Origin of the sequence: Micrococcus sp. KT16 (genome assembly GCF_003315015.1) — a bacterium.
In the GTDB taxonomy this organism is placed as follows: Bacteria; Actinomycetota; Actinomycetes; order Actinomycetales; family Micrococcaceae; genus Micrococcus; species Micrococcus luteus.
In genome coordinates this window covers 1-55,635 of the sequence record NZ_QNRG01000003.1, presented here as the reverse complement: position 1 = coordinate 55,635, position 55,635 = coordinate 1, and the positions used below count along the sequence as shown (strand labels likewise).

At 73.9% G+C, this 55,635-nt stretch carries 50 protein-coding genes, 4 tRNA genes and 2 rRNA genes (1 of these 56 only partly in view); 24 read left to right on the top strand and 32 right to left on the bottom strand.

All coding sequences use genetic code 11. The features are described from left to right. Both gdhA and DE149_RS03725 read left to right on the top strand, forming a co-directional pair. Positions 1-672, top strand: partial view of an NADP-specific glutamate dehydrogenase gene (gene gdhA, locus DE149_RS03730; RefSeq protein ID WP_020621604.1) — the 3' portion only. It extends 669 nt beyond the left edge of the window; only the last 672 of its 1,341 coding nucleotides appear in the window; its start codon lies off the left edge, out of view; its stop codon occupies positions 670-672. A 193-nt stretch (positions 673-865) separates the two neighbouring features. After that, positions 866-1,924 carry a hypothetical protein gene (locus tag DE149_RS03725; protein WP_101965717.1) on the top strand — a complete coding sequence of 353 codons (1,059 nt, stop codon included), beginning with the start codon at positions 866-868 and terminating at the stop codon, positions 1,922-1,924. A 140-nt stretch (positions 1,925-2,064) separates the two neighbouring features. On the opposite strand, the gene DE149_RS03720 is transcribed toward DE149_RS03725, so the two are convergent. The 3 genes from DE149_RS03720 to DE149_RS03710 are packed head-to-tail and all read right to left on the bottom strand — an operon-like array spanning position 2,065 to position 4,202. Further along, positions 2,065-2,511, bottom strand: a complete 447-nt coding sequence (locus tag DE149_RS03720) for a thioesterase family protein (RefSeq protein WP_002853740.1) — start codon at positions 2,509-2,511, stop codon at positions 2,065-2,067. Next, complete coding sequence (locus DE149_RS03715) at positions 2,508-3,728, bottom strand: App1 family protein (RefSeq protein WP_100058769.1); 1,221 nt, start codon at positions 3,726-3,728, stop codon at positions 2,508-2,510. The genes DE149_RS03720 and DE149_RS03715 overlap by 4 nt, the downstream gene beginning before the upstream one ends. Positions 3,729-3,755: 27 nt before the next feature. After that, positions 3,756-4,202: a DUF6508 domain-containing protein gene (locus DE149_RS03710; RefSeq protein ID WP_020621601.1), complete on the bottom strand. Its 447-nt coding sequence runs from the start codon at positions 4,200-4,202 to the stop codon at positions 3,756-3,758. Positions 4,203-4,285: 83 nt separating this feature from the next. Between DE149_RS03710 and DE149_RS03705 the strand changes: the two genes are divergently transcribed. Continuing rightward, positions 4,286-5,191, top strand: coding sequence for an inositol monophosphatase (locus DE149_RS03705; RefSeq protein WP_020621600.1), 906 nt, complete (start codon positions 4,286-4,288; stop codon positions 5,189-5,191). 67 nt (positions 5,192-5,258) lie between these two features. Beyond that, positions 5,259-5,783 carry a pyridoxamine 5'-phosphate oxidase family protein gene (locus DE149_RS03700; RefSeq protein ID WP_020621599.1) on the top strand — a complete coding sequence of 175 codons (525 nt, stop codon included), beginning with the start codon at positions 5,259-5,261 and terminating at the stop codon, positions 5,781-5,783. A 55-nt stretch (positions 5,784-5,838) separates the two neighbouring features. Here the strand turns inward: DE149_RS03700 and DE149_RS03695 are convergent, their stop codons facing one another. The 4 genes from DE149_RS03695 to DE149_RS03680 all read right to left on the bottom strand — a co-directional run bounded on the left by DE149_RS03695 (position 5,839) and on the right by DE149_RS03680 (position 10,522). After that, entirely contained in the window at positions 5,839-6,891 is a 1,053-nt protein-coding gene (locus tag DE149_RS03695; RefSeq protein WP_041103041.1) for an intradiol ring-cleavage dioxygenase, read from the bottom strand. Between the two features lie 258 nt (positions 6,892-7,149). Then, on the bottom strand, positions 7,150-8,865 hold the full coding sequence (locus DE149_RS03690) for a thiamine pyrophosphate-binding protein (protein ID WP_041103045.1): 1,716 nt from the start codon (positions 8,863-8,865) through the stop codon (positions 7,150-7,152). Next, entirely contained in the window at positions 8,862-9,878 is a 1,017-nt protein-coding gene (speB, locus tag DE149_RS03685; protein ID WP_041103046.1) for an agmatinase, read from the bottom strand. Before speB ends, DE149_RS03690 begins: the two co-directional genes overlap by 4 nt. 74 nt (positions 9,879-9,952) lie before the next feature. Continuing rightward, the gene (locus DE149_RS03680; RefSeq protein WP_041103047.1) at positions 9,953-10,522 is read right to left on the bottom strand and encodes an XRE family transcriptional regulator; all 570 of its coding nucleotides are present in this window, start codon (positions 10,520-10,522) and stop codon (positions 9,953-9,955) included. Between the two features lie 184 nt (positions 10,523-10,706). Here DE149_RS03680 and DE149_RS03675 point away from each other — a divergent pair, with 184 nt between their 5' ends. Further along, on the top strand, positions 10,707-12,215 hold the full coding sequence (locus DE149_RS03675; protein WP_041103048.1) for a sodium:solute symporter: 1,509 nt from the start codon (positions 10,707-10,709) through the stop codon (positions 12,213-12,215). A 207-nt stretch (positions 12,216-12,422) separates the two neighbouring features. After that, positions 12,423-13,616 (top strand): alcohol dehydrogenase catalytic domain-containing protein, encoded by a 1,194-nt coding sequence (locus DE149_RS03670; protein ID WP_041103050.1) that lies wholly within the window; start codon positions 12,423-12,425, stop codon positions 13,614-13,616. Positions 13,617-13,692: 76 nt separating this feature from the next. Here the strand turns inward: DE149_RS03670 and DE149_RS03665 are convergent, their stop codons facing one another. Both DE149_RS03665 and DE149_RS03660 read right to left on the bottom strand, forming a co-directional pair. Continuing rightward, entirely contained in the window at positions 13,693-14,016 is a 324-nt protein-coding gene (locus DE149_RS03665; protein WP_041103052.1) for a DUF202 domain-containing protein, read from the bottom strand. Between the two features lie 4 nt (positions 14,017-14,020). Next, on the bottom strand, positions 14,021-14,440 hold the full coding sequence (locus DE149_RS03660) for a YidH family protein (RefSeq protein ID WP_041103054.1): 420 nt from the start codon (positions 14,438-14,440) through the stop codon (positions 14,021-14,023). A 93-nt stretch (positions 14,441-14,533) separates the two neighbouring features. Between DE149_RS03660 and DE149_RS03655 the strand changes: the two genes are divergently transcribed. Next, positions 14,534-15,664 carry a VIT1/CCC1 transporter family protein gene (locus DE149_RS03655; RefSeq protein ID WP_113913970.1) on the top strand — a complete coding sequence of 377 codons (1,131 nt, stop codon included), beginning with the start codon at positions 14,534-14,536 and terminating at the stop codon, positions 15,662-15,664. A 126-nt stretch (positions 15,665-15,790) separates the two neighbouring features. Here DE149_RS03655 and sucD read toward each other — a convergent pair whose 3' ends face one another. From sucD to pcrA, 3 genes are all read right to left on the bottom strand, one after another. Next, positions 15,791-16,711 carry a succinate--CoA ligase subunit alpha gene (gene sucD, locus DE149_RS03650; RefSeq protein WP_070709002.1) on the bottom strand — a complete coding sequence of 307 codons (921 nt, stop codon included), beginning with the start codon at positions 16,709-16,711 and terminating at the stop codon, positions 15,791-15,793. A 27-nt stretch (positions 16,712-16,738) separates the two neighbouring features. Next, complete coding sequence (gene sucC, locus DE149_RS03645; protein ID WP_044659021.1) at positions 16,739-17,908, bottom strand: ADP-forming succinate--CoA ligase subunit beta; 1,170 nt, start codon at positions 17,906-17,908, stop codon at positions 16,739-16,741. A gap of 184 nt (positions 17,909-18,092) precedes the next feature. Continuing rightward, complete coding sequence (gene pcrA, locus DE149_RS03640) at positions 18,093-20,654, bottom strand: DNA helicase PcrA (protein ID WP_044659022.1); 2,562 nt, start codon at positions 20,652-20,654, stop codon at positions 18,093-18,095. A gap of 261 nt (positions 20,655-20,915) precedes the next feature. On the opposite strand from pcrA, the gene DE149_RS03635 reads away from it, so the two are divergent. The 3 genes from DE149_RS03635 (at position 20,916) to DE149_RS03625 (ending at position 23,034) form a co-directional block, all read left to right on the top strand. Next, positions 20,916-22,097: an acyltransferase family protein gene (locus DE149_RS03635; protein WP_101967279.1), complete on the top strand. Its 1,182-nt coding sequence runs from the start codon at positions 20,916-20,918 to the stop codon at positions 22,095-22,097. A gap of 172 nt (positions 22,098-22,269) precedes the next feature. After that, on the top strand, positions 22,270-22,917 hold the full coding sequence (locus DE149_RS03630; protein WP_044659023.1) for a hypothetical protein: 648 nt from the start codon (positions 22,270-22,272) through the stop codon (positions 22,915-22,917). A gap of 43 nt (positions 22,918-22,960) precedes the next feature. Further along, positions 22,961-23,034, top strand: a tRNA-Arg gene (locus DE149_RS03625). Positions 23,035-23,060: 26 nt separating this feature from the next. Here DE149_RS03625 and DE149_RS03620 read toward each other — a convergent pair. From DE149_RS03620 to DE149_RS03610, 3 genes are all read right to left on the bottom strand, one after another. Then, the gene (locus DE149_RS03620) at positions 23,061-24,929 is read right to left on the bottom strand and encodes an ABC transporter ATP-binding protein (protein ID WP_199489688.1); all 1,869 of its coding nucleotides are present in this window, start codon (positions 24,927-24,929) and stop codon (positions 23,061-23,063) included. Positions 24,930-25,005: 76 nt separating this feature from the next. Then, positions 25,006-25,500, bottom strand: coding sequence for an HNH endonuclease (locus tag DE149_RS03615; protein WP_020628346.1), 495 nt, complete (start codon positions 25,498-25,500; stop codon positions 25,006-25,008). A gap of 159 nt (positions 25,501-25,659) precedes the next feature. Then, positions 25,660-26,382, bottom strand: a complete 723-nt coding sequence (locus tag DE149_RS03610) for a metal-dependent transcriptional regulator (protein ID WP_020628347.1) — start codon at positions 26,380-26,382, stop codon at positions 25,660-25,662. A gap of 128 nt (positions 26,383-26,510) precedes the next feature. Here DE149_RS03610 and serC point away from each other — a divergent pair, with 128 nt between their 5' ends. Beyond that, positions 26,511-27,638 (top strand): phosphoserine transaminase, encoded by a 1,128-nt coding sequence (gene serC / locus DE149_RS03605; RefSeq protein ID WP_044659024.1) that lies wholly within the window; start codon positions 26,511-26,513, stop codon positions 27,636-27,638. A 91-nt stretch (positions 27,639-27,729) separates the two neighbouring features. Here the strand turns inward: serC and DE149_RS03600 are convergent, their stop codons facing one another. Together DE149_RS03600 and DE149_RS03595 are read right to left on the bottom strand one after the other, a co-directional pair. After that, positions 27,730-28,215 carry a DUF3027 domain-containing protein gene (locus DE149_RS03600; RefSeq protein ID WP_041103071.1) on the bottom strand — a complete coding sequence of 162 codons (486 nt, stop codon included), beginning with the start codon at positions 28,213-28,215 and terminating at the stop codon, positions 27,730-27,732. 3 nt (positions 28,216-28,218) lie between these two features. Continuing rightward, entirely contained in the window at positions 28,219-28,602 is a 384-nt protein-coding gene (locus tag DE149_RS03595; RefSeq protein ID WP_020628350.1) for a cold-shock protein, read from the bottom strand. Positions 28,603-28,813: 211 nt separating this feature from the next. Here DE149_RS03595 and DE149_RS03585 point away from each other — a divergent pair, with 211 nt between their 5' ends. The 5 genes from DE149_RS03585 to DE149_RS03565 all read left to right on the top strand — a co-directional run bounded on the left by DE149_RS03585 (position 28,814) and on the right by DE149_RS03565 (position 33,015). Continuing rightward, positions 28,814-29,077, top strand: coding sequence for a hypothetical protein (locus tag DE149_RS03585; RefSeq protein WP_041103073.1), 264 nt, complete (start codon positions 28,814-28,816; stop codon positions 29,075-29,077). Positions 29,078-29,154: 77 nt separating this feature from the next. After that, positions 29,155-29,862 (top strand): response regulator transcription factor, encoded by a 708-nt coding sequence (locus tag DE149_RS03580; protein ID WP_113913968.1) that lies wholly within the window; start codon positions 29,155-29,157, stop codon positions 29,860-29,862. Between the two features lies 1 nt (position 29,863). Further along, positions 29,864-31,669, top strand: coding sequence for a HAMP domain-containing sensor histidine kinase (locus DE149_RS03575; RefSeq protein ID WP_078025816.1), 1,806 nt, complete (start codon positions 29,864-29,866; stop codon positions 31,667-31,669). A gap of 55 nt (positions 31,670-31,724) precedes the next feature. Beyond that, on the top strand, positions 31,725-32,015 hold the full coding sequence (locus DE149_RS03570) for a WXG100 family type VII secretion target (RefSeq protein ID WP_010079419.1): 291 nt from the start codon (positions 31,725-31,727) through the stop codon (positions 32,013-32,015). Positions 32,016-32,082: 67 nt separating this feature from the next. After that, positions 32,083-33,015 carry a DUF4031 domain-containing protein gene (locus tag DE149_RS03565; RefSeq protein WP_113913967.1) on the top strand — a complete coding sequence of 311 codons (933 nt, stop codon included), beginning with the start codon at positions 32,083-32,085 and terminating at the stop codon, positions 33,013-33,015. Positions 33,016-33,125: 110 nt separating this feature from the next. On the opposite strand, the gene groL is transcribed toward DE149_RS03565, so the two are convergent. The 3 genes from groL to DE149_RS03550 all read right to left on the bottom strand — a co-directional run bounded on the left by groL (position 33,126) and on the right by DE149_RS03550 (position 36,433). Then, positions 33,126-34,766 carry a chaperonin GroEL gene (gene groL / locus DE149_RS03560; RefSeq protein ID WP_113913966.1) on the bottom strand — a complete coding sequence of 547 codons (1,641 nt, stop codon included), beginning with the start codon at positions 34,764-34,766 and terminating at the stop codon, positions 33,126-33,128. 320 nt (positions 34,767-35,086) lie between these two features. Continuing rightward, positions 35,087-36,085, bottom strand: coding sequence for a LytR C-terminal domain-containing protein (locus DE149_RS03555; protein WP_113913965.1), 999 nt, complete (start codon positions 36,083-36,085; stop codon positions 35,087-35,089). A gap of 3 nt (positions 36,086-36,088) precedes the next feature. Continuing rightward, a complete protein-coding gene (locus DE149_RS03550) occupies positions 36,089-36,433 on the bottom strand; it encodes a DUF3263 domain-containing protein (RefSeq protein WP_152743975.1) in 345 nt (114 codons plus the stop codon). Positions 36,434-36,469: 36 nt separating this feature from the next. On the opposite strand from DE149_RS03550, the gene DE149_RS03545 reads away from it, so the two are divergent. Continuing rightward, positions 36,470-37,147, top strand: coding sequence for a uracil-DNA glycosylase (locus tag DE149_RS03545; RefSeq protein ID WP_101967273.1), 678 nt, complete (start codon positions 36,470-36,472; stop codon positions 37,145-37,147). A gap of 13 nt (positions 37,148-37,160) precedes the next feature. Here DE149_RS03545 and DE149_RS03540 read toward each other — a convergent pair whose 3' ends face one another. The 5 genes from DE149_RS03540 to DE149_RS03520 form a co-directional block, all read right to left on the bottom strand. Continuing rightward, on the bottom strand, positions 37,161-39,077 hold the full coding sequence (locus tag DE149_RS03540; RefSeq protein WP_113913964.1) for a threonine/serine exporter ThrE family protein: 1,917 nt from the start codon (positions 39,075-39,077) through the stop codon (positions 37,161-37,163). 166 nt (positions 39,078-39,243) lie between these two features. Beyond that, positions 39,244-39,317 (bottom strand) — tRNA-Val (locus DE149_RS03535). 200 nt (positions 39,318-39,517) lie between these two features. Next, the gene (locus DE149_RS03530) at positions 39,518-40,969 is read right to left on the bottom strand and encodes a S8 family peptidase (RefSeq protein ID WP_233490697.1); all 1,452 of its coding nucleotides are present in this window, start codon (positions 40,967-40,969) and stop codon (positions 39,518-39,520) included. Positions 40,970-41,245: 276 nt separating this feature from the next. Further along, positions 41,246-41,322 (bottom strand) — tRNA-Thr (locus DE149_RS03525). 119 nt (positions 41,323-41,441) lie between these two features. Next, on the bottom strand, positions 41,442-42,314 hold the full coding sequence (locus DE149_RS03520; RefSeq protein ID WP_113913963.1) for a thioredoxin domain-containing protein: 873 nt from the start codon (positions 42,312-42,314) through the stop codon (positions 41,442-41,444). A gap of 107 nt (positions 42,315-42,421) precedes the next feature. On the opposite strand from DE149_RS03520, the gene DE149_RS03515 reads away from it, so the two are divergent. Then, on the top strand, positions 42,422-43,723 hold the full coding sequence (locus DE149_RS03515) for a DUF4032 domain-containing protein (RefSeq protein ID WP_113913962.1): 1,302 nt from the start codon (positions 42,422-42,424) through the stop codon (positions 43,721-43,723). A 13-nt stretch (positions 43,724-43,736) separates the two neighbouring features. Here DE149_RS03515 and treZ read toward each other — a convergent pair whose 3' ends face one another. The 4 genes from treZ to DE149_RS03495 all read right to left on the bottom strand — a co-directional run bounded on the left by treZ (position 43,737) and on the right by DE149_RS03495 (position 49,833). Then, positions 43,737-45,728, bottom strand: a complete 1,992-nt coding sequence (gene treZ / locus DE149_RS03510) for a malto-oligosyltrehalose trehalohydrolase (protein ID WP_113913961.1) — start codon at positions 45,726-45,728, stop codon at positions 43,737-43,739. Beyond that, a complete protein-coding gene (treY, locus tag DE149_RS03505) occupies positions 45,725-48,205 on the bottom strand; it encodes a malto-oligosyltrehalose synthase (RefSeq protein ID WP_113913960.1) in 2,481 nt (826 codons plus the stop codon). The genes treZ and treY overlap by 4 nt, the downstream gene beginning before the upstream one ends. A gap of 62 nt (positions 48,206-48,267) precedes the next feature. Next, complete coding sequence (locus DE149_RS03500; RefSeq protein WP_069941864.1) at positions 48,268-48,753, bottom strand: hypothetical protein; 486 nt, start codon at positions 48,751-48,753, stop codon at positions 48,268-48,270. Between the two features lie 36 nt (positions 48,754-48,789). Continuing rightward, the gene (locus DE149_RS03495) at positions 48,790-49,833 is read right to left on the bottom strand and encodes an aldo/keto reductase (protein WP_113913959.1); all 1,044 of its coding nucleotides are present in this window, start codon (positions 49,831-49,833) and stop codon (positions 48,790-48,792) included. Between the two features lie 65 nt (positions 49,834-49,898). On the opposite strand from DE149_RS03495, the gene DE149_RS03490 reads away from it, so the two are divergent. The 5 genes from DE149_RS03490 (at position 49,899) to DE149_RS03470 (ending at position 54,164) form a co-directional block, all read left to right on the top strand. Continuing rightward, on the top strand, positions 49,899-50,801 hold the full coding sequence (locus DE149_RS03490) for a fumarylacetoacetate hydrolase family protein (protein WP_002855103.1): 903 nt from the start codon (positions 49,899-49,901) through the stop codon (positions 50,799-50,801). Next, positions 50,788-51,531 (top strand): NADPH-dependent F420 reductase, encoded by a 744-nt coding sequence (locus DE149_RS03485; RefSeq protein WP_113913958.1) that lies wholly within the window; start codon positions 50,788-50,790, stop codon positions 51,529-51,531. The genes DE149_RS03490 and DE149_RS03485 overlap by 14 nt, the downstream gene beginning before the upstream one ends. Positions 51,532-51,593: 62 nt before the next feature. Beyond that, on the top strand, positions 51,594-53,153 hold the full coding sequence (locus DE149_RS03480) for a DUF5129 domain-containing protein (protein WP_158530777.1): 1,560 nt from the start codon (positions 51,594-51,596) through the stop codon (positions 53,151-53,153). A 92-nt stretch (positions 53,154-53,245) separates the two neighbouring features. Further along, the gene (locus DE149_RS03475; protein WP_010079436.1) at positions 53,246-53,743 is read left to right on the top strand and encodes a carboxymuconolactone decarboxylase family protein; all 498 of its coding nucleotides are present in this window, start codon (positions 53,246-53,248) and stop codon (positions 53,741-53,743) included. A 58-nt stretch (positions 53,744-53,801) separates the two neighbouring features. Next, on the top strand, positions 53,802-54,164 hold the full coding sequence (locus DE149_RS03470; protein ID WP_101965696.1) for a GNAT family N-acetyltransferase: 363 nt from the start codon (positions 53,802-53,804) through the stop codon (positions 54,162-54,164). Positions 54,165-54,229: 65 nt separating this feature from the next. On the opposite strand, the gene DE149_RS03465 is transcribed toward DE149_RS03470, so the two are convergent. Beyond that, positions 54,230-54,306, bottom strand: a tRNA-Pro gene (locus tag DE149_RS03465). 131 nt (positions 54,307-54,437) lie between these two features. Here DE149_RS03465 and DE149_RS03460 point away from each other — a divergent pair. Then, positions 54,438-54,866: a hypothetical protein gene (locus DE149_RS03460; RefSeq protein ID WP_069941857.1), complete on the top strand. Its 429-nt coding sequence runs from the start codon at positions 54,438-54,440 to the stop codon at positions 54,864-54,866. 128 nt (positions 54,867-54,994) lie between these two features. Here the strand turns inward: DE149_RS03460 and rrf are convergent. Together rrf and DE149_RS03450 are read right to left on the bottom strand one after the other, a co-directional pair. Further along, positions 54,995-55,111: ribosomal RNA gene (gene rrf, locus DE149_RS03455) — 5S ribosomal RNA — on the bottom strand. Positions 55,112-55,303: 192 nt separating this feature from the next. Continuing rightward, positions 55,304-55,635, bottom strand: a 23S ribosomal RNA gene (locus DE149_RS03450); the annotation flags it as partial.

Genomic DNA, 55,635 nt, shown 5'->3' with positions numbered 1-55,635 from the left:
ACGCGCGGCGAATCCATGGACGGTCAGCAGGTGCTGATCTCCGGCTCCGGCAACGTGGCCATCTACGCCGCGGAGAAGGCCGCCGCGCTCGGGGCCACCGTGCTCACCGCGTCCGACTCCTCGGGCTACATCGTGGACCCGGACGGCCTCGACCTGGACCTGCTCAAGCAGATCAAGGAGGTCGAGCGTGCCCGCATCTCCGAGTACGCCGAGCGCCGCGGCGGGCGGTCCCGCTACGTGACCGGCGGCAGCGTCTGGGACGTCGAGGGCACCGTGGCCCTGCCGTGTGCCACCCAGAACGAGCTCGACGAGTCCGCCGCGCGGACCCTGCTGAAGAACGGGGTGAAGGCCGTGGCCGAGGGCGCGAACATGCCCTGCACCGAGGCGGCCGCCCACCTGTTCGTCGACTCCGGGACGCTGTTCGGCCCGGGCAAGGCCGCCAACGCGGGCGGCGTGGCGACGTCGGCGCTGGAGATGCAGCAGAACGCCTCGCGGGACTCGTGGAGCTTCGACTACACCCACGACCGGCTCGAGCAGATCATGCGCGACATCCACGACCGCTGCGTGGAGACCGCCGAGGAGTACGGCACGCCCGGCAACTACGTGGCGGGGGCGAACATCGCCGGGTTCATCAAGGTCGCCGACGCGATGATCGCCCAGGGCGTGGTCTGAGGCCCGGCCCTGTCCCTTCCGTGATCCTCCGCCGCCCTGCGACATCACCGCCGTTCTGACGCGCGGTGATGTCGCAGGGCGGCGGTCGCTCAAGGGCGCCCGGCTCCTGCACAGGCCCCCCGACGTCGGGTGCCCTCCACCGCCGGCGCGGCCGACCCGTCGCGCCCCCGACGGGCCCACGAGACTGGGCCGCATGACCCTGCTCTCCGACCACTCGCGTGCGCTGCTCCCGGGACGCGGGCCCCTGCTCAGCGCGGCGGACCCTCACGACGGGGCGGCGCGGCGCCGTCTCGAACGCGCCTGGACCCGCGGGGTCCTCGTGCGGCTCTGCCCGCGCGTCTACATCAGCGTCAGCGACTGGGCCGCGCTGCGTCCGTGGGACAGGGCGGTCGTGTCCGCCGTCGCCCTCTCGATCGCCCGCCCCGCGACGGTGTTCACGGGCCTGACCGCGGCCCGGTTGCACGGTCTGGGGCCGGCCGTCGAGCCGCCCGTGCTCGAGCTGCGCGCCCCCTCGCCCGGGCATCACGGCGCCGGTCCGCTGACCCGCCGTCCCTTCGCCCCCTCCGTGGTGGCCCACGATCGCCGGCTTCCCGTCCCGCCGCGCCGCCGACCCCGGTGGGGGCTGCCGGAGGCGGCCCCCGCCGCGCCTCAGCCGGTCGAGGCCGTCCTGTCGGACGGGCAGAGCCTCGGAACCGTCCTGGCGGATCCGCTGCCCACGGTGCTGCTGGTGCTCGGAGCGGCCACCCCGTTCCGCGACGCCGTGGCCCCGCTGGACGCGCTCGTCCGAGCCCGGCCCGAGGAGGCCGCACGCTGGGCGAGGCAGGCGGAGAGCCGACTCAAATCCGCGGCCGCCCTCCGCCGATTCGAGCGGGCCTGGCACTTCGCGGACGCGCGGGCGGAATCCGCCGGCGAGTCCTACAGCCGGGCCAGCATCCACGAGCTCGGCTTCGTCCCGCCCACGGCGCTGCAGCATCGCCACCGGGATGCGAACGGACGCGCGGTGGCCCGCACGGACTTCTGGTGGGAGCAGGTGCGGGTGTACGGGGAGTTCGACGGGCTGGGCAAGTACGACCTGTCGTTCTTCGACGGTGACGACACGGCCCGCCGCGCCAGCATCCGCCGGGAGAAGGAACGGGAGGTGGCCCTGCAGCTGGTCACCCGGGCGGGCGCGCATTGGACGTGGGGAGACCTCCTGCGGCCGGACCGGCTGGCGCGGATCCTCACCGCCGCGGGCGTCCCCCGCTCGGTCTGATCCGCGGCCGTCCCACGGGCCCTGTCTCGACTCGGCGAGCCCGAGCGGCGGACCTCCGCTCTGCGACATCGCAGCCACTCTGCACGGCGGTGATGTCGCTGGGCGGCTGTCGGGCGGTCAGCAGCCCACCTCGGCCCACCTCAGCCGGCCAGGGCCGCCCGCTGCTCGGGGCTGATGCGCACGGGGCGGCCCGTCTGCCCGTCGACGAACACCATGACGGACGTCGCGGTGGCGCAGAGGGTGTCGTCGACGCCGTCGTGCAGGGCGTAGCCCACGTGCACCGAGGCGGCCTTCACGGCGTCCACGCTCACCACCACGCGCAGCGGCACGGGGCGGTAGGGCATCTGGGCCCGGTACTTCACGGTGTGCTCGGAGATGAACGTCCGCACACCGGGGGCCACCCCCTCGAGCAGGTCGATCGGCGGGGCCTGCCCGCCACCGGCGCCGGTGTTCGCGGGCACGCCGAAGGCCGCCACGCGGGCCTCCTCCAGCAGCTGCACCACGGCGATGTTGTTCACGTGGCCATAGGCGTCCATGTCCGCCCAGCGCAGCGGGATGCGGACCTCGACGGAGCGCGAGGCGGTCATCGGGCGGCCTCCTCGTCCGTGGACCGGTCGTCGCGCTGCGCCGCGGCGTCGAGGGTCGCCGGCGCCTCGTCGTCGCCGAGGATGTCCTCGCGCCAGGCCTCGGGCTGCACGTCCACGAACTCGACGGGCAGGATGCCCAGGTCCTCGAGCTGATTGGACAGCGTGGCCCCGTCCGGGCCGTAGCACCACGGGATGCCCGGGGTGGAATGGCGGGTGTCCTCCGCCCGGCCGCCCGCGAGCAGCGCCTGCGAGGGGGTCAGCTGCCGGATGACGATCGCCTTGACCCGGTCGGGGTGGCGCTGCGCGAACTCGGCGTAGATCTCGGGGTCGTGCTGGCCGTCGTCGCCCACCAGGATCCACTGGATGTCCGGGAACTGCTCGGCGAGGCGCTCGAGCTGGACCCTCTTGTGCTCCTGACCGGAGCGGAACCAGCGGTCCCTCGTGGGCCCCCAGCTGGTCAGCAGCAGAGCGCCGAGCGGGTAGAGGTTGCGGCCCAGGAAGCGGGTGAGGGTCTGCGCCACGTTCCACGCCCCCGTGGACAGGTACAGCACGGGGGCCTTCGGCTCGAGCTCGGCGATCCGGCGCAGCAGCACGGCGATCCCCGGAGTGGGCGTGCGGGCGTGCTCGTCGATCACGAACGAGTTCCAGGCCGCCAGCAGGGGGCGGGGCAGCGAGGTGACCACCACGGTGTCGTCGATGTCCGAGACCAGGCCGATCCGCGCGCCCGGCTCGCAGATGTACAGGTCCATGACGGCGTGCTCCTCTTGGCCGCCGACGTGGAGGGTGGCGGTCTGCCAGCCGGGCTCCAGCTCGACGTCCAGCACGACGTCGACGACGCCCATCCGGTCCGTGCGCACCGTGGTGCGCAGGTCCCCCACCTGCACCTCCACCTCGGCGTAGGCCATGGGCGGGGCCACGAAGTTGCGCCAGCCGCGCACGCCGTCCGCCACCACCTTCGACAGCCGACGGCCGTTCATGAACTCCTCGTCGGAGGCGATCACCACACGGGAGAGGATCCGCACCCAGCTGGTGCTGCCGTAGCCCGTGAACGCCATGACCGTCGGCACGTTGCCGGCACGCAGCGCGCGGGCGCGGTGCCAACGGTTCCACCCCTCCTGCAGGTGCGTGGCGACGTTCTCCACGGGAGTGGGGTCACCGGAAGGGGCCAGGCGGCCGCGCCGGGGCGCGGGCGTGGGGGCGTCGGAGGCTGCGGGCATGCGCCCAGTATTCCGCACCGTGCGCTCTCAGCGGATCTCGGGGACCAGCGCGGTCAGGCGGTCCAGCATGCGGCCGACCTTGCCGTTCTCGATCGCGGCGGCCACGTGCCCGTCCGCGAACCGCTCGCCGCGCACCAGGTAGGTGAACAGCGTGCCGAGGTCGGCCAGGGACGCCTCGGCGATGCCGGCCTCGCTCACCCGGTCCACGTTCCGCAGGTAGTCGACGTCGATGCCCGCCAGCTCCTGCGCGGCCACGAGGCCGGGGAACACGCGGTCGTCGTAGTCCGGGTAGACGCCGCCGAGGGTGCCGGGCGCGGGGGCGCCGTAGGAGGCGATCGGCCGGGCCTCGGTGCCGTAGCCGGCGGCGAGCAGCTCGCGCAGCGCACGCACGGCGGCCACGCGCTGGGGCGTGGGGGTCTGCGGGCCGGTGAGGGTGGCGTCGTCGTCGGGGGTCGGGAGGGGGTGCTCGGTCATGGCGGCTCCTCTGCTCGGGGGGGGTCGGCCCCATTGTCTCGCGTGCGGTCCGACGTGTCCGGGCCCCCGCCTAGGCTCGGGGCATGAGCCCCGCCCTGCCCCGCCCCGCCGAGCTGCGCGCGATCGCCCTCGACGCCGCCCGCGCGGTCGTCGGCGACCTCGCCGCCGCCTTCCGCTCCCCCACCGCCATCGGGCCCGAGGCCAAGACCACGCACCACGACCTCGTCACCGTGCACGACCGACACACCGAGGCCCGGCTCGTCGCCGCGCTCACGACGGCGGTCCCCGGCTCCGGCGTGCTCGGCGAGGAGCTCGGGGCGCAGGCCGGCACCGGTGAGGCCGCCCGGCTGACCTGGATCGTCGACCCCATCGACGGCACCTCCAACTTCACACACGGCTTCGCGATGTTCTCGGTGTCCCTGGCCGCCGAGGTCGACGGCGAGGTGGTGGCCGGCGTCGTGCTGGACCCCGTGGGCCGGCTGGCGTTCTCCGCCGACGCGGACGGCGCCTACCTCACCCGCGGCGACGGGCCGGAGCGCCCGCTGGCCGAGGTCGGCCGGCCGGCGCCGGCCGGCGGCGAGCGCGCCCAGAACCTCGTGACCTCCTATCCGGCGGGCGAGGCGCTCGCGCGCGAGGGCGAGGACGCGCTGCGCCGCTTCGGGCGGCTCGTGACCGCCCACGCGACCGTGCGCCGCACCGTCTCCGGCGCCCTCGAGCTCGCCCACACGGCGGCGGGCTGGGCCGACGCCGCGCTGTACGTGGACACCAAGCCCTGGGACGTCGCGGCGGGGCAGCTGATCCTGCGCCGCGCCGGGGGCAGGTGGCTCACGCCGGACCCGGCCGCGCCGTCGTCGGGCCGGCTCGTCGACGACGGCCCGCGCGCCCACACGTGCCCGTTCGCGCTCGCCGTCGCCCCGGGCCGCGAGGCGCCGACGACGGCGGCGGTGCTGGGTGACATCGTCGCCTCGCGGGCGACCGACCATGTATAGAGTGGATGTGAGCCCGATCTCAGCGCCGCGCCCGACGGCGCCCGTCCCGGCATGCCAGGAGGCCCCGATGACCCAGCAGCACCATGACACCGACGACGCCCCGTCGATGCAGCGCCCCGATCCGGTCGCGGAGCCCGGGGACCACCTGATGTTCGAGCACCCGGACGGCGAGGCCGTCCTGGTGCTGGACGAGGACCAGGTCTGGCGACTGCTGGGCCGCGTGGGCCACGCGCGCCTCGGGCTGGCCGTGGACGGGCGGCCGGACATCGTGCCGGTGAACGTGCGGGCCCACGACGGCGCCATCTACTTCCGCACCGCGCCCGGCTCGAAGCTCGCCGAGCTCACGGTGAACCCGCGCGTCGTGGTGCAGGCCGACGGGATCCTGGCCGACCAGGCCTGGTCCGTGCTCGTGCACGGCACCGCGCGCCGCCTGGACACGGAGGCGGAGATCGCGGAGGCCGAGTCCCTCGGCATCGAACCGTGGGTGCCGACGCTGAAGGACTTCTACGTCCGCGTGGACGTCCAGCGCGTGTCCGGCCGCCACTTCGTGTTCGGCCCGCACCCCGAGCGCAACGAGTCCCAGACCGACTGAGCCGCCGGCAGGACGCGTGGGCTGAGCCGGACGGCTCAGCCCACGTCCGCCGGGCTCAGGGCTGCGCCGGGGGCTGGCCGCCCTCGCCGCCCGCCGGGGGCTGGCCACCGCCGGGCCCGCCCATCCCGCCCTGCTCCTGCTCAGTGGTGGTGTCGATCGGGACGTCGATGGTGATGGCGAAGCCCTTTTCCACGGAGCCCGTGATCTGCGGCAGCTGCGTCTCGTAGCCGTCCGAGAAGACGTTGTCCGTCTCGAGGCTGACCTTGGCGAAGTTCGCCGTCGACCCGTCGTAGGCTGAGGTGGCATAGACCTGCGAGGACTGCTCCTCGGGCATGGCGATCTGGGAGGTGAGGACGTTGTTCGTCGCGTCCGTGATGGACGCCTTGTCGGGGAACACCTCGAAGTGCAGATGGGGCCACCGGCCGTCGTAGCAGCCGGGCCACACCGTGGTGAAGGTGACCGTGCCGTCGTCGCCCACCACCTGGACGCCGCGCAGGTAGGTCTCCTCCGTGATGCCGTCCGAGTACATCGAGTAGCGGCCCTGCGCGTCGGCGTGCCAGAGGTACACGGCGGCGCCGGTCATCGCGGCGTCGCCGTTGGCCATGTCGATCACGTTCATCGTCACCGTCAGCGGGACGCCCTCGGCGACGGTGCCCGTGTCGATGCTCGTGGTCAGGTCGGAGCGTTCGATGCCGGACGCGTCGAGCACGTCCGGGCCGTTGGAGCCGTCGCCCGGGTACGGGCCTGCGGTCTCGGTGACCATCTCGGTCAGGGTGGCGGACGGCGAGGCGCTCGCCGCCGACGAGGAGGAGGCCGCGGGTGACGAGGAGCCGGCGCTCGCCGACGTCGAGCTGGAGGAGGACGAGGCGCCCTCCTGGACTCCGCACGCGGCGAGGACGAGGGCCCCCGCCCCCGCGCCGAAGATGCCCAGCGCGTTGCGGCGGGAGACGAGCGTGCCGACGTCGAAGGCGGCGCCCTGGTCCTCGACGTCCTCGGCCGGGGGGTGGGAGGCCCGGCCCTCGAAGGTGGGCGTGACGGCGGGGACCTCGCCTGCCTCGGTGACCTGGGGGAAGGGACGACGGGAGCGGGTCGGGAGCCAGGGGGCCATGGAGCTCCTCTCGTGGGGCGCCCGCCAGGTGGCGGGTCGCGTCGAGATGCCAGCATGGCAACGGATGCCGGACGTTTTCGTGAGATCGGCGGGATGGTTCCAGGACATCTCCTGGGCGGTTTCCGACACGGGCGGGACCGCCGGCGCCTCGGTCGACGCCTCAACTACCTGCCGGTCCAGCTCCGTTGCTGAAACATGCACCTGGAAAGGTGGCGCACACTCTCAGGGTCGAGTCAGCGATTCCGGCGCCGGGCCGTCTCAGACCTCCGGGGCCTCCCCCAGGTGGCTCGGCGCCCACATCGCCAGGCGGGTCTGCACCACCACGACGTTCGGCCCGTCCGCCTGGAACGCGCGCTCGAGCGCGCCGCGCACGTCCTCCACTCCCACCGTCTCGGCGGGCACGCCGAAGGAGGCGGCGAGGGCCTGGAAGTCCGGCCTGTCGAGCTCGGTGGCCGTGGCCTTGCCGAACGCGCCCTCCATGTACTCGCGCAGGATGCCGTATCCGCCGTCGTCGATGATCAGCCACGTCACCGCCGCGCCGTGCTGTCTGGCGGCCGCGAGCTCGGCGAGGGAGTACATCGCCGAGCCGTCGCCGGCGACGGCGAGCACGCGCCCGTCGATCCCGGTGCGTCCCTGGTGGGCCAGGCCCACCGCGCCGCCGAACGCGGCCGGGAACCCGTAGCCGAGCCCTCCGGCACCCTGCGCCGAGTGGAACTCGCCGTCCTGCGCGTCCCAGCAGTTCCACGCCCAGTAGGCGGCGATGGTCATGTCCCAGTACGTCTGCATGGTCGACGGAACGGCGGCGCGGATGTCCGCCAGGAGCCGGCGCTCCACGCCGAGGTCCTGGGCATCGAGGCGGGCGGTGATGCGCGCGTTGACGTCGGCGACCACCTCGGCCGGGGTGCGGCCGTGCCAGACGGCGGCGTCCTGCGCCACCGAGCCCGACTCGCGCAGCGCCGCGGCGAGCGCCTCGAGCGCCTGGCCGGCGTCGGCGCGCACACCCAGCGTGGGGTGGTTGGTCTCCAGCACGCGCGGCTCCGCGTCCACCTGGATGAGGCGGCCGCGCGGCTCGAGCGTGAAGTAGTTCGAGGTGACCTCGCCGAGCGAGGAGCCGACCACGAGCAGCACCTCCGCGTCCTCGAGCAGGTCTGTGACGAGGCGGTCCTCCACCCAGCCGCCGAGGCTGAGCGGGTGCTCCCACGGGAAGGCGGTGTTGCCGCCCGGCGAGCAGACCACGGGTGCCTGGAGCAGCTCCGCGACCTCCCGCAGGCTCTCCATCGCGGCCCGGCCGGAGCGGCGCACACCGCCGCCGGCCACGATCGCCACCCGCCCGGCCCCGCGCAGCCAGCGTGCGGACTCGGCCACGAGCTCGGCGCGCGGCGGGTGGTCGTAGGGCACGGCCAGGGCGTCCTCGACCGGGGGCACCATGACCTCGCCGAGCAGCACGTCCTGCGGGATCTCGACCCACACCGGCCCCTGCGGCACGGTGATGGCCTCGGCCCACGCGTCCTGGATGGCGGACGGGATGCCCGAGGCGTGGTGGACCGTGAACTGGGCCTTGGTGACGTTGCGGGCCGAGGCCTTCTGGTCGTCCAGCTGGTGCAGCATGCCCTTGCGCCGGGCGCCGAGCCCGGACAGCGGGATCTGCGAGGCGACCACGAGCATCGGCACGCCCGTGGCGTACGCCTCCTGCAGGCCGGCCAGTGAGGTGAGGGCGCCCGGGCCGGTGGAGAGGAACAGGACGCCGACCTCGCCGGTGGCCCGGGCGTATCCGTCCGCGGCGAAGGCGGCGTTGTTCTCCACGCGGTTCGAGACGAACTCCAGCGGGGAGCGGGACAGGGCGTCGAAGAGGCCGAGGGCGTGTTGGCCCGGGATGCCGAAGACCGTCCGTGCGCCCAGGGCGTGGAGCGTCTCGACGGCGAGGTCGCCGCCGTTGCGCCGCGGGGCCGCCGTCGTCGTCTGCTCGTCGCTCATCGGGCCGACTCCTCACCGGCGGCCGCGCGGGTGGCGCGGCGGTCGGCCATCAGGGAGATGAGGTCGTAGGCCACATGGGAGGCGGCGACGCCGGTCAGCTCGGCGTGGTCGTAGGCCGGGGCCACCTCCACCAGGTCTGCGCCCACGATGTCGAGCCCGCGCAGCCCACGCAGGATCTCGAGCAGCTCGCGGCTCGTGATGCCGCCGGCCTCGGGGGTGCCGGTGCCCGGCGCGTGCGCGGGGTCGAGGACGTCGATGTCCACCGAGATGTAGAGCGGCCGACCCCCGATGCGCTGGCGCAGCTGGTCCACGATCTCGTCCACGCCCTGACGGAACACGTCCGAGGAGGTGACGATGCCGAAGCCCATGCGGTGGTCGTCGTCGAGGTCCTTCTTGCCGTAGAGCGGACCGCGCGTGCCCACATGCGAGATGGCCTCGGTGTCCAGGATCCCCTCCTCCACGGCGCGGCGGAACGGCGTGCCGTGGGTGTACTCGGCCCCGAAGTAGGTGTCCCACGTGTCCAGGTGGGCGTCGAAGTGCAGCAGGGCAACGGGCTCGCCCGCCCGGGCGGAGGCGGCGCGCAGCAGCGGCAGCGCGATGGTGTGGTCGCCGCCGATGGTCATGAGCGAGGAGCCGTCCTCGGTGAGGTCCATCGCGTCCTGCTGGATCGCCTCGATGGCCTCGCCGATGTCGAACGGGTTCACCGCCATGTCCCCGGCGTCCACCACCTGGGCCTGCGCGAAGGGCGAGGTGTCCGTGGCGGGGTTGTACGGGCGCAGCAGCCGCGAGGACTGCCGCACGTGGCCGGACCCGAAGCGTGCACCGGGGCGGTAGGAGACGCCGGCGTCGAACGGCACGCCGACCACCTTGATCTCCGGGGCGACGCCGGCCGCGGCCGCCTCGTCCAGGCGCGGCAGCAGCGCGTAGGTGGGGGTGCCGCCGTAGCGGGGCACGAGGGCGGAGTTCACGGGGCCGAGGCGGCCGTTGTCCTCGACGCGGGGGATCTCGAGCATCTGGATGTCCTCTCTGGGCGGTTCGGTTCGGTCTGGTCGGTCTGGTCTGTCCGGTGTGGGCGCGCCGGACGGGGTCACGCGTGGCCCACGAGGGTCCACAGCACGACGGCGGGGCGGTCGTCCGGATTGGCCCACGAGTGGGGCTCGCGGCCGGGGAAGGTGACGGTGTCCCCCTCCTCCAACAGGTGCACGGCCTCGGTGGTCCGCAGCTCGAGGCGGCCGGTGACCACGTGCACCGCCTCCACGCGGCAGTCCACGGTGTACAGCTCCGCCTCCCCGCGGCCGCGCGGCGCGATGTCAGCGCGCAGGATCTGCAGGTCACGACTGCCGCGCGGGGTGATCAGGCGCTCGCGGATGCCCTCGCCGCCGAGGTTGACCGCGGGGGCGTCGGCGAGGCGCACGACCGTCACCTCGGGCGCGTCCAGGACGTCGCCCGGGCTCGCGCCGAGCACCTGGCACAGGGTCACGAGCGTGCTCACGGACGGGCTCGTCAGGTCCCGCTCGAGGCGGGAGAGGAAGCCCTTGCTGACGCCGGCCGCCTCGGCCAGCTGGGCCACGGTGAGCCGCCGCGCCTCGCGCAGCGCACGCAGCCGACGGCCGATCAGCGCCTGGCCCGGCGCGGTCTCGAGCGGGAGGGCCTTCATCGCGCTCCTCCCGACGTCGGCCAGGCGACATCGCCGATGTCACCCTGGACGACATGTTGTCTGATAAGCAACATGTGTTTACCGTAGGCCCGGATCGTGTGATCGGCAACACGACGATCTCTTGTGTCCCGCCGCGGCGCACCGCATCCCGGCGCCTCGGATCCCTTCGCTCCAAAGACCGCCCGTGACCCTCAACCTGACCATCGTCGCCGTCTACCTGGTCGGCATGCTCGCCTTCGGCTGGTGGGGCAAGACCCGCGCCGCCAGCTCGGAGGACTACCTCGTGGCGGGCCGCCGCCTCGGGCCGGTGCTGTTCACCGGCACCATGGCCGCCGTCGTGCTCGGCGGCGCCGCCACCGTGGGCGGCGTCGGCCTGGGGTACGAGTTCGGGCTCTCCGGCGCGTGGCTCGTGGCCGCCATCGGCGTCGGCGTCCTCATCCTGTCGGTGGCGTTCGCCCCGATCCTGGCCCGCCTGAAGATCTACACCGTCTCGCAGATGCTCCGCCTGCGGTACGGCCGTGGCGGGGCCTCCCACGCCTCCTCCTTCGTGATGCTCGCCTACACGCTCATGCTCGCCGCCACCTCCACGGGCGCCTACGCGTCGCTCTTCGTGGTGCTCTTCGGCTGGGACCGCTGGCTGTCCGTCCTGGTGGGCGGCGGCATCGTGCTGGCCTACTCCGTGCTCGGCGGCATGTGGTCCATCACCCTGGCCGACATGGCCCAGTTCCTCATCATGACCATCGGCCTGTTCGCCCTCATGCTCCCCCTCTCCCTGGCCAACGCCGGCGGCTGGAGCGCCATGCAGGAGCGCCTGGGCGCCGAGTTCTTCAGCTGGGACGGGATCGGCGTGCAGTCGATCGTCACCTACTTCGTGATCTACACCCTCGGCCTGCTGATCGGCCAGGACGTCTGGCAGCGCGTGTTCACGGCCCGCTCCCCGCGCGTGGCCCAGATCGGCGGCGCCACCGCGGGGCTGTACTGCATCGTGTACGGCGTCGCCGGCGCCGTGATCGGCATGGCGGCGCGCACGGTGACCGCGGACATCGCCGCCACGGACGACGTGTTCGCGTGGGTCGCCCAGAACCTGCTGCCCGTGGGCGTGGGCGGCGTGGCCCTGGCGGCCGCCGTCGCGGCCATGATGTCCACCGCCTCGGGCGCGATCATCGCGGCCTCGACCGTGATGCGCACCGACATCCTCCCGATCCTCCGCGGCGAGGCCACCGCCGCCGAGGACGGCGCCGTCGCCGAGGACGCGGCCACGGAGACCGCGGCGGAGCTCGCCTCGAACCGCGGCTGGGTGCTGCTGCTCGGCGCCGTCGTGCTGGGGCTGGCGATCGTCGTCCCGGACGTGGTGGCGGCCCTGACCATCGCGTACGACATCCTCGTGGGCGGCCTGTTCGTCGCGATCGTCGGCGGCCTCGTGTGGAAGCGCGGCACCGGCACGGCGGCCCTGTGGTCCATGGTGGTCGGGACGGTGGGCACCCTCGGCACCATGGGCTGGCTCGAGCTGAACGCGGCCGAGCCCTTCGAGGGCGTCTTCGCGAACGAGCCGATCTACGTCGGCCTGGCCGCCTCCGCCGTCGTGTACGTCCTCCTCAGCCTGATGACCCGGCCCACCGACCCCGCGGTCCTCGAGGCCTGGCGGGTGCGCTCCCGCCACGGCGTCGACCCCGCGGTCCGAGCGCAGGTCTGACCCACGCTCCCGGGGCCTGTGATCCTCCGACGCCCGCACGATGGCCGAGGCCACGTGGTGCGGCGGGCGGCGGCGGGCGACCCTTCCCGCGGGCTCCCCCCGGCCCCTAGTGTCTCCGTACAGCCTGAGACCGGGACTCCCCCTCGGGTTCGCCCCGTCTCTCGCCCCACCTGGGGCCTCGCTGGAGACAGAAAGGCAACAGTTCTCATGACCACCAAGAACCGCGCCGTGGCATTCCACGGCATCAAGGACGTGCGCGTCGACGAGCTGGACTTCCCCAAGCTGGAGATGCCCGACGGCTCCGCCGCGCCGCACGGTGTCATCCTCAAGATCGTCGCGACCAACATCTGCGGCAGCGACCTGCACATCTACCGCGGGTCCTTCCCCGCCCCCGAGGGCATGGTGCTGGGTCACGAGATGACCGGCCAGGTGCTGGAGGTCGGCAGCGACGTCCAGTTCCTGCAGGAGGGCGACCTCGTCTCCGTGCCGTTCAACGTGGCCTGCGGCCGTTGCCGCAACTGCCGCGCCGGCCGGACCGAGATCTGCGAGACCGCCAACCCGGACCAGGCCTGCGCCGCCTACGGCTTCAATCTGGGCGGCTTCCAGGGCGGGCAGGCCGAGTACCTGTTCGTGCCGTACGCCGACTTCCAGCTGCTGCGCTTCCCGGACCAGGAGCAGGCGATGGAGAAGATCCTGGATCTGACCGTGCTCTCGGACATCCTCCCGACGGCGTTCCACGGCCTCGTGGAGGCCGGCGCCAAGCCCGGCTCCACCGTCTACATCGCCGGTGCCGGCCCCGTGGGCCGGTGCGCCGCGGCCGCCGCTCGGCTGCTGGGCGCCTCGTGCATCATCGTGGGCGACCAGGACGCCTCGCGACTGGAGCTGGTGCGCAAGCACGGCTGCGAGACCATCGACCTCTCCACCACGGAGAACCTGCAGGACGCCGTGAGCGACATCCTCGGCGAGCCGATGGTGGACTGCGCGGTGGACTGCGTCGGCTCCGAGGCCCACGGCCTGGGCTCCGCGTCCGATGAGATGCAGCCGATCGCCGCCGTGAACCAGGTCCTGGACATCACCCGTCCGGGCGGCGCCACGGGCATCATCGGCATCTACGGGCCGGACCCGATCGCGGAGACGAAGGCCGAGCAGGAGGGCACCTTCCCGGTGGACTTCGGCAAGGCCTGGATCAAGTCGCCCCACATCATCGGCGGCCAGGCGCCCGTCATGCGCTACAACCGCCAGCTGATGATGTCGATCCTGTGGGATCGGATGCCGTACCTGACGGAGATGGTCAACCCGCGCGTGATCAGCCTGGACGAGGCACCGCAGGCCTATGCGGAGTTCGACCAGGGCTCCCTGGAGAAGTTCGTCATCGACCCCCACGGCATGATCGCCCGCTGAGCGGTCCGCCTCCGGATGCACGACGGCGCCCCTCACCCGCCCCGCGCAGGTGAGGGGCGCCGTCGTCGTCCGCGGATCATGCCGCGTGCAGCAGCGTGGCGGTGATCCCGAGGGCCGCCAAGCCCACCACCAGCGCGACCATGCAGGCCACCGACGCCAGGGCCGGCCGGGCCTGCTCCCGCGCGATTCCGTCCGCGTGCGCCACGTAGCGCCGGCGCTGCGTGGCCAGCACCGCCGCCCCGCCGACGGCCGCCACCACCGCAGGCCCGAACGCCCACGCGCCGACGGTCGGCCACCACCTCAGGAACGTGAGGCTGAGGACGCCCAGCGCCAGGACCGTGCGGCCCCAGCTCATCACGGTGCGCTCGGGCTGCAGCCCCGGGTCGTGATGCAGGCGCATCGTCTCAGCCCCGCGGAAGGACGACGGCGGCCAGCAGCACCACGACGGCCAGCACGACGCCCCCCGCGAGGACCGGGACGATCAGCGGCAGCGGCAGCGGACGGCCGCGGCGCATCGCCCGCTCCACCCGGAGCCAGCGCGCGCCCGCGCCCAGGGCGAGCAGCGCCGCCAGGACGAGCAGCACCGTGCTCAGCACCACCCGGACCGGCGGCGCGAAGAGGGCGCCGGTGAACGCCTCCACCGCGACCCCGCCGGCCAGCAGCGCCAGCGCCGTCCGGACCCAGGCCAGGAACGTGCGCTCGTTGGCGAGCGTGAACCGGGGGTCCGGCTCCTCCCCGCCCGCCAGGAGGCGGTGCTGCCAGGCCGGCCGGCCGCCGTCGTGGGCGGCGGTCTCGGGGCCGTCGGGGGTCTCTGCTGCGTCCATGCGGCCATGGTAGCGACGGCGTAGACTGGCCGGTCGGGCGCGCCCGGCCGCGACGGCGCCGCCCGTCCCCGCCCGCCCATCCGATGGAGCCCCATGAGCCCCGCCCACACCGCCACGCCCGCGGCACGTCCCGAGCCGACCCGCGAACAGGTCCGACGCTGGCGCCGCTACCTCGCCGACGAGATCGCCGAGGGCCAGATCTACCGCGACATCGCCGCTCGCAAGGACGGCGTGGAGCGCGACATCCTGCTCGGCCTCGCCGAGGCCGAGCGCCGCCACGAACAGCACTGGCGGGCCCTCCTGGGCGAGCACGCCGAGAACCCGCCGCGCCCCTCCCTGCACCGCATCCTGCTGCGCTGGCTCGCGCGGATCTTCGGCTCCGTGTTCGTGCTGGCCCTGGCCCAGCGCGCCGAGTCGGACACTCCCTACGCGGAGGACCAGGACGCCCCCGAGGGCATGGTGGCGGACGAGGCCATCCACGAGGAGGTCGTGCGCGGCCTCGCCGCCCGGGGTCGCGAGCAGCTGGCCGGCAACTTCCGCGACGCCGTCTTCGGCATGAACGACGGGCTGGTCTCCAACCTGGCGCTCGTGATGGGCATCGGCGCGACGGGCGTGGCGCCGTCCGTCGTGCTGTTCACCGGCGTGGCCGGCCTGCTGGCGGGCGCGCTGTCCATGGCGGCCGGCGAGTACGTCTCGGTGCGGTCCCAGCGGGAGCTGCTCGAGGCCTCCTCCCCCACCCAGATCACCCTCGAGGCGGCCCAGCACCTGGACCTGGACCACAACGAGCTCACGCTCGTCTACCTGGCCCGCGGCATGACGCCCGAGGACGCCGAGCACCGCGCGCTCGAGCGCCTCGGCTATCTCACGTGCGACTGCAACCCGCAGTTCTCCGCCCGTCCCGACGGCTCCCAGGGGCCGGTGGACCACTCGGACTCCTTCGCGGAGATCGGCTCGGCGTGGAGCGCCTCCCTGTCCAGCTTCGCGTTCTTCGCCTCCGGCGCACTCATCCCGATCCTGCCGTACATCTTCGGCATGTCCGGGCTGTGGGCCCTGGGCCTGGCGGCGGCGATGGTGGGCGTGGCCCTGCTCTTCACCGGCGGTGTGGTCGGGCTGCTGTCCGGCTCCTCACCGCTGGCTCGGGGCCTGCGCCAGCTCGCGATCGGCTTCGGCGCCGCTGCCGTGACGTACGTGCTCGGCCTGCTCTTCGGCGCGAACGTGGGCTGACGGGCGCCCACCGCCTGCTCCGCCCCGCACAGCACACGGCCCCTGCCCCTCAGGACGAGGGACAGGGGCCGTGGTGCATCCGCCTGCCGGTGCGGAGCGCCGGCATCGGCGCCCCCCACCGCGGGATCAGGCCTGGGCCTGCAGGATCTCCCGCATGAGCTGGGCGGTCTCGGACGGGGTCTTGCCGACCTTCACGCCCGCGGCCTCGAGGGCCTCCTTCTTGGCCTGCGCGGTGCCGGCGGAGCCGGAGACGATGGCGCCGGCGTGGCCCATGGTCTTGCCCTCCGGGGCGGTGAAGCCGGCCACGTAGCCGACGACCGGCTTGGTGACGTTGGCCTTGATGAACTCGGCCGCACGCTCCTCGGCGTCGCCGCCGATCTCGCCGATCATCACGATGGCCTGGGTGTCCGGGTCGGCCTCGAACGCCTCGAGGGCGTCGATGTGGGTGGTGCCGATGATCGGGTCGCCGCCGATGCCGATGGCGGTGGAGAAGCCGAAGTCACGCAGCTCGTACATCATCTGGTAGGTCAGCGTGCCGGACTTGGACACGAGGCCGATGGGGCCGGAGCCGGTGATGGTGGCCGGGGTGATGCCGGCCAGGGCCTCGCCCGGGGTGATGATGCCGGGGCAGTTCGGGCCGATGATGCGGGTCTTCGGCTTCCCGTCCTCGCCGGTCTTCGACTGCGACAGGGCGAAGAACTCGGCGGAGTCCTGCACCGGGATGCCCTCCGTGATGACCACGAGCAGCGGGATCTCGGCCTCGATGGCCTCGATCGCCGCGTCCTTGGCGAAGGCCGGCGGCACGAAGGCCACGGACACGTCCGCGCCGGTCTTCTCCATGGCCTCCTTGACGGTGCCGAAGACGGGCAGCTCGACGGCGTTGCCGTCCTTGTCCTCGTGGGACACGGTGGTGCCGGCCTTGCGGGCGTTCACGCCGCCCACGATGTTCGTGCCGGCCTTGAGCATGAGGCGGGTGTGCTTGGTGCCCTCGCCGCCGGTGATGCCCTGGACGATGACCTTGGAGTCCTTGTTCAGGTAGATCGACATAGCTGTTTCCTCAGTCTTTCCGAACGGTCAGTTCGCGGAGTGGGCGAGCTCGGCGGCCTTGTCGGCGCCCTCGTCCATGGTGGCGGCCAGGGTGACGAGCGGGTGGTTCGCCTCCTGCAGGATGCGGCGGCCCTCCTCCACGGCGTTGCCGTCCAGGCGCACGACCAGCGGCTTGGTGGCGGTGTCACCCAGGATCTCGAGGGCCTTGACGATGCCGTTCGCGACCTGGTCGCACGCGGTGATGCCGCCGAAGACGTTCACGAACACGGACTTGACCTGCTCGTCGCCCAGGATGACGTCGAGGCCGTTGGCCATGACCTCGGCGTTGGCGCCGCCGCCGATGTCCAGGAAGTTGGCCGGCTTCACGCCGCCGTGCTGCTCGCCGGCGTACGCGACGACGTCGAGGGTGGACATCACGAGGCCGGCGCCGTTGCCGATCACGCCGACCTGGCCGTCCAGTTTCACGTAGTTGAGGCCGTTGGCCTTGGCCTTGGCCTCCAGCGGGTCCTCGGTGCGCTCGTCGACGAGGGCGGCGTGGTCCTCGTGGCGGAACGCCGCGTTGTCGTCGAGGGAGACCTTGCCGTCCAGGGCGAGGATCGTGCCGTCGCCGGTCTTCACCAGCGGGTTCACCTCGACGAGGGTGGCGTCCTCCTTCTCGAAGACCTCCCAGAGCTTCTGGATGACCTCGGCGACGTCGGCGCGCAGCTCCTCGGGGAAGCCCGCCTCGGTGACGATCTTCTGGGCGGTCTCGGCGTCGATGCCGGTCAGCGGGGAGACGGGCACCTTGGCGAGGGCCTCGGGGCGCTCCTCGGCGAGCTGCTCGATCTCCATGCCGCCCTCGACCGAGCACATGGCCAGGTAGGTGCGGTTGGCGCGGTCCAGCAGCACGGAGAAGTAGTACTCCTCGGCGATGTCGGCGCCCTGGGCGATCATGACCTGGTGCACGGTGTGGCCCTTGATGTCCATCCCCAGGATGGCCTTGGCGTGCTCGTAGGCCTCGTCGGCCGTCTTGGCGACCTTCACGCCGCCGGCCTTGCCGCGGCCGCCGACCTTCACCTGCGCCTTGACGACGGTGACGCCGCCGATCTTCTCCGCGGCCGCCTTGGCCTCGTCCGGGGTCTGCGCAACGATGCCGGCCAGCACGGGGACGCCGTGCGCCTCGAACAGATCGCGCGCCTGGTACTCATACAGGTCCACGGTGGTGTGTCCTTCTTGGTCGAAGACAGGGTCTGCCGGCCTCGCCCGCGGGCGCGGCCGACGTCGACGCCCCCTCCGTGGCCGGGCCGGGCGCGGGGGCACGGCGGGGCGGCGGACGGCGGCGTTCCACGGCTCACTGTAGTCCACGCCCCGGGGCGACCGGGGGGTCGGCGGGCCGGTCCCGTCAGCCCTCGACCTTCGTCAGCGGGGCGTAGCGCAGCAGCAGCCGCTTCTGCGCCCCGGTGGCGTCGAAGGTGACGGTCGCGACGGTCTTGTCCCCCGCGCCCGCGACGGCGTCCACGCGCCCCTCGCCGAACGTGGCGTGGGAGACGCGGTCGCCCGGGCTGAGCGCCACGATCTCCTTCTGCGGCTGCACCCGGCTCGGCGCCTTCCCGCGCACCACGCCGGAGGGCACCGTGAGGTCCGCCGGCTCGTCCCCGCGGGTGAGGCGCTGGGGTCGCGCGCCGTCGTCGTCCCGGGACCGCCACGCCGGCCGGCCGCCCCCGAACCGCCCCGCGTACCGCGAGGTGCCGGCGCCGGTCAGGCTCAACGACCCGGCCGAGCGCGTGGTGCCCTCCCGCTCCCAGTCGATGAGCGTCTCCGGGATCTCCCCGAGGAACTGGCTGGGCGGGTTGAACTGGTGCTGGCCCCACAGCGAGCGTGCCTCGGCGCGCGTCAGGAACAGGCGACGGCGGGCGCGCGTCAGGCCCACGTACGCCAGGCGACGCTCCTCCGCGAGCTCCTTCTCGTCCGTCATCGAGCGGGCGTGCGGGAACACCCCGTGCTCCATGCCCGTCAGGAACACCACGGGGAACTCGAGGCCCTTGGCGGTGTGCAGCGTCATGAGCGTGACCTGGCCCTGCTGCTCCGCGAGCGCCTCGCCCTCCACGTCCGGGGCCGTGGGCAGCTGGTCCGCGTCCGCCACGAGCGCGACCTGCTCGAGGAAGTCGGACAGGGTGCCGTCCGGGTGCGTCGTCTCGAAGGAGCGGACGACGGCGACGAGCTCGCCGAGGTTGTCCGCGCGGGACTCGTCCTGCAGGTCCTCGGACTCGCGGAGGGCGGCCAGCATCCCGGACTGCTCGAGGACGGCCTCCAGGACGGTGGCCGGGCCGGCGGACTCGGCGACCTGGCCGAGGTCGTCCATCATCTGCACGAAGCCGCGGACGGCCTTGAGCGAGCGGGCGGCCATGCCGGGGGCGTTCTCGGCGTCGCGCAGGGCCGCGGAGAACGTGGAGCGGTTGCGCTCGGCCCACGCGGCGATGGCGCCCTCGGCCCGGTCCCCGATGCCCCGTTTGGGCTCGTTGAGGATGCGGCGCACGTTGACGTCGTCGTCGGGGTTGACGATCACCCGCAGGTAGGCGAGCGCGTCCTTGATCTCCTTGCGGTCGTAGAAGCGCGTGCCGCCGATGACCCGGTACGGGATGCCGCGCGTCACCAGCCGCTCCTCGAGCGCGCGGGACTGCGCGTTGGTCCGGTAGAACACGGCGACGTCGGCCGGGCGGATCCCGTCCTCGTCCTGCAGCCGGTCGATGGTGGTGGCGATCCACTCCGCTTCGGCGGACTCGTTCTCCGCGGCGTAGCCGACGATCGCCGGGCCCTCCCCCTCGGCCGTCCACAGGCGCTTGGGGCGGCGGTCCGGGTTGCGCTCGATCACCGCGTTGGCGGCGTCCAGGATGGTCTGCGTGGAGCGGTAGTTCTGCTCGAGCTTGATGGTGACGGCGTCCGTGAAGTCCTGCTCGAACTCGACGATGTTGCGGATGTCCGCGCCGCGGAACGCGTAGATGGACTGGTCCGAGTCGCCGACGACGGTCAGCTCGCCGCCGGGGGTCTCCACGCCCTCGGGGTCGCCCGCCGGGCCGGCGAGGAGCCGGATCAGGCGGTACTGTGCGTGGTTGGTGTCCTGGTACTCGTCCACGAGGACGTGGCGGAACCGGCGGCGGTAGTTGTCCAGCACGCGCGGGAACGCCTCGAACATGTGGACCGTCATGCCGATCAGGTCGTCGAAGTCCAGGGCGTTGGCCTGGCGCAGGCGGGCCGTGTAGTCCCGGTAGACGGCGGCGACGGCGCGGCCCCACGGGTCCCCCTCGGCCACGGTGGCGGCGTAGTCGTCCGCCTCCACGAGCTCGTTCTTCAGGGAGCTGATGCGGTTCAGCAGGGCCTTGGGCGCGAAGCGCTTCGGGTCCAGCTCGTGCTGCTTGGCGACGGTGGTGACCAGGCGCAGGCTGTCCGCCGAGTCGTAGATGGTGAACGTGGACTTCAGCCCGATGTTGGCGGCCTCGTTGCGCAGCAGCCGCACGGCGGAGGAATGGAACGTGGAGATCCACATCCGCTGGGCGGTGGGACCGATCAGCCCGGCCACGCGCTCGCGCATCTCCGCGGCGGCCTTGTTCGTGAAGGTGATGGCGAGGATCTCGTGCGGCCGCGCCCGGCCGGTGGCGAGCAGCCACGCGATGCGGTGGGTCAGCACCCGGGTCTTGCCCGAGCCGGCGCCCGCCACGATCAGCAGCGGCGCCCCCGTGTGGGTCACCGCGGCGGCCTGCTGCGGGTTGAGCCCCGCCACGAGCGACTCGGGAGTGTGCGCCGGAGCGGCCGGGCGGGCGTCCTCGCCCCAGGCCTCGGGGTCCGCGGCCGCGCGCGTGACGGCCGGGGGCACGAGCCCGGGCAGGGCGGTCTCCGGGTCCGCGGGGCGGCGGGTCCGGTCGAGGTTCAGGGGCGTGCGTCCGAGCGCGGAGAAGAGGTCAGCCATGGCGGACCCAGTCTAGGCGCGGCCCCGGACGCGACAGGGGGCGCCGTCGTCGCCATCCCCCACCGCGCCGCCCCGCCCCACCCCACCCGCACTTTCGAACGTGATGTGGGGCCTATCTCGCGTTCGAAAGTCCCCAAGACCCCGATTCCACGTTCGAAAACCGGCGGGAATCGAACGGCCCGCTATGGTCTTCTGGGCGTTCCGCGCGATGTGGCGGCGGAGCCTCCTTCCCCTGCCCCGCCACGTCACCCCGGAGCCGCCATGTCCACCACGCCGACCCCGCCCATGTCCCACGGGTCCACCCCCAGCCGGATGACCTGGATGGACGCGATGCGCGGATTCGCCGTGCTGCTGGTGATGTTCACCCACACCTACACGATGCCGCAGGGCCTCGACGCGACCTTCAGCTCCGTGGCGTTCGCGAACGTGGTGCAGGTGTTCCAGTCGTGGCGGATGCCGATGCTCGTGTTCCTGTCCGGCGTCCTGCTGCCCCGCTCCGTGTCCAAGCCGCTGGGCACGTACTACCGCGGCAAGGCGGAGCGGATCCTGTGGCCGTTCCTCGTCTGGATGGTCGTGCTGGCGCTGGCCACGGGCAGGCCCGGGTCCCTGCTGTCCGGCGAGTTCTGGCGCGGTGGCGCGTGGCACCTGTGGTTCCTGTGGGTGCTCATGCTCTGCTATCTCATCGGCCCGGTGATCCGCCGTGTCCCGGCGCTGGTGGTCGCGGCCGTCCTCTTCGTGCTGCTCCTGGAGTTCGTCAGCGGCCCCCGCGACTGGGTGCGTCCCCTGTACTGGGGTGTGTACTTCTTCCTCGGTGCCGCGTCCGCGCGACTGCTCCCCCGGATCCGCACGGCGCCGGCCGCCCTGGGTGTGATCGCGGTGATCCTGATGGTGCTCACCGTGACGGCCACGCGCACCGGCGCGCTCGTGGTGGCGGAGCGCCAGCCCTGGTCCGTGTTCGCTGCTCTGCCGGGGATCCTCGTGGTGCTGTGGCTCGGCCCGCGCCTGCCCCGTCTGCCGTTCCTCGAGTTCTGCGGCCGCCGCTCGATGGTCCTCTACGTCGCCCACATGCCGGTGCTGATCCTGGCGGTGGCGGCCTTCCGCGACCTCGCCGCGGTCCGCCCGGTCGACTTCTACGTGGCCATCGCGTCGTTCACGTTCCTCGTCCCGCTCGCCCTCGCGCTCGGCTACCGACGGGTGCGCTGGCTCTTCGAGTTCCCGACGGCGGGACGCGGCCGGGAGCGGCCACGCACCCGGGCAGCGGTCCCGGAGGCGGCCGACGCCGTGCCGGCGCAGACCGCCGAGCCCGCCCCGACGACGGCGCCCCTGCCGGTCGTCGAGCCGGCGTCCGAGCCGCAGTCCACCGCGGGGCCGGCCCCGGCCACCGAGCCGGCGTCCGACGCACCCGCCCAGGTCCCCCGCCCGCGGCCTCGCCACGCGGACTGAGCCGCCCCGGACTCGCCCCCACCCGCACTTTCGAACGTGATGTGGGGCCTATCTCGCGTTCGAAAGTTCCCATGACCCCGATTTCACGTTCGAAAGTGAGCTGGGCTGGGCGGGGCTGGGCGGGACCGGACCGGCTCGGCCGGTCTGGGAGGATGGACCGCGGAGGTGCCCCGTGTCCCAGAAGTCTCGCAAGTCCCGTCCGCGCCCGTCGCGGCCCGCCGCGCGCCCGGTCGCCGAGTCCCCGCGCTCCCGTCCCACGCTGCGGGACGTCAACGTCCGTGAGGACCTCGCCGCGGCCGCTGAGCGCGAGGGCAGCCCGGCGATCCCGGTGAGCGCGCTGATCGTGACCACCCTGCTCGTGGGCGCGTACCTCCATCTGCTGGTGCTGCAGCAGATGACCCAGCTCAGCGGCGGCCTGGCGATGCCGGACTCCCTGCTGTTCTACGGGCAGGACCACATCCGCGCGCTCTCCGCGGTCATGGACGAGGACGCCCGCGGCCAGCTGAACTGGGTGCACAAGACGGCCGGCGTGATCTTCCCGATCGCCGTGGCACTGACGGTCACCGCGGTCGGCGCATGGCGCCTGCGTCCCGTCGGCGCCAAGTGGGCCGTCTTCGGGCTGGGCGTGCTGTTCGCGGTCGTGGACATCTGCGAGAACATCGCGATCGAGCAGGCGATCGCCGCCGGCGGCCCGGGCACCGGCCTGGCCGCCGCCCTGACGCTGACCCGCTGGGTCCTGCTGGCGCTGCTCGCGCTGGCGGTGGCCGTGATGCTGTGGGCCGGGCGGCGCCGTCGTGGTCGCGCCACGCGGGCGGCCTGAAGGGCTCGGCTAGACTCGCTCACCGGACCGACGCACGGTCCGCGCCCCAGTAGCTCAGTTGGATAGAGCGACCCTCTCCTAAAGGGTAGGCCGTCGGTTCGATTCCGGCCTGGGGCACCTGGGCGGCCGGTCCGGTCGCCGCCTCATTCCGCGTCGGCGAACTGCGTGGTGTAGAGCTCCGCATACCGCCCGCCCGCCGCGAGCAGCGCGGCGTGCGTGCCGCGCTCCACGATCCGCCCGGCCTCGACCACGAGGATCTCGTCCGCGCTGCGCACGGTGGAGAGCCGGTGCGCGATCACGATCGCGGTCCGCCCGGCCAGCGCCTCCCCCAGCGCCTCCTGGATGGCGCGTTCGTTGGTGGAGTCCAGCGCCGCCGTCGCCTCGTCCAGCACCACGACGCGCGGAGCCGCCAGCAGCAGCCGCGCGATCGTCATGCGCTGCCGCTCGCCGCCGGAGAGGCGGTAGCCGCGCTCGCCGACCACGGTGTCCAGCCCGTCCGGCAGCGCCTCGACCACGGGGCGCAGGCGGGCCCGCTCGACGGCGTCCCACAGCTGCTCGTCCGTCGCGTCGGGGCGGGCCAGCGTCAGGTTGGCGCGCACGGTCTCGTGGAAGAGGTGGCCGTCCTGGGTCACCATGCCCACGGCCCGCTGCAGGTCCGCGAACGCGAGGTCCCGCACGTCCACGCCGCCGATCTCGACGGCGCCGGAGGTGACGTCGTGCAGGCGCGTGACGAGCGAGGCTATGGTGGACTTGCCCGCACCCGAAGAGCCCACGAGGGCCACGGTGGCCCCGGCGGGCACGGCCACGTCGATCCCGTGCAGCACCTCCTCGCCGCCGCGCGTGTCCAGCACGGCGACCTCCTCGAGGGAGGCCAGGGACACCTGCTCCGCGGTGGGGTAGGCGAAGCGCACGTCCCGCAGCCGCACGGACAGCGGGCCCTCCGGCAGGGTTGCGGGCCGCGCGGGCTCCGTGATGAGGGGCTCCAGGTCCAGGACCTCGAACACGCGCTCGAAGCTCACGAGCGCGCTCATGATCTCCACGCGGGCGTTCGCCAGTGCGGTCAGCGGCGCGTAGAGGCGGGTCAGCAGCAGGGCGAGAGTGACGACGTCACCGGCGTCGAGGGTGCCCGCGATCGCCTGGAGCCCGCCCACGCCGTACACGGCCGCGAGCGCGAGCGCGGAGACCAGGGTGAGCAGCGTGGTGAAGACGGCCTGGCGCACGGAGATGTCCACGCCGGTGGCGCGCACGCGGTCCGCGCGGCGGGCGAACTCGGCGGACTCGGCGGCGGGGCGGCCGAAGAGCTTGATGAGTGTGGCGCCGGGAGCGGAGAACCGCTCGGTCATCTGGTCGCCCATGGCCGCGTTGTGCCCGGCCCGTTCGCGGGACAGGTCCGCCAGCTTCGAGCCGACCGCCCGGGCCGGCACCAGGAACAGCGGCAGCATCACGAGGGACAGGACGGTGACCTGCCAGCTGGTGGCCACCATGACGCCCAGGGTCAGCGCCACGGACACCACGTTCGCGACGACGCCGGAGAGGGTCCGCGAGATCGCCGACTGCGCCCCGATCACGTCGTTGTTCAGGCGTGAGACGAGCGCGCCGGTGCGGGTGCGCTGGAAGAACGCCACCGGCATGCGCTGCACGTGGTCGAACACGGCGGTGCGCAGGTCGTAGATGACGCGTTCCCCCAGCCCGGCGGAGAGCCATTTGGTGAACACGGACAGCGCCGCGTCGAGCACGGCCACGAGGGCGATCAGCAGGGCCAGCCGCACCACGAGCCCGCGGTCCGCGCCGCCGGTGATCGCGTTGACGACGTCGCCGGCCAGCACGGGCGAGGCCACGCCGAGCACCGCGCCCACGATGGACGCCGCGACGAACACGATCAGGCGGGTGCGGTACCGGCCCGCGAACGCGATGGTCCGGCGCACCGTGCCGCGGGCGAGGCTCTGCTGGGCGTCGGACTGCCCGCGGGTCATCCGCATCATGGACATCCGTGCCGCCGACTCCATGCTCATGGGCCCCTCCGCTCTCTCGACCGTTGGAGAGTCTAGGAACCGCCGGGCACGGGCGGGCGCGATTCCGCTTCCGGCGTCAGGCCGCCAGGCGCAGGTAGTCCCGCCACGCTTCGGCGGGCCGCTCCAGCTCGCGGATCCGCCACTGGGCCCCGCGCGGGCGCACCGGCTCCACCCGCAGCCGCCAGCCCAGGGCCTCGAGCGAGCGGTCCGCCTTCGCCCCGTTGCAGCGCAGGCAGCAGGCCACGAGGTTCTCCCACGAGTTCTCGCCGCCCCGCGAGCGCGGCCGCACGTGGTCCACGGTGGTGGCGTGGGCGCCGCAGTAGGCGCAGCGGTGTCCGTCCCGGCGCAGCACGCCCTTGCGGGAGACCGGGGCCGCGTCCGTGTGGGGCACCCGGATGTACTGGTGCAGCAGGATCACGAGGGGCCGGCCCCACGCGCGGGTGGGGCTGCGCATCGGGTCACCGGCGTCCTCGAGCACGCTCGCCTTGCCGGTGGCCACGAGCAGCAGCGCCCGGCGGTCGGAGACGACCGAGAGGGGTTCGTAGCCGGCGTTGAGGACGAGTGTGCGCATCGGGGGCCTCGGAAGCGTGGGGACACAGGGGCGTCGTGTCCCCACGCTAGACGCGGGTGCATCGGCGCGCCGCGTGTCGCCTGCGGCGGCGGAAGAGGTTCACCGGCCCGTCACCGGGCCATCACGCCCCCGTCACGCACGACGACGGCGCGCCGCGCCTCAGCCGTCGAGACGCTCGACCCACACGTGCGCGGCCGTGGCCTCGGCCAGCTCGAGGGCCCCGCCGTCCGCGGCCGCGCCGTCCTCCGCCTCGCCCTCGACCCGGATGTACCCGGCGTCGCGGGCGGCCTCGGCACGCACCACACGGCCGGGGGTCACGCCGGCGCCGGCCAGCTGGGCCAGCAGCTCGGGGTCGGTCTGCACGCCCTCGGCCAGCCCGCGGACGCGGAACCGGCCGGCGGTGGCGGCCTCCTCGGAGAGCCGGGCGCCCGCCAGGCCCATGTCGCGGCTCCAGTCCTCGGCGGAGGCCTGCTCGGGCCGGGGCGGGATCGGGGTGCCGTAGGGGGTCTCGGTGGGGTTCTCCAGGAGCGTGAGCAGGCGGCGCTCCACCTGGTCGCTCATCACGTGCTCCCAGCGGCAGGCCTCCTCGTGGACGAGCTCCCACTCGAGGCCGATCACGTCCGCGAGCAGGCGCTCGGCCAGGCGGTGCTTGCGCAGCACGGACACGGCCCGCTCGCGGCCCGCCACGGTCAGCTCCAGCCGACGGTCCGCGCCCACGTGCACCAGCCCGTCCCGCTCCATGCGGGCCACGGTCTGGGAGACGGTGGGGCCGGAGTGCTCCAGACGCTCGACGATGCGGGCGCGCAGCGGGGGGATGCCCTCCTCCTCGAGCTCGAGGATCGTGCGCAGGTACATCTCGGTGGTGTCGATCAGATCCGTCATGGCACGTCCTCTTCCCTCGGGCTCTTCGTCCCGGACATCCTAGCGAGGCGTGAGTCACGTGGACGGCCGGTGGTCCCGGGCGCGGGAGAATGGGCGCGACCCGCGACCCCGAAGCGTCAGGAGCACGCATGACCTCCCCCGCCGAGATCACCATCCCCCAGGACCTGCTGCCGGCCGACGGCCGCTTCGGCGCCGGCCCCTCCAAGGTCCGCCCCGAGCAGCTGAGCGCGCTCCAGGACGCAGCCGGGCTGCTCGGCACGTCGCACCGTCAGAAGCCGGTCAAGGACCTGGTGGCGAGCGTCCGGTCGGGCGTCGCCGAGCTGTTCTCGGCGCCGGAGGGCTACGAGGTGATCCTCGGCGTCGGCGGCTCCACCGCGTTCTGGGACGCGGCCGCCTTCAGCCTGGTCCGCGAGCGCGCCCAGCATCTGAGCTTCGGCGAGTTCGGCTCGAAGTTCGCCAAGGCCACCGACCAGGCGCCGTTCCTGGCGCCGTCGGACATCCGCACCTCCGAGCCGGGCACCCGCCCCGAGCCGGAGGCCGTGGCCGGGGTCGACGTGTACGCGTGGCCGCACAACGAGACCTCCACCGGCGTGATGGCGCCCGTCGTCCGCCCCGCGGGCATCGACGAGGACGCGCTGGTCGTCGTCGACGCCACCTCGGCCGCGGGCGGCCTGCCGGTGGACGTGTCCGAGGCGGACGTGTACTACTTCGCGCCGCAGAAGAACTTCGCGTCCGACGGCGGTCTGTGGCTCGCGCTGTTCTCCCCGCGGGCCCTGGCGCGGGTCGCGGAGATCAAGGAGTCCGGCCGCTGGATCCCGGCGTTCCTGGACCTGGCCACGGCCGTGGAGAACTCCCTCAAGGACCAGACCTACAACACGCCCGCGCTGGCCACGCTCGTCATGCTGGACGCGCAGCTGCGCTGGATGAACGGTCAGGGCGGGCTGGACGCGATGACCGCCCGCACCGCCGACTCCTCCTCGCGCGTGTACGCGTGGGCCGAGGCGTCGTCCTTCGCCACGCCCTTTGTGGCCCGGTCCGAGGACCGCTCCGCCGTGGTCTGCACCGTCGACTTCTCCGACGACGTCGACGCGGCGGCGGTCGCCCAGGCCCTGCGCGCGAACGGCGTGGTGGACGTGGAGCCCTATCGCAAGCTCGGCCGGAACCAGCTGCGGATCGCGACCTTCGCCGCGATCGAGCCCGAGGACGTCGCGGCACTGCTGCGCTGCATCGACCACGTGGTCGAGCGCCTGGCCTGAGCCGTCCCCGGACGGGGACACGGGCCCGCGGGGGACTCCACCGCGGGCCCGTTGCGTGTCCGCCCCGGCGGGTCAGCCGGGGCGCGCCGTCTCAGCCGCGGTCGTCCGGCGCGGTCTCAGGCGCCGGGGCGCCGGGCACACGGCCCTCGGCCACGGCCTTGAGCCGCTCGCGCTCCTCCTCGTTCACGCGCTCGGCGTACGGCACCCACGGGGGCGCCACGAGCGCACCCTCCCCCGCCATGAGGCCGGTCTCGCACACGGTGACCTGCTTGGCGCGTGGGGCCCGGGCGATCGTCACGTACCAGAGCCAGCCCGCGTAGCCGGGCATGCGGCACGCGAAGCGGTGCGTCAGGAGCCGGTCGTCGTCCACGAGCACGTCCACGTGCTCCCCCACCTCGTCCGGGGCGGCCAGCCCGGCCAGCCCCGCGCGGGCGGCGTCCACGGCGGCGGCGAGCAGCTCGTCGCGGCGCGGGGCCCGGCGACGCGCGGGCGGCACGGCCGCCCTCTCCTCCGCGGGCGCGGGCTCGGCGTCGGGGCTCCGGTGGTCGACGCGCGGGGCGTCGTCGTGGGTGGTCATGGCTCAGGCCTCCAGATCGTCGGCGACACGGCGCAGCACCTGCGCCATCTTCTGCGCCTGGGCGCGCTGGGGGTAGCGGCCGCGGCGCAGGCCGTTGGAGGTCTGGTCCAGCCACGTGATGAGGTCCTCCATGAGGACGGCCATCTCGGTGGCGCCGGGTCGGTGGTTGCGGACCACCGAGGGTGCGGCGTCGAGCACGCGCAGCGAGAGCGCCTGCTTGCCGCGGCGGCCCTCGGCCACGCCGAACTCCACGCGGGTGCCTCCGCGCAGCTCGGTCACCCCGGCCGGCAGGGCCGAGGCGGGCACGTGGACCTCCTCGCCCTCGTCCGTCTGGGCGAACCCGAAGCCCTTGGTCGAGTCGTAGAACTTGATGCGCCCGGTGGGCATGTGCGTCACCTGCTCCTCGTCATGTGGGTCCACCGCGTCGGGCCGGCGCCGCAGGGGCGGCCGTGCTCTCGTCTCGGGTCGGCGGGGTCCGGCACCGGCGTGGCGGTGCGCCGCGGCATCGGTGGGACCAGCCTGGCCGTGCGCCCGGAGGGGACGGCGGAGGACGTGGTCGTCAATGACCTCCCAGGATAGCCCGACTAGAGTGGCGGGCATGCCTCGGACCTCCACCCTCCCCGCCTCCGCGCCCGCCGCCGACCCCGCCGATCACCGGGGCGGTCGTGGCGTCGTCCTGGTGCTGGGCGTGGCCGTGACGGCGGTGTCCGCTCTGGCCCTGGTGGCCCTGCTGGTCGCGTACTTCCTGGCGTGGCCGGCGTCCCCGGCGCTGTTCGCGCTCGCGCTGTTCGGCCTGCCCGTCGGCTTCGGCCTGATGCTGCTGCACGTGGTGCTGGGCGCCGTCCGGCGCTCGCGCCCCTGAGCCGTCGGGCCAACGACGCCCCGTGACATCCAGCGCGCCTTCAGGATGCTCCCAGGTCGGGGCGGTTGACTGGCCCCATGCAGCCTCAGAACCCCGAAGCACGCCTCCTGGTGGTGGACGACGAGCCCAACATCCGCGAGCTGCTCTCCACATCCCTGCGCTACGCCGGCTTCGAGGTCACGGCCGCGGCCAACGGCCGGGAGGCCCTGGACGCCGCCGAGGAGTTCCAGCCGGACCTGGCCGTGCTGGACGTGATGCTCCCGGACATGGACGGCTTCACCGTGACCCGCCGCCTGCGCTCCGCCGGCCGTCACTTCCCCGTCGTGTTCCTCACCGCGCGGGACGGCACCGAGGACAAGATCACCGGCCTGACGGTCGGCGGCGACGACTACGTGACCAAGCCGTTCTCCCTCGACGAGGTGGTCGCCCGCATCCGCGCCGTGCTGCGCCGCACCGCCTCCCTCGACGACGACGCGGCGGTGCTGCGCGTGGACGATCTCGAGCTCGACGACGACGCGCACGAGGTCCGCCGCGGCGGCGAGGTCGTGGAGCTCTCCCCCACCGAGTTCAAGCTGCTGCGCTACCTCATGATGAACCCGAACCGGGTGCTCTCGAAGGCCCAGATCCTGGACCACGTGTGGGAGTACGACTTCAACGGGGACGCCTCGATCGTCGAGTCCTACATCTCCTACCTGCGCCGCAAGATCGACGTCGGCGGCCGCGAGAAGATGATCCACACCAAGCGCGGCGTCGGCTACATGCTCCGCACCGCGGACAAGCGCTGACGTGCGTGCGCGGCTCGACGCCGCGGCGGCCCGCGTCCGCCATCCGCGCGCCTGGCTGAGGGGCGCGTGGCAGGGGCAGTCCCTGCGCACCAAGCTGGTCGTGATGATCGCGGCGCTCATGCTGGCCCTGGTCGCCGTGACCGCCGTGGCGACCGCGGTGCTGTTCCGCCAGGAGGCGGTGCGCCAGCTGGACGAGGACATGGCCGCCAACCGGGACACCGTCTCGATGTACCTGGCCAACGTCGCCCAGACCGGCGAGTACTACATGCCGCAGCTGCCCATCCTGCGCTTCTACGGCGTCGTGTGGGACAACGAGGGCGCGCGGGTCGTCCAGACCCCGGTGATGCCGGGTGCGGACGAGCCGGCCCTCCCGGACATCACCCCGGCCGAGGCCCTGGAGCGCGGCTCCGCCTCCTTCGAGGTGCCCGGCACACAGCCGGACTCGAGCGGCTGGCGCGTGCAGCTGTACGGGCTCAGCAGCGGCGACGGCACCATGGCCGTGGCCCTTCCCCTGCAGAGCGTGACCTCCTCCGTCGAGCGCGTCACCTCGATCGTCGTGACCATCGGCCTGCTCGCGACGGCGGGCACCGTGATCGTGGCCAACCTGGCGGTCCAGCGCGCGTTCCGCACCCTGAACCGCGTGGAGCGCACCGCCGCCAAGATCGCCGCCGGCGACCTGAGCCAGCGCGTGGAGAGCGCGGCGCCCGACACCGAGGTGGGCCGGCTCTCCCGCTCCCTCAATGCCATGCTCGCGCACATCGAGTCCGCGTTCCGGGACAAGGAGATCTCCGAGGACAAGATGCGCCGCTTCGTGCAGGACGCCTCCCACGAGCTGCGCACCCCCCTGGTCACCATCCGCGGATTCTCCGAGCTGTACCGGCACGGCGGGCTGCGCGAGGAGGAGGACGTCGCCGCCGCCATGCAGCGCATCGAGTCCGAGGCCACCCGCATGACCCGCCTCGTGGAGGACCTGCTCACCCTGGCCCGCCTCGACGAGCAGCGCCCCCTCGAGCACGCCCCGGTGGACCTGCTCATCCTCGCGATGGACTCCATGATGGACGCCTCCGTGAACGCCCCGGACCGCAAGGTCACCCTCGTGGGCCCCGACGGCGACCGGGCGGCCCCGGCGCCCATCCTCGGCGACGAGAACCGGATGCGCCAGGTGGTGGTGAACCTCATGGCCAACGCCCTGCGCTACACCCCCGCCGGCACCCCCATCGAGATCGCGGTCGGCACCGTCGACCACCTCGGCGGCCAGGCCGGGGCGGACGGCGCGGGCCGCAGCTCCGTGATCGAGATCCGTGACCACGGGCCGGGCGTGTCCGAGGAGGACCGCGCCCGCATCTTCGAGCGGTTCTACCGCGCGGACACCTCCCGGCACCGCGAGACGGGCGGCACGGGGCTCGGCCTGGCCATCGTCGCGGCGATCGTGGCCCAGCACGGCGGCTCCGTCCGGCTGCTGGAGACCGAGGGCGGCGGCGCCACCTTCTCCGTCCACCTGCCGTGGGCACCGTTCGAGGACGAGGCGGACGAGGACGTCGAGGACGAGCGCCTGCCCGCACGGGACACCGACGACGACGCGGCCGGTCCGCCCACCGGCCCCCTCGCCCTGGCCGCGCCGTCGGGCGCCGGCGCCAGCGCCGCGGACGCCGCCCGGAGCAGCCGCCTGCTGCGTGCGGCGGAGCGGTTCCGTCGCGCCTCGGCCGAGCGCCGCCGTCGGGCGTCTGCTCCTGCACAGGCGCCTCAGGCCGACCCCCCGTCCCCAGGCGAGGACGACCCGGCGGCGGAGCGGGACGCCCGTCCCTAGCGTGGTGCCCGGCGGCACCCGCCGCCCATCAGCACTCGTCAGAGGGGACAGTCACATGAGCATCGTGCAGATCGACGTCGAGGACCTGCGGGCCAAGAGCGGGGCGGTGGAGGGCTCCATCGGACGCCTCCAGGCGGAGGTGAGCACCATGGAGGCCAACCTGCGCCAGCTGCAGGACACCTGGCGCGGCCAGGCGGCCGCGAACTTCCAGGGCGTGCTCACCGAGTGGCGCGCCACCCAGCAGCGCGTGGAGGAGTCCCTGGCGGGCATCCGCCGCGCGATGGACGCCGCCGCCACCCAGTACCAGGACGCGGAGACCGCCAACGCCGCGATGTTCCGGTTCTGAGCGCCCGGAACGGACCGGGGCGCGGCCGGCCGGCCGCGCCCCGGTCCGTGCTTCCTAGAGTGGAGGCATGACCGTCCTGATCGACCCGCCCGCGTGGCCCGCCCACGGCACCGTGTTCTCCCACCTCGTCTCCGACGCCTCCCTCGAGGAGCTCCACGCGTTCGCGCGGGCAGCAGGGCTCTCGGAGCGGGTCTTCGACCGGGACCACTACGACGTGCCCGCGCACCGACGTGCCGAGCTCGTGGCCCGCGGGGCGGTGCCCGTCACCGGACGGGAGCTGGTGCGTCGGCTCGCCGCCTCGGGGCTGCGCGTGCCCGCCCGGAGCCGCGCCGAGAAGCGGGACGTCGTCCTCGCCCGGCGCTGGGCGCGGCTGTTCGAGGGCACGGCGGCGAGCCCGGATGCGGTGACGACGGCGGGACGCGACCTGCTGGCCCGCTGGGCGGAGCCGCATCGGCACTACCACGACCCGGCCCACCTGCTCGCGGTGCTCGAGTCCGTGGACCTGCTCGAGCGGGCGGGGGCGGAGACCGGGCCGGATCCGCGTGCGGTCCGCCTGGCCGCGTGGTTCCACGACGCCGTCTACGCCGGGGACCCCACCGCGCCCGCCGGCCAGGACGAGGCGGACTCGGCCGCCCTGGCCCGGGACGTGCTCACCGATCCGCGGCTGGCCGTGCCGGCCGACGTCGTCGACGAGGTGGCACGCCTCGTGCTGCTCACCGCCGCCCACGACCCCGCCCCGCACGACGCGGCCGGGGCGGTGCTCTCGGACGCGGACCTCGAGGTCCTCGGCCGCTCCCCCGAGGCCTACGCCCGCTACGTGGCCGCGGTGCGGCGGGACTACGCGCACGTGTGCGACGCGGACTGGGCCCGCGGTCGCGGCGCGGTGCTGGACGCCCTGCTGGACGCCGGGCCGCTGTATCGGACCGCGCCCGGCCGAGCACGGTGGGAGGCCGCCGCCCGCCGCAACCTGGCGGCGGAACGAGCCGCGCTGTCGGCCTGAGCGGGGCGCCCCGGTGCCGGCCCCGGACGCGGCGAGGCCCGCCTCCCCGGACGGGGAGACGGGCCTCGCTGGCTGGGCGCCCGAACGGGCCGGGCCGGCTCAGCGGCTGATCACATCATGCCGCCCATGCCGCCCATGCCGCCCATCGGGTCCATGCCCTCGGCGCCGGCGGCGGCCTTCTCGGGCTTGTCCGCGACGACGGCCTCGGTGGTCAGGAACAGGCCCGCGATGGACGCGGCGTTCTGCAGGGCCGAGCGGGTCACCTTCACCGGGTCGTTGATGCCGGCGGCCAGCAGGTCCTCGTACTCGCCGGTGGCGGCGTTCAGGCCGTGACCGTCGTCGAGGGTCTTGACCTTGTCCGCCACGACGCCGGGCTCCAGGCCCGCGTTGAAGGCGATCTGCTTCAGCGGGGCCTCGATGGCGACCTTCACGATGTTCGCGCCGGTGGCCTCGTCGCCCTCGAGCTGCAGGCCGCCGAACGCCTTGGCGCCGGCCTGGATCAGGGCCACGCCGCCGCCGGCGACGATGCCCTCCTCCACCGCGGCCTTGGCGTTGCGCACGGCGTCCTCGATGCGGTGCTTACGCTCCTTGAGCTCCACCTCGGTGGCCGCGCCGGCCTTGATGACGGCCACGCCGCCGGCCAGCTTGGCGAGGCGCTCCTGCAGCTTCTCGCGATCGTAGTCCGAGTCGGTGTTCTCGATCTCGGAGCGGATCTGGGCCACGCGGCCGGCGATCTGCTCGGCGTCGCCGCCACCCTCCACGATGGTGGTCTCGTCCTTGGTGATGACCACCTTGCGGGCGGAGCCCAGCAGGTCGAGGGTGGCGTTCTCCAGGGACAGGCCCACCTCGGAGGAGATGACCTGGCCGCCGGTGAGGATGGCGATGTCGGCGAGCATGGCCTTGCGGCGGTCACCGAAGCCCGGGGCCTTCACGGCCACGGACTTGAAGGTGCCGCGGATCTTGTTGACCACGAGGGTGGCCAGGGCCTCGCCCTCGACGTCCTCGGCGATGATCAGCAGCGGCTTGCCCGACTGCATGACCTTCTCGAGGATCGCCACCATGTCCTTCACGGAGGAGATCTTCGAGTTGACGATGAGGATGTAGGGATCCTCGAGGACGGCCTCCTGGCGGTCCGCGTCGGTCACGAAGTAACCGGAGATGTAGCCCTTGTCGAAGCGCATGCCCTCGGTGAGCTCGAGCTCGAGGCCGAAGGTGTTGGACTCCTCGACGGTGATGACGCCCTCCTTGCCGACCTTGTCCAGGGCCTCGGCGATGAGGGAGCCGATCTGCTTGTCCGCGGCGGAGATCGAGGCGGTGGCCGCGATCTGGTCCTTGGTCTCGATCTCGCGGGAGGCGGAGAGCAGCTCAGAGGTGACGGCCTCCACGGCCTTCTCGATGCCGCGCTTCAGGGACAGCGGGTCGGCGCCCGCGGCCACGTTGCGCAGGCCCTCGCGGACCAGCGCCTGGGCCAGCACGGTGGCGGTGGTGGTGCCGTCGCCGGCGACGTCGTCGGTCTTCTTGGCGACCTCCTTGACGAGCTCCGCGCCGATCTTCTCGTACGGGTCCTCGAGCTCGATCTCCTTGGCGATGGAGACGCCGTCGTTGGTGATGGTGGGGGCGCCCCACTTCTTCTCCAGCACCACGTTGCGGCCGCGGGGGCCGAGGGTCACCTTCACGGCGTCGGCCAGGGTGTTCAGACCCTTCTCCAGGCCGCGGCGGGCCTCTTCGTCGAATGCGATGGTCTTGGCCATGTGCAGGTCCTTTCTGGACGTCGGCTTCCTACTTCTGGTGGCTGACCCGCGCCGATGCCCGCGACGGACGGCCCCTGGGGGCCTCATCGGTGGACAGGTCCTCCTCCACGGCGCCGGACCGACCGGGGTACGGCTGGCAGTCGCGCCTTCGGAGTGCTAACCCCATTATGAGCACTCGCACCGGGAGAGTGCAAAGGGTCCGCGGTGCGGGAGCCCGCTCTTCCGCGGACGGCGGACGGCCCCCGGCAGAACGCCTCGGGAGGCGCCCCGCCGGGGGGCCGGGAAGGGTGCGCGTCCGGCACGGCCGCACGGCGGGCGGGTCAGCCGGTGACGACCACCGCGACGCCGTTCACCTGCAGGTTCGGGGTCTGCATGACCGGGAAGCCGAGCTCCTTGCCGACCGCCTCGGCGGCGGCCTTGTTGGCCGAGCCGTTGTACAGGACGGTGGAGGACTGGATGCCGTAGCCGCTCCAGTTCTTCGCGTCCACCGAGGTGTAGCCGGCGCTCGTGAGCCGCTGCGCGTAGGAGGCGGCGAGGCCCTGGGAGCGGGTCGCGTTGTACACGGTGACGTGGGTGCCGCGCACGGCCGCGGACTGCGCGGCCGCACGAGAGCTCGACGCGGCCGCAGACTGCGCGGCCGCACGGGAGCTCGACGCGGCCGCGGACTGCGAGCGCGAGGCCTCCGCCGCGGCGGCCGAACGGGACGCGGCGGCGCGCGAGGACTCCGCCGCCTGGACGGCCGCCGCCGACCGGGACGCCTCTGCGGACTGCGCGGCGGCCTCGGAACGCGAGGCCTCCGCCGCCTGTGCCTCGGTGGCGGCACGGGACGACTCAGCGGCCTCCGCGGCGGCACGGGACGACTCGGCGGCCCGGGACGACTCGGCGGCTTCTGCGGCGGCCGCCTCCTGCGCCACCCGCGAGGACTCAGCCGCGGCCGCAGCCGCGGAACGGGACGCCTCCGCCGTGTCCTCGGACGGGGTGGCGGACTCGGTCGCGGATGCAGTCGACGCCGACGCGGAGGACGCCGAGGAGGACTCGGACGACGCCGACGTCGACGTCGACGGCGACGGCTCGACCGCCGGGGCCGTCGTCGAGCTCTCGGCGGCGACGGGCTCGGAGCGGTCGCCGGTGAGCCACGGCAGGACGACGCCCACGAACAGGCCGGCGAGCAGGACGAGGCCGGCCACCCAGAGCAGCGGGCTCAGGCGGCGACCCCCGCCCGCGGCGGTCGCGCCGGCAGCGGCGAAGGACTCGCGGTGCGCGCCGCGCTGGTCCGTGTACTCGGGGACCTCGTCGAAGCGGTCGGGCTGGTAGGCCATGGGTCAGTTCTCCTGGCGGGAAGCGGGCGTGGACGGCGCCGGATCCGCGGGTCCCCTCCGGGCCCGGCTGCGGGTGCCGCGCTTGCGCAGCAGCCGCGTGACCAGCAGGGGTCGGTAGGCCAGGGCGGCCTCACGGTCCAGCAATCCGTTCAACACCTGATAATAGGCGGTCGGAGGCAGCCCCAGACGCTCTCGGACGGCGTGGTCCTTGGCCCCGCCGTACCGCCAGGTGGCGGCCTCCAGGTCCAGGACCGCACGCTCCAGGTCCGTCAGCTCGTCCCGTCGCGCCCGCGCGCGGGCACCCTCGTCCGGGGCCGGATCGGGCGAGACGGGCGTGGGGTGGGACATGGCGGCCACTGTACCCACCCGGTCTACCCTCGGGGCATGGAGTTCATCGCGCCCCTGGATCCGGGCTGGGAGGCGGCCCTCGCCCCGCAGGCCGCCGCGTTCGAGCAGGTCGGCGAGGCCCTGCGTGCCCGCCGGGCGGCCGGAGAGCAGGTGCTGCCGGCGCCGGAGCACATCCTGCGGGCGTTCCGTCAGCCGTTCGCGGACGTCCGCGTCCTCGTGCTGGGCCAGGACCCCTACCCGACGCCGGGCCATCCGATCGGCCTGAGCTTCGCGGTGGACCGCCACGTGCGGCCGCTGCCCCGCTCCCTGGCCAACATCCACCGGGAGCTGCACGACGACCTCGGCATCACCCCGCCCGCCCACGGCGACCTCTCCGCGTGGACGGACCAGGGCGTGCTGCTGCTGAACCGCGCCCTCAGCGTGCGGGCCGGCGCACCCGGCAGCCACCGCGGCCTCGGCTGGGAGCAGATCACGGAGGCCGCGGTGCGGGCCCTCTGCGCGCGCGGCACCCCGCTCGTGGGGCTGCTGTGGGGAGCCGACGCGCGGCGCATGGCGCCGCTGCTGGCGGCGGCGGGGGCCGGCGTCGTGGAGTCCCCGCATCCCTCTCCCCTGAGCGCCCACCGCGGGTTCTTCGGCTCCCGGCCCTTCAGCCGGGTGAACCGGCTCCTCGAGGCGGCCGGCGCGGCGCCGGTGGACTGGCGCCTGCCCGACTGAGCCGAGCCGCCGGTCAGCGGCGCTGGTGCATCACGAGTTCGGTGGGCAGCAGCGTGCCCATCCGGTCGGTGATCGGCTTGGCCAGGGTGTTGCCGAAGGCGACGCCGGCCGCGATCGCCACGACGATGACCGCGGCGTTGAACAGTCCCTCGACGCCCAGCAGCGTGGCCCCGGTCTCCACGGTGAACCCGTAGACGGACCGGAACATGGTGAGTCCGGGAAGCAGGAACAGCATGGACGGCAGGACGATCACGAGCGCCGGGGCCGCGAGCCGCTGGGCCACCAGGCGGCCGAGGAACCCGACCGCCGCCGCGGCGACCGCGGGCACCAGCCGGTCACTGACCCCGATCTGCTGCGCTGCCAGGTACGCGCCGAAGCCGGCCCCGGACACGAGACCGCAGGCCAGGATCTGCGGCCACCGCGACTGCTCCACCACCGCGTCCGCCATGCCCGCGGCCATCACGAGGCCCAGCAGCAGCAGCGGCGGATAGCTCAGCGTCCCCGCCTCGGCCAGGTCCAGCTGTTCGAATCCCACGAGATCCCCGATGCCCACGGCGATCATGATCCCGGCCATCACCCCGGCGAACACGAGCAGCGCGGAGAGGAAGCGGCCCGCGGCGGTCACCGGGAAGCCGTGGATGGCGTCCTGCACCGCGGTGACGAACCTCGCCGTGGGCAGGAGCATCATGATGCCGCCGGCGATCACCAGCGCCGGGTTGACCGGCAGGTCGAGGGCGTAGGCCATCAGCGCGATCACCGTGGCCGTGATCGCCCCGAACATGGTGGAGAAGATCTCCGGGAAGCGCGCCTTGTCCGCCTGGAGCTTGAGCCAGAAGACCAGCCAGGTGGAGACCATGCCCAGGGCCGCGCCCGTCCAGGTCCCCCCGATGAACGGCACGAAGCAGGCCACGAACACGCCGGAGAAGAGGATCTCGAAGACGGCGGGGAACGGCTTCGGCTGATGCCGGATCTCCACGAGCCGGCGCTGGGCCTCGGCCCGGTCCACCTCGCCCGCGGCGATCTCCTCGACGAGCCGGTGGACGGCCACGAGCCCCTCGAAGTTCACCGAGGACGAGCGGACCACCCGCTGGAGGGTGAACGGGGCCTCGCCGCGTGAGGAGTCGGGCGCGTAGTTCAGGGAGATGGACTGGTTGGTCAGGTCCACCTCGGTCTCGAGGATCCCGTAGGCCTGCGTGGCCACGATGATCGAGGTCTCCACGTCCAGCGAGGCCGCCCCGAAGCTGAACATGGTCTCGCCCAGCTTGAGGGCGAAGTCCAGGGTGGTGCGGGCCTCGAGGGCCTGCGCCTCCGCGCGACGCTGCTGCAGCGTGGAGCGCATGCGGCGCCCATACGGCGAGGAGTGCAGGCGGTCGGCCAGCACGAGCGCCTGCGTCGGCAGGTTCTCGACGAAGACCTCACGGGAGCGTCGGCCCGGCCGACGCCCGCGCTTCTCGGGCGGGCCCACGGGGACCACCGGGTCCGGGACGGTGATGTCCGGCGCGGGGATCACGTCCGGGGCGGGCAGGGCGCCGTCGGCGTCCGCGGGGGCCAGGACGGAGGTGGGCACCTGCTCGGACAGCGGCGGCTCTGTCAGGGGCGCGTCCGCGGCCGGTTCCGGCAGCGTCTCCGCCTCCGGCTCTGCCGGCTCCTCCGGCTCCGGCTCCGGCTCCGGGACCGGATCGGCGGCGGCGGGGCGGACCACGGGCGGCAGCGGCTCCGTCGGCTCGACGGCGACCGCGGCCGGGTGGGCGGACTCCGCCGGGTCAAGGTCGAGCAGGCCGGGGTCCTCCGGGTCGAGTGCGAGGTCGCCGGCAGCCGCGGCATCCTCGGCGCCGGCCGGGCGCAGCACGGGGATGAGCGTGGGGACGGCCGGGGGCTCCGCGATGCGGGGGTCGAACCGCGCCGGCTCCTGGGTGCCCTCCTGCTCCATGCGGCTCACCCTCTCCTTCCGTGTGCGGGCGCTGGACGCGCCACGGCGGTGGGCCGAACCCCGCCGACGCGTCCATCCAACCACGCCGGCACCTCCCCCGCCGGGGCCGTCGGCACCGCGGCCCGGGGACGCGAAAGGGCCCTCCCGGAGGAGGGCCCTGCTGCGGTGGATCTTACTGGACTCGAACCAGCGACCTCTCGCGTGTGAAGCGAACGCTCTAACCAACTGAGCTAAAGATCCGGGCGTCGCCCCATGGGGGTGACAACTCGAAAAACGATACCTCAGGCGGCGCCGCCTGTCCACCCGGGCGACGGCCACCCCGCGCACGGCGGAGCGGCCATCGAGAGCCGACGAGCACGTCAGGCGTCGGTCAGCGTGGCGCCGGGCTCGACGCCGCCCTGGGCGACCAACGAGGTCCCGGCGCCCGGGGCGGGCTCCGGTCAGGAGCTGCCGCCGAGGGAGGAGACCGCCTTGGTGGCGTCCGCCAGGCCGGCGCCGCAGCCCGCGGAGCAGGTCACGGGCATGGGCCGGGCCGTGGACTTCAGGGTGGACTCGACCTGGGCCGGGGTGAGGCTCGGCTGCTTGGCCAGCAGCAGGGCGGCCAGGCCCGCGACGTGCGGGGTGGCCATCGAGGTGCCGTTGTAGGCGGCGTGGCCGGCCGTCGTCGGGGTGGTGGCGCCGTTGTTCACGGTCGAGATGATGTTCGCGCCCGGGGCGGTCACGTCCACGGCGGAGCCGTAGTTCGAGAACGAGGCGCGGGCGCCCTGCGAGGTGGAGGCGGCCACCACGATGGTGTTCCGGCAGTTGGCCGGGCGCACGTTGGCGGCGGGCTGGTTCTCGTTGCCCGCCGCCACGACGACGGGCACGCCGCGGGAGACGGCCGCGTTGATCGCGTTCTGGTAGGTGGTGCCGCACGTGCCGGAGCCGCCGAGGGACATGTTGATGACGTCCGCCGGGTTCGGGTTGGCCGGCACGCCCGCCACGGTGCCGCCGGCGGCCCACACGACCGCGTCGGCGATGTCGGACAGCGAACCGCCGCACTTGCCGAGCACGCGGATGGGCTGGATCTTCGCGTTCGGGGCCACGCCGACGACACCCTGGGAGTCGGCCACGGCCGCGACGGTGCCCGCCACGTGGGTGCCGTGCCACGAGGAGTCGGAGGCACCGGCGGTGCCGCACTCGCCAGCGGCGTACCAGTCGCCCTCGTCGCGCGGGTTGGAGTCGCGGCCCCCGCCGTCGCGCGCCGCCCTGCCGTCGGAGATGAAGTCGTAGCCGGGCACGACGTTGCGGTCGAGGTCCGGGTGGGAGGTGATGCCGGTGTCGATGACGGCCACGGTCGCACCGGAGCCCGTCGTGCGGTCCCACGCCCCGGGGACCCGCATGCCGTGGGTGCCGGTGAAGCCCCACTGCTGCGAGTAGAGGGCGTCCACGGGGCTCAGGCCGGTGGCGGTGAGGATGGCGTCCGGCTCCACGGCCTCGACCGCCCCGGAGGCCTTCAGGTCGGCCATGAACTTCGCGGACTCGGCCTGATCCAGCTTGCGGTCCGCCTTGACCACGCGGGAGCCGAGCGCGGTCTCACGCAGCTCCTTCACGGAGACGCCGGCCTCCTTCGCGGCCTTGCCCCAGGCGTTGGCTCGGCCCTTCGCGTGGGCGGTGGCGGCGGTCTCCTTGTAGGTGACGATGAAGGAGTCGTAGCCGTCGGCGTTCGGGTCCTCGACCTGCGCCGCCGCCAGGGGCGAGGCGGCGGTCGGGGTGGCTGCCGGTGCGGCGGGGGCGTCGCCGGAGGGGGCCGCGAGCGCGGGGGACGAGGTCAGGGTCCCGCCGGCGAGGACGGCGCCGGCCACGAGGGCGCCGATGCGGCGGCGGGTGCTGCGGAGTGGGGAGGACTGCACGGGATCTCCTCGGAGTTCTGGGCCACCGGACGCGGGTGCCCGAGGGGCTCGGGCCGGGGTGACTGGGATCACGGTAAGGTCACGATTCCGTCACGACGAGGCCCAGGGTCGAAGTCTGGCGGATGGTCGAGGCATCTCTGGCGGATCCGCCAGCCAAGCCCGGCGGATGGCCACGGGCGCGCACAGCGGCGCCCCAGCGTCGGCCCGCGCCGGACACGACGACGGCGCCGCGCCCTCCCGGCGGAGGTGCGCGGCGCCGTCGGGCCCGCGGTGGGGTGGAGCCCCCTGCCGGATTCGAACCGGCGACCTGCTGTTTACAAGGCAGCTGCTCTGGCCAGCTGAGCTAAGGAGGCCTGCGGCCGGCGCCCGGGGCGCCGCGGCCGGCCCTTTCAGCGTACAAGGCCCGGGCGGACGGCGCGGGGCGCCCCCTGCGTGGGGACGCCCCGCGGACCTCGGCGACGGGTCAGCCGGGTCAGCCGGCGATCTTGGCGCCCGCCCAATCGGCGAAGGTCTTGTCCTCGCCGTCGAGGGCCCAGTTCTTCCCGTCCACGAACACGGTGGGAGTGCCGGCCACACCGGCGACGCGCGCCTGGCGGGTGGTGTGCTCGACCGCGGAGCGGAACGTGCCGTCCTCGACGCAGGAGGCGATGTCCGCGCCGTGCTCCTGCGCGAGCTGCGTGAGCGCCGCGTTGTCCAGGCCCTTGCCCTGGTGCTCGTCGTAGGCGGCGAACAGGGCGGACACGAAGCCGTTGTAGGCCTCGGGCTTCTGGTCCGCCACGCAGTACGCGGCGTTGGCGGCGCGGGCCGAGTAGTTCTGGTTGTTCGGGGCGCTCAGGTAGTCCACCATCCGGTACTCGACCGTGACCTGGCCCTGCTCGAGCCACTGCTCGATCTGGTCCCCGTTGGTGGACTCGAAGTCCGCGCAGTGCACGCAGTTGAAGTCCGCGTAGAGCACGATCCGCGTCGGCTCACCGTCACCACGGGCCTCGGTGTTCGGCAGGGTCTCGGGCTGAGAGCTCGCGGCCTGCTTCGGCACCTCGATCTTCGAGGGGTCGACCTCGCGTTCTCCCGCGCCCTCCGCCAGGTCCGTGGCCGAGGTCAACTCGATGCCGCCCTGCTCGTTCGCCACGGCGGGGATGGGGCCGGCGGCCGCGGCGTCGTCGCCGTTGCGGTTGAGCACGAACGCGACGACGAGGCCGATCACGAGCACCACCGCGAGGACCGAGCCCCAGATGACGCCGGTGCGGCGGCGACTGTCCTTCCTGCGCTGCTCCTCCTGGATCTGGCGGGCACGCGCACGAGCGTCCGTCGCCGAGGTGTGCGAGCCTGACGTGTTCCGGGCCAAGGGTCCTCCTCGTGGGGCAGTCGGTCCGGGTCGAGCACCGGAGCCGGCGGGCAGCGGGCGCGCCGCGCCAGGCGAGCATAGCGGCCCTGTCTGAAAGGATCGTGACCATGGACACCGCCGAGACCCCCTCCCCCGTCGATCGACTGACCATCACGGGCGCCCCGTCGGGGGACGCGACCGAGGACCCGGCGACGTCTCTGCTCGCCCTGCCCTGGGCGCTCCCCCTCGAGACGTGGCCGCGTGAGGTGCTGGCGGCCCTGCCGCGGGGCATCTCCCGTCACGTGGTGCGCTTCGCCCGGGTGGGCGGGGGCATCGTGGCGGTGAAGGAGACCACCGAAGAACTCGCGTTCCGCGAGTACCGGCTGCTGCGCCGGCTCGAGCGGAGCCCGGCGCCGTCGGTGGTGCCGGTGGCCGTGGTCACCGGACGCACGGAGGACGACGGCACGCCCCTGCCCGCCGCCCTCGTGACCCGGCACCTGCGCTTCTCCCTGCCGTACCGCGCCGTGTTCTCGGAGCGCCTCGAGCGCCGCACCCTCGTGCGGCTCATGGACGCGCTGGCGACCCTGCTCGTGGAGCTGCACCTCGAGGGGTTCTTCTGGGGTGACGTCTCCCTGTCCAACGTCCTGTTCCGGCGCGACGCGGGCGGGTTCGCCGCCCACCTGGTGGACGCCGAGACCGGCGAGCTCCGGCAGCGGCTGTCCACCGGCCAGCGCGAACACGACCTGGACGTGGCCGCCGTGAACGTGGGCGGCGAGCTGCTGGACCTGCAGGCCAGCGGGCTGCTGGACCCGGAGGTGGACCCCGTCACCACGCCGGACCTGCTCGTGGCCTCCTACCGACGGCTGTGGGACGAGCTGACCGGGCCCCTGCTGTTCCCCCGCACCGAGCCGTGGCGCCTGGACCGCCGCGTCCGCCGCCTGCAGGAGCTCGGCTTCGAGCTGGCCGAGTACTCACTGCGCGCCGCCGACGCCCCCGGGATGATGATCGCCCGACCCGTCGAGATCCACGCGGGCTACCACCGCCGTCGGCTGACCCGCCTCACGGGACTCGAAGTCCAGGAGAACCAGGCCCGGCGGCTGCTCGTCGACATCGAGGCCGCCCGCCGGGAGTGGGACCCGTACATGGACATCGAGGCTGCGGCGCACCGCTGGGTGGTGGAGGTGTTCGACCCCGTGGTCCGCTCGGTGCCCCTCGAGCTGCGGGCCAAGCTCGAGCCCGCCGAGGTGATGCACCAGCTCCTCGAGCACCGCTGGTACCTCTCCGAGGCCCGCGGCCAGGCCGTGCCCCTGCAGGAGGCGGTGGACTCCTACGTGGACACGGTGCTGCGGACCCGCCGCGACGAGGACGCGGTGGCGCTGCACCCCACGACCACCATGCTGCGCGCCGTCCCACCCGCGGACGCGGACTGACGCCGGCCGCGGCTCAGCGGCGCAGGAGCAGGAAGCCGGGGGCCGGGACCGCCGCCGGCACCGCGCCGGGGCCGAGGGGGCCGTCGTCGCCGTGGCCGGCGAGGAGCTCGGCCCGCGTCAGGTCCGCGGGCACGGGCAGCGGCTCCGCGCCGAGGGCGACGAGCAGGATGACGTCGGCGTCCGCGCCGGCGCGGGTGAGACGCACGTGGCGCCGGGCCGCGTCCACCTCGGCCCGGACGCGGTCGCGGCGGGGGTCGGTGAGCTGAGGCAGCGTGCGGCGCAGGCCGATCAGGGTGCGGTAGGCGGCGAGCACGCGCGCTCCCCGACCGTGGCCGTCCCCGCCGCCCGCGGCCTCCGCCCAGTCCAGCACGGCTGCCTCCCGCGTGGCGGGGTCCTGCGGGTCGGGGACGTCGGCCGGGTCCCAGCCGTGGGCGGCGAACTCGCGGCGACGTCCCTGCCGGACGGCGTCCCCGAGCTCGGGCTCGCGGAACGAGGTGAAGAACGGCCACGGCGTCGAGGCCGCGAACTCCTCCCCCATGAAGAGCATCGGCACGTGCGGGCCGGTCAGCAGAAGGGCGGCCTCGGCCGCGAGCGCGCCCTCGGACAGGGCGGCCGCGGTGCGGTCGCCGCCGGCACGGTTGCCCACCTGGTCGTGGTTCTGGATGCTGGCCACCCACGCGTGGTTGGGGACAGCCTCCGGCACGGGGCGCCCGTGGTCACGGCCGCGGAAGGTGGAGCGGGTGCCGTCGTGGAAGTAGGTGCGCTCCATGACCTTGGCCACCGCCTCCAGCGGGGCGAAGTCCGCGTAGTAGCCGTGGGTCTCCCCCGTCGCGGCCACGTGCAGGGCGTGGTGGACGTCGTCGTTCCAGGCCGCGGCGAGGCCGAGCCCGCCGGCGTGGCGGGGCAGCACCAGACGCGGGTCGTTGAGGTCGGACTCGGCCAGGAGGGGCACGGGTCGGCCGGCACGGGCCGCGATCCCGTCCGCGAGCGCGGCCATCTCCTCGAGCAGGTGCACGGCGCGGGCGTCCCGCAGGGCGTGCACCGCGTCCAGGCGCAGCCCGTCCACGCGCATCTCCTCGAGCCAGAAGCGGACGTTGTCCAGGACGAGCCGGCGCACCTCGTCCGAGTCGGCGCCGTCCAGGTTCAGGCCGTCGCCCCAGCCGGTGCCGCCCTGACCCAGATACGGCCCGAACACCTGCAGGTAGTTGCCGGAGGGGCCCAGGTGGTTGTGCACGACGTCCTGGACCACGCCGAGGCCGGCGGCGTGGGCGGCGGCCACGAAGCGGCGGTAGGCGGCGGGGCCGCCGTAGGACTCGTCGACGGCGAACCACGCCACCCCGTCGTAGCCCCAGTTCCGCGGCCCGGAGAAGGAGTTCACCGGCAGCAGCTCGACGTGGGTGACCCCGAGGTCCGTCAGGTGCGGCAGGCGGGCGATGGCGGCGTCGAGGGTCCCCTCGGCCGTGAAGGTCCCCACGTGCAGCTCGTAGAGGACGGCGCCGCGCAGGCCCCCGCCCTGGGGTGCGGCCGGATCGGACTCCACCCCGGGCGGCCCGGTCCAGCCCTCGTCCGGCCACGCGAAGGCGCGGCCGGCGACGTCGCGGCGGGAGGGCCCGTGGACCGTGTCGGGCTGGCGGCGGGAGCGGGGGTCCGGCACGGGGTCGGCCCCGTCCACGCGGTAGCCGTAGCCGGGGTCGGCCGGCGGCTGGGCGGCGTCGAGGCCGAGGGCGGCGAGCGGGTCCTCCGTGGGTGTCCACCAGCCTCCGGCGGCGGGGTCCATGGCCACGACGGCGGCGACGGGCCAGCGGTCCTCGGCGTCGTGCAGGGCGCCGGGCTCGGTGTCGACGAGGACGAGGTCGACGCTCTCTGCGTGCGGCGCCCACACTGCGTAGGGGATGGCGCGCGCGGCGTCGACGGCGGCCCGCTCGGCCGCGGCGGGGTCCAGGGGGTCGGAGCCGATCGGGTGCAGGCCCGGGGCGGGGGCGTCGGCCGGACGGGGCTCGGTCACGGGGCGGTCCTCTCTCGGCGGTCGGACGGGGCGTGCGCCGGGACGAGCAGCGCGACGGGCAGGGTGCTGAGCAGTTCGTCGAGGCGCACGGCGCCGCGCGCGTCGGGGTGGACGGGGTGGCCGGTGACGGCGTCCTCCCACCGCCCAGCCGGCACGGTCACGACGGTCTGGCCCCAGCCACCCGCGGCCGCGAGGCGGACGGGCCAGCGGGTGGCCACGGCGAGCGCCCCGCCCCGGTCGAACGCGATCGCGTGTTCGGCGGCGGGGCCGGAGACGTCGAGCGGGCGGTGGCCGGTGAACAGCTCGGGCCGGTCGCGGCGGGCGCGCAGCACGCCGGCCACGACGGCCAGCTTGGCGGCGGCGGGGTCGTCGAGGCCGGGCGTGTGGCCGGCGTCGAGGCGGTCCAGCAGGTCGGCCCGGGCCGCGAAGTCCACGGGGCGGCGGTTGTCCGGGTCCACGAGGGTGGGGAAGGGCACCTCCGTGCCCTGGTAGACGTCGGGGACGCCGGGGGCGGCGAGCTGGACGAGCTTGTGGCCGAGCTGGACCACGAGGCCGGGCTCGGCGATGCGGTCCGCGACGGCCTGGAGCACGCCCCGGGCAGGCCCCTCGGGGGAGGTGACGGCGGCGGCGAGTGCGGCGAGCCGGGCCTCGAACTCGGGGTCCTGGTCCGTCCAGGTGGTGGCCAGGGCCGCCTCGCGGGAGGCCTTCTGCAGGAAGCCGAGGATCCGCTCCTCCTCCGGCGTGGTGCCGTCCGTGGGCCAGACGCCCACGATGGACTCCCAGAGCAGCCGCTCCGCGTCGGGGTGGCCGAGCGGGTGGAGGCGCCTCAGCTCCGCGAGCTCGGCGGCCCAGCGGTCGGGCTCCTCGGCGAGCACGGCGATGCGGGCGCGCACGTCCTCGCCGCGCTTGGTGTCGTGGGTGCTCAGGGTGGTCATGGCCGTCGGCCAGGCGGCCTGGCGCGCCTGCTGGGCGGCGTGGAAGTCGGCCAGGGACAGGGCGACGTGGGAGGGGTCTCCGCCGACCTCGTTCAGATTGGCCCACCGGGTGTACCGGTAGAAGGACCGGTCCTCGACGCCCTTGGCCATCACCATGCCGGAGGTCTGCTGGAACCGGCGGGCCACGGGCGAGTCCGGGTCGGTCAGCTCGGGCCGCAGGTCGCCGAGCACGTCGGCGAGGGCCGGCTCCGCCGCGGCCGCGTCCGCCAGCGCGCCCTCGAGCACGGCCAGGCCCACGGGCAGGTAGGTGCGGTACACGGGCAGGCGGGCGAGCACGGCGGCGAACGCGGCGGCCACGTCCTCGTCCGGGTGGGCGCCGAGGGCGTGCACGGCGCGGACCTCCCGGACCAGCCGGGCGGTCTCGGCCGCGAGGGAGCCGGTGGCCACGTCGTGCTTGGCCCGCACCACGGCCTCGTCCCACTCCCGACGACGGCGCGCGTCCTCGGCCGCATCGCCCGCGGCCTCGGGGTGCATGAAGACGCGTTCGACCTCGCCGAGCGCGTCGTAGCCGGTGGTTCCGTCCGCGGGCCAGTCCGCGGGCAGCGCCTCACCGGGCTCGAGGATCTTCTCCACCACGAGGTAGCCCTCCGGGAGCACGTGGGAGCGCAGGCGCCGCGCGTAGCCGGCCGGGTCCGCCAGGCCGTCCGGGTGGTCCACGCGCAGCCCGTCCACGAGCCCTTCGCGGACCCAGCGGGCGGGTTCGGCATGGACGGCGTCGAAGACCTCGGGCTCCTCCACCCGGACGCCCGCGAGCGTGGTGACGGTGAAGAAGCGGCGGTAGTTCAGCTCGGCGTCGCCGCGGCGCCAGCCGACCAGCCGGTAGTGCTGGCGGTCGTGCACGGCGCGGGCCAGGCGGGCCTGCTCCGCGGTCGGCTCCTTCGCCGGGTCCGCCGCCGCGAAGACCTCCGCGGTGCGCAGCCCGGTCTCCGTCTCGGCCGCCTCGAGCGATCCGGGGGCGAGGGGGTAGACGTTGTCCCAGTAGCGCAGACGGCCGCCCTCGGCGTCGACGACGAGACGGTCCAGTTCCGCGTCCGCGTCCCCGTCAGGGCCGTCTCCCAGCACGGGGATGAGCAGGGACCCGTCGCCGGCCGCCCAGTCCACGTCGAACCACGCCGCATGCGCCGCCTCGGGACCGTGGGTGAGCACGTCCCACCACGCCGGATTGGCCTGGGGCGTGGCCACGCCCACGTGGTTCGGCACGATGTCCACGAGCACGCCCATGCCCGCCTCGTGCGCGGCGCGCGCGACCATGTCCAGTCCCTCTGCCCCGCCGCGGGCGGCGTCCAGCCGGGTGGGGTCCACGACGTCGTACCCGTGGTCGGAGCCGGGCTCGGCCTCGAGCAGCGGCGAGAGGTAGAGCCAGTCCACGCCCAGGCGCCGCAGATAGGGCACGAGCCCGGCCACGGACTCCAGCGGCAGATCCGGGCTGACCTGGAGCCGGTAGGTGGACGCGGGGGCGGAACGGACGGTCGAGGTGCTCACGCGGCGACGCTAACAGAGGCCCCCGACGCGGCATCAGGCCCGACGGACGGCGGCGGGCGCGGTCACGGGGCCGGACGCAGCGGCAGGTCCTCGTACTTCTCCGGCGGGTTGTGGAAGATGTCCTCGCCGACGAAGGGCTCGCCCGAGGGGTCGACCAGGACCATCTCGTCCCGCAGGACGGTCCCGTCCGGCTGGGTGAGGTCGATGATGAACCCCGTGCCGGACTGGCGGATGCGCTCGATCGAGGTGTAGCCGTACTTGGCCGTCAGGTTCTGACGCAGCGTGTCCAGCCCCGCCAGGTGCGTCCCCACACCCACGCCGGCCAGCACGGCCGCGACCGCCAGCATCACGGCCCCCACCCGGCGCTGCAGCCGGGTGTTGTCCAGGACGTCCACCTCGGTGTTGCGTCCGTGCTCGTCAGCGTGCCGCCGGTGCCGGCGCTCGCGCCAGATCCCGGCGGCCAGCAGGATGCCGCCGACGACGAGCGCGAGGGCGGCCGCCCAGTAGGCGAGCCAGGGGGTGAAGAGGTTGACGGGCGCGAAGGTCATGCCCCCAGTGTGACATCCCTCACGTCCGCGGGCCGCTCAGGGCAGGCCGGTACCGCGCGCCGCGGTCCACAGGCGGTGCCACTGCGCGGAGTCCATCGCCTCGGCCACGGAGGCCGCCTCGGCGCACGCGGCGACGCGCTCCGGGTCCTGGGTGCCGATCACGGGCCGCACGCCCCACGGCAGGCGCAGCAGCCAGGCGAGCACCACGGCCTCCCGGCTGACGCCCAGCTCCGCCGCGACCTCGCCGACGACGCCGGCCGCGCCGTCGTCGCCGGAGCTGAACCGACCCTGCCCCAGCGGACCCCAGGCCTGCAGCTCGATCCCCTCGGCGGCGCACACCGGGCCGAGGCGCCCGGCGTCGGCGTCCGCGGGGGCGTCCGGGTGGTTGGCGAGCACGGCCGCCTCCACGAGGGTGCGGTGGTGCAGGCCGAGCTCGACCTGGACGCACGCCAGCCCGGTCCCGTCCGCCGCCTGGCTCTCGAGCTCGCGCTGGAACTCGAGGACGCGGCCCACGCCGAGGTTGGAGAGGCCGAGCTTGCCGACCAGGCCCGCCTCCCGCGCGTCGAGGAAGGCGCGCACGGTGTCGGCCACGGGCGTGAGGACGTCGGGCCGGTGGATGATCAGGGTGTCCACGCGCTGCTCGCCGAGGCGGGCCAGCGAGCCCTCCAGCGAGGCGCGCACGTGCTCGGGCGAGGAGTCGTAGCGGGTCAGACGCCGCCCGGCCGGGTCCGTCTCGTGCAGGACGATCCCGCACTTGGTCTGCACCTTCAGGGCGGAGCGCTCCTCGTAGGGCAGCTCGTGCAGCAGCCGGCCGACGGTCTCCTCGGAGCGGCCGGCCCCGTAGATGTCCGCGGTGTCCAGCAGGTCGACGCCGGCCTCGATCCCGGCGCGCAGGGCGCGGCGGGCACGCTCCACGGCCGCCTCGGCCTGCGCTTCGCCCGCGGGCCCCTCCGGCCCCGCCCCCGGATCGGCGTCCGGGGGCGGCGGGGGAACGGACCCCCAGGCCATGGTCCCGAGGACGATCGGGGTGGCCGGGGTCGGGTCGAGGTCGAGCGGCGGATGCGTGGAGGCTGTGCTCATGGCCTCACCGTCTCACGTCCGCCCGCCCCGGGTCCGGACCTGCCGCCGTGTGATGGGATGGGTCCATGAAGCTCGCCACGTTCCGCCAGCCCGACTCCGACGCGGCCTACCCCGGCGCCACGTTCGCCGCGGTCATCACCTCCGTGCACCCCGAGGACCCCGAGGTCGCCGTGCGTGCCGTCGCCCTGCCGGACTGTCGCGACGTCGGCGAGTACCTCACCGCCACGCCGGAGGAGCAGCGGGAGATGGTGGAGGGCGCCCTCCGCGCGGCGCAGGCCGACCGGTCCCTCCTGCTGGACACCTCCGGCCTCGTCTACGACACGCTCGTCCCCTTCCCCACCAAGGTGTTCTGCGTGGGCCTGAACTACACGAACCACATCGACGAGACGGGCCTGGAGCGCCCTGAGCATCCGACGCTGTTCGCGAAGTTCCCGCAGTCCCTCACGGGTGCGCTGGACCCGATCGAGGTCCCCGAGGAGGACCACCGGGTCGACTACGAGGGCGAGCTGTGCATCGTGGTCGGTGAGCCGGGCCGGCGCATCGCCGTCGAGGACGCCCCGGAGCACATCGCGGGCTACGCGGTGGCCAACGACATCTCCATGCGCGGCTTCCAGGGCCGCACCTCCGAGTGGCTGCAGGGCAAGGTGTGGGAGGCCTCGACGCCCGTGGGCCCGTGGCTGGTCACCCCGGACGAGTTCCCGGCGGACGCGCGCGTCCTCACGCACGTCAACGGCGAGCTGCGTCAGGAGGACAGGGTCGCCGACGTCGTCTTCTCCCCCGCCGAGCTGGTCTCCTACGCCTCGCAGCTGATCACCCTGAACCCGGGTGACCTGATCCTGACCGGCACGCCCGCGGGGGTCGCCCTGGCCCGCCGGGACGCCGAGGGCCGCCGCCCGTGGCTGCGTCCCGACGACGTCGTCGAGGTGGAGATCACCGGGCTGGGACGCCAGCGCAATGAGCTCGTCTGAGGCGGCGCCGGCGGACGCCCTGCCCCGCGTCGTCGGCATCCTCGGTGCGGGGCGGGCGGGCACCGCGCTGGCACGGGCGATCGCGCGCATCCCCCGCCTCTCCCCGGGCACGGCCGCCCCACGGGTGATGGTCGCGGGCACGCGGCGCCCCGCGGCGGTCCAGCGTCACCTGACGATCTACGCGCCCGAGGCCGTCGCCGTGTCGGCCGAGGACCTGGCGGCGGAGGCGGAGCTCGTCGTCGTGGCCGTGCCGCGCGAGGCGCTCGACGACGTCGACCCGCTCGCCCTCGCCGGGCCGGCCACGCGCGCCGTGGTGGACCTGACCAACACGTGGCCGGGCGAGCCCGTCCCGGCGTGGCTCGACGACGACGACGGCGCGCCCGGCTCCGTCCGGATCGCCGCGCGCTGGGCCGCCGCAGGGCTGCGCGTGCCCGTCGTGCGCGCGTTCTCGGAGATCTCGCATCACGACCTGGAGGACGCCGGGCGCGCCACGGCCCCGCGCCGCGCCCTCGCGGTGGGCACCGAGCCGACCGACGCGGCGGCCGACCCGGCCGCGGTCGCCGCCGCGCGCGACACGGTGATCGCCCTCGTCACCGCGATGGGCTTCGACGCGGTCCCCTACACGGGCCTCGACCGGGCCGGGGTCCTCGAGCCGGGGGCGGCGGGGTTCGGCACCGCGCACGACGCCGGCCGGCTCGCCGCGCTGCTCGCCGACGCGCCCACCGGCTGAGGCGCGCCACCGGCCGCGGTGCCTACGCTGGGCGGGACCGCCGACCCGTCCAGGAGGCCCCCGTGACCCGTCCGACGCACCGCAGCGCCCGCCGCACGCTCACCGCGGTCGCCCTGTCCGCCGCCGCCCTCACCGGGCCGGCGGCGTCCGCCACCGTCGTCGCCCTGCCGGTCACGGCGGGGGTGACGGGCGCCGTCGTCGCCGCCGCGCCGCAGGCCCACGCCGTGGCCTGGGACCAGGTGGAGCTCGTGGATGACGCGGGCGTGATCGACCCCGCCCAGCTGCGCCGAGACCTGGCGGGGATCGAGTTCCGGGAGCCGACCCGCGTCGCCGTGGTCACCGAGCGCGGCCCGGACCTGTCCGCGCTGGACGACGACCGCGCGTCTCAGGCGTTCAACGGGCGGGTGCTCGAGCGGGCTCGCGCCGAGCACCCGGACTGGATCAGCGCGGACGGCCAGAAATGGGCCGACGACCTCGTGATCGTGGCGCTCGACCCGGACAACCGGTTGATCGGGGTGTACGTGGGCGAGGACCGGATGCTCAGCACGGACCGGCTGCGGGAGGTGCGCGAGGCCGGACACGAGGCGGCCCGTGCGGCCCGGTGGACGGACACGGTCGTGGATGTGACGGACGCCGCCGCCGAGCTGATCGGACGCCCCTGGTGGCAGGCTCCCGAGCTGTGGTTCGGCGCGGGGATCGTCGGTGTGGCGGGCGGCGGCGCCGCGGCCGCGGCACTCGCGAGCCGACGGCGTCGCCGCCGCCGGACGGCCGACCTGCTGGCCGAGGCCCGCACCCACCTGACCTCCGTGACCCTGGAGATGGACGCCACCGAGGTGAACGCGTCCACGGTGCCCGAGGACTCGCCCCACGCGGCCGCGCTGATGGAGCGCTTCCGCACCTTCCGGCGCCAGGCGCTCGACGCGTCGGCGGAGCTGGACCGCCTCGAGGCCCTGCCGGAGCGCAGCCTGCATCGCACGGAGCATGCCCGGGCCGCGGAGGACGTCCGGGACCGCGCCCGTGAGCTCGACCGCCTCGACGACGCCGTGGCCGCGGCGAACACCTTCTTCAACCGCCACCCGGGGTGGCCGGCGGCGTGGGACCAGCAGACCGCCCCGCTGCGGGCCGACCTGGACGCCGTCGGCACGCTGGCCTCCTCCGTCGGCTCCGCCGGAGCCGTCCGGTCCGCGGTCGCCGCGCTGGAGTCCTTCCGCACCGAGGCCCAGGACCGGCTCGAGGCGCTGGGTGCGGACCTGCAGGACGAGCGCCTGACCCCGGCCGCGGCGTTGGACGAGCTGGACGCGCTGCGGCGTCGCCTGACCGGTCTCGTCTCCGCCCTCGCCGACGCCGAGGTGGCGGCGTTCGGCAAGGACGAGGCCGAGCGTGAGCTGCTGCGCGACGAGCTGCGCACGCACCGTGGCCCGGTCCGGTCCGCGCGCGGCTCGATCCTGGACTCCGCGCTGCCGGCGGATGCCTACTGGACGGTGGTGGCCTTCACCACGGGCCGCCAGGCCGGCGAGCGGTCCGTCCAGGACCATCGCCAGGCGCAGTCCAGCTCCTCCGGGACCGGCTACGGATCCTCGGGCGGCTCGTTCTCCGGGGCGGGCTCGTCCGGCCGATTCTGAGCCGATCGGGGCCGGATCTGAGCCGGAAGCTCGTCCGGGCCGGGCACCCGGTCCCTGGCCCACCGCCCCGTTCTGCGAGACAGTGAAGGACCATGACCGCCGCTGACACCCCCGCACCCCGCCAGGACCCCCTCGCGTTCTTCCTCGACAAGGCCGTGCCCGAGGCATGGCACGCGGTCGGGCCGCTGGCCTCGGCGGCGCGCGCCGCCGCCGAGCAGGCCGGGCTGGACCGGCAGCTCGTGGAGCTCGTGAACCTCCGGGTCTCCCAGCTCAACGGCTGCGGGTTCTGCCTGGACCGGCACACCCGCCAGGGCGCCGACGCCGGTCTGAGCGTGCAGCGCCTGGGACTGCTGCCGGCGTGGCGTGAGGCCGGGGCCGTGTACTCGGAGCAGGAACGCGCCGCGCTCGAGCTCGCCGAGGCGGTCACGGACCTCCCCGAGCAGGAGCAGCTGAACTACGTGCAGGCCTCCACGGCCGCTGTGCTCACGGACGCCCAGTACGCGGCCGTGCAGTGGGTCGCGATGGTGATGAACCTGACGAACCGCATCTCGATCCTGTCCCATCACCCCGTGCGGCGCCGGGACGACTGACCCCCTTCCCCGTCGCCGGCCCGGCGGCGGGGTCCACCCAGGAACGAGAGGACCGACCATGACCGAGCAGACCCCCAGCCTGGAGCACCCGCAGGTCCGCAAGAACGCGGAGAGGTACGAGATCGTCGTCGACGACGCGGGCACGGTGGCCGGCTTCACGGTGGCGATCGACGACGACACCGCCGACGGCCCGGCCCAGCGGATCTTCCCGCACACCAAGGTCGACCACCAGTACGAGGGCCGGGGCCTGGCCTCGACGCTCGTGCGCGAGGCGCTGAAGGACACCGTGGCCGCGGGCCGCCGGATCGTCCCCGTGTGCCCGTACGTGAAGGACTGGGTGGACGAACACGACGACGTGGCCGGCGAAGTGGACCCGGCGCGCCCCGAGCATATGCAGTTCCTGGAGTCCCGCCAGGACTGACGCCCCGCGCCCGGTGAGCACCCGGAGACGAGAAAAGCCCCCGCCGATCCGGCGGGGGCTCTTTCTGGTCGGGGTGACAGGATTTGAACCTGCGGCCTCGTCGTCCCGAACGACGCGCGCTACCAAGCTGCGCCACACCCCGTTGGAGGTCTCAGACCTGAATCCAACAGAGAGCGACTATACCAGCCACACCGGGTGCCGCCAAACCGAGATGCGGGGCAGAATCGCACGCGTGAGACCTCTGCGCACCCGACGAATCCGAGAGAGGCCGGCATGAGCTGGTGGCCGTTCCTGCGTTCCTCCGCGAGCCCCTCCCCCGACGACGACGGCGCCCCGGCCGCTGCCGAGCTCGAGGAGGCCGTGGCCGCCCTGCGACGGCTGTTGCGCGCGGAGCGGCACCGACTGCGCCCGGACAGCTGGGCCCTCGCGTGGGAGATGGTCGAGCACGCCGCCGAGTACGGGCCGGCCTGGACTCGCCTGCAGCGCACACGGCCCGTGGAGACGCAGGAGCTCGTGCTCGCCCTCACCGGGCGCTTGGAGCCGCTGCTGCGCGACTTCCTCGCTCTCCCCGACTCGGAGAAGCCCGCCCATGCCGACGCCGTGCACGCGCGCCTTCGGGAGCAGAGCACGGAGCACGGCCGGCTGCGCCGCCGACTCACCCGCGCGCTCACGGCACGGCTGCGTGCCGGCGAGGAGCTCTGAGCGCCGAGGGGGAGGCACCCGGGAACGCTGAAAGCCCCGTGCAGATCGCACGGGGCCGCCCGGTGAATCCTCCCGGGAATGCGGGAAGGGCCTCGCACCCAACGGTGCGAGGCCCTCCCTCAAAGAATGTCCGGCGGCGACCTACTCTCCCACAACCTCCCGGCTGCAGTACCATCGGCGCTGTGGGCCTTAGCTTCCGGGTTCGGAATGGAACCGGGCGTTTCCCCCACGCTATGACCGCCGTAACCCTAACCCCACACCACCACCCTCAACACGGGCAACAGCAGGGAAACCTACGGGTCACACAACAGTGACACTATTCAACTCAAAACACCCCAACCACCCACCAACAAGCAGACAGCCGGTTGCAATCAGACAACCGCACAGCGGACGCGAACACCAACCCATCACCTTGAAGCAAGCAATAGGATAAGAGTGTGTGTAAGTCATCGGCCTATTAGTACTGGTCAGCTTCACGAGTCTTCAGTCCTCGCTTCCACATCCAGCCTATCAACCCAGTGTTCTAGCTGGGGGCCTCACACCCTCAAAGGGGCAAGGAAATCTCATCTCGAAGCCGGCTTCCCGCTTAGATGCTTTCAGCGGTTATCCATCCCGAACGTAGCTAATCAGCCATGCACCTGGCGGTACAACTGACATACCAGAGGTTCGTCCGTCCCGGTCCTCTCGTACTAAGGACAGACCTTCTCAAATTTCCAACGCGCGCAGAGGATAGGGACCGAACTGTCTCACGACGTTCTGAACCCAGCTC

Bases quoted from the DNA above. Each gene is read 5' to 3' on its own strand.
- DE149_RS03725 (WP_101965717.1), top strand. From the start codon at position 866: ATGACCCTGCTCTCCGACCACTCGCGTGCGCTGCTCCCGGGACGCGGG.
- DE149_RS03720 (WP_002853740.1), bottom strand. From the start codon at position 2,511: ATGACCGCCTCGCGCTCCGTCGAGGTCCGCATCCCGCTGCGCTGGGCG.
- DE149_RS03715 (WP_100058769.1), bottom strand. From the start codon at position 3,728: ATGCCCGCAGCCTCCGACGCCCCCACGCCCGCGCCCCGGCGCGGCCGC.
- DE149_RS03710 (WP_020621601.1), bottom strand. From the start codon at position 4,202: ATGACCGAGCACCCCCTCCCGACCCCCGACGACGACGCCACCCTCACC.
- DE149_RS03705 (WP_020621600.1), top strand. From the start codon at position 4,286: ATGAGCCCCGCCCTGCCCCGCCCCGCCGAGCTGCGCGCGATCGCCCTC.
- DE149_RS03700 (WP_020621599.1), top strand. From the start codon at position 5,259: ATGACCCAGCAGCACCATGACACCGACGACGCCCCGTCGATGCAGCGC.
- DE149_RS03695 (WP_041103041.1), bottom strand. From the start codon at position 6,891: ATGGCCCCCTGGCTCCCGACCCGCTCCCGTCGTCCCTTCCCCCAGGTC.
- DE149_RS03690 (WP_041103045.1), bottom strand. From the start codon at position 8,865: ATGAGCGACGAGCAGACGACGACGGCGGCCCCGCGGCGCAACGGCGGC.
- speB (WP_041103046.1), bottom strand. From the start codon at position 9,878: ATGCTCGAGATCCCCCGCGTCGAGGACAACGGCCGCCTCGGCCCCGTG.
- DE149_RS03680 (WP_041103047.1), bottom strand. From the start codon at position 10,522: ATGAAGGCCCTCCCGCTCGAGACCGCGCCGGGCCAGGCGCTGATCGGC.
- DE149_RS03670 (WP_041103050.1), top strand. From the start codon at position 12,423: ATGACCACCAAGAACCGCGCCGTGGCATTCCACGGCATCAAGGACGTG.
- DE149_RS03665 (WP_041103052.1), bottom strand. From the start codon at position 14,016: ATGCGCCTGCATCACGACCCGGGGCTGCAGCCCGAGCGCACCGTGATG.
- DE149_RS03660 (WP_041103054.1), bottom strand. From the start codon at position 14,440: ATGGACGCAGCAGAGACCCCCGACGGCCCCGAGACCGCCGCCCACGAC.
- DE149_RS03655 (WP_113913970.1), top strand. From the start codon at position 14,534: ATGAGCCCCGCCCACACCGCCACGCCCGCGGCACGTCCCGAGCCGACC.
- sucD (WP_070709002.1), bottom strand. From the start codon at position 16,711: ATGTCGATCTACCTGAACAAGGACTCCAAGGTCATCGTCCAGGGCATC.
- pcrA (WP_044659022.1), bottom strand. From the start codon at position 20,654: ATGGCTGACCTCTTCTCCGCGCTCGGACGCACGCCCCTGAACCTCGAC.
- DE149_RS03635 (WP_101967279.1), top strand. From the start codon at position 20,916: ATGTCCACCACGCCGACCCCGCCCATGTCCCACGGGTCCACCCCCAGC.
- DE149_RS03620 (WP_199489688.1), bottom strand. From the start codon at position 24,929: ATGAGCATGGAGTCGGCGGCACGGATGTCCATGATGCGGATGACCCGC.
- DE149_RS03615 (WP_020628346.1), bottom strand. From the start codon at position 25,500: ATGCGCACACTCGTCCTCAACGCCGGCTACGAACCCCTCTCGGTCGTC.
- DE149_RS03610 (WP_020628347.1), bottom strand. From the start codon at position 26,382: ATGACGGATCTGATCGACACCACCGAGATGTACCTGCGCACGATCCTC.
- serC (WP_044659024.1), top strand. From the start codon at position 26,511: ATGACCTCCCCCGCCGAGATCACCATCCCCCAGGACCTGCTGCCGGCC.
- DE149_RS03600 (WP_041103071.1), bottom strand. From the start codon at position 28,215: ATGACCACCCACGACGACGCCCCGCGCGTCGACCACCGGAGCCCCGAC.
- DE149_RS03595 (WP_020628350.1), bottom strand. From the start codon at position 28,602: ATGCCCACCGGGCGCATCAAGTTCTACGACTCGACCAAGGGCTTCGGG.
- DE149_RS03585 (WP_041103073.1), top strand. From the start codon at position 28,814: ATGCCTCGGACCTCCACCCTCCCCGCCTCCGCGCCCGCCGCCGACCCC.
- DE149_RS03580 (WP_113913968.1), top strand. From the start codon at position 29,155: ATGCAGCCTCAGAACCCCGAAGCACGCCTCCTGGTGGTGGACGACGAG.
- DE149_RS03570 (WP_010079419.1), top strand. From the start codon at position 31,725: ATGAGCATCGTGCAGATCGACGTCGAGGACCTGCGGGCCAAGAGCGGG.
- DE149_RS03565 (WP_113913967.1), top strand. From the start codon at position 32,083: ATGACCGTCCTGATCGACCCGCCCGCGTGGCCCGCCCACGGCACCGTG.
- groL (WP_113913966.1), bottom strand. From the start codon at position 34,766: ATGGCCAAGACCATCGCATTCGACGAAGAGGCCCGCCGCGGCCTGGAG.
- DE149_RS03555 (WP_113913965.1), bottom strand. From the start codon at position 36,085: ATGGCCTACCAGCCCGACCGCTTCGACGAGGTCCCCGAGTACACGGAC.
- DE149_RS03550 (WP_152743975.1), bottom strand. From the start codon at position 36,433: ATGTCCCACCCCACGCCCGTCTCGCCCGATCCGGCCCCGGACGAGGGT.
- DE149_RS03545 (WP_101967273.1), top strand. From the start codon at position 36,470: ATGGAGTTCATCGCGCCCCTGGATCCGGGCTGGGAGGCGGCCCTCGCC.
- DE149_RS03540 (WP_113913964.1), bottom strand. From the start codon at position 39,077: ATGGAGCAGGAGGGCACCCAGGAGCCGGCGCGGTTCGACCCCCGCATC.
- DE149_RS03515 (WP_113913962.1), top strand. From the start codon at position 42,422: ATGGACACCGCCGAGACCCCCTCCCCCGTCGATCGACTGACCATCACG.
- DE149_RS03500 (WP_069941864.1), bottom strand. From the start codon at position 48,753: ATGACCTTCGCGCCCGTCAACCTCTTCACCCCCTGGCTCGCCTACTGG.
- DE149_RS03495 (WP_113913959.1), bottom strand. From the start codon at position 49,833: ATGAGCACAGCCTCCACGCATCCGCCGCTCGACCTCGACCCGACCCCG.
- DE149_RS03490 (WP_002855103.1), top strand. From the start codon at position 49,899: ATGAAGCTCGCCACGTTCCGCCAGCCCGACTCCGACGCGGCCTACCCC.
- DE149_RS03485 (WP_113913958.1), top strand. From the start codon at position 50,788: ATGAGCTCGTCTGAGGCGGCGCCGGCGGACGCCCTGCCCCGCGTCGTC.
- DE149_RS03475 (WP_010079436.1), top strand. From the start codon at position 53,246: ATGACCGCCGCTGACACCCCCGCACCCCGCCAGGACCCCCTCGCGTTC.
- DE149_RS03470 (WP_101965696.1), top strand. From the start codon at position 53,802: ATGACCGAGCAGACCCCCAGCCTGGAGCACCCGCAGGTCCGCAAGAAC.
- DE149_RS03460 (WP_069941857.1), top strand. From the start codon at position 54,438: ATGAGCTGGTGGCCGTTCCTGCGTTCCTCCGCGAGCCCCTCCCCCGAC.